The 57671-nt window shown below is 37.2% G+C and carries 65 protein-coding genes, 1 rRNA gene and 1 riboswitch (1 of these 67 running past the window's edge); of the genes, 22 read left to right on the forward strand and 44 right to left on the reverse strand.

Annotation, left to right across the window (positions count from 1 at the left end; genetic code table 11):
• Positions 1–89, reverse strand: a 16S ribosomal RNA gene (locus tag M3610_RS22520); the annotation flags it as partial.
• Positions 90–526: 437 nt separating this feature from the next.
• Between M3610_RS22520 and M3610_RS22525 the strand changes: the two genes are divergently transcribed.
• Positions 527–670, forward strand: a complete 144-nt coding sequence (locus M3610_RS22525; RefSeq protein WP_180230280.1) for a hypothetical protein — start codon at positions 527–529, stop codon at positions 668–670.
• Positions 671–721: 51 nt separating this feature from the next.
• Here the strand turns inward: M3610_RS22525 and M3610_RS22530 are convergent, their stop codons facing one another.
• From M3610_RS22530 to M3610_RS22555, 6 genes are all read right to left on the reverse strand, one after another.
• Positions 722–1492: a class I SAM-dependent methyltransferase gene (locus M3610_RS22530; protein WP_251462784.1), complete on the reverse strand. Its 771-nt coding sequence runs from the start codon at positions 1490–1492 to the stop codon at positions 722–724.
• Positions 1493–1602: 110 nt separating this feature from the next.
• Positions 1603–2355, reverse strand: a complete 753-nt coding sequence (locus M3610_RS22535) for an exodeoxyribonuclease III (protein ID WP_251462786.1) — start codon at positions 2353–2355, stop codon at positions 1603–1605.
• Positions 2356–2471: 116 nt separating this feature from the next.
• On the reverse strand, positions 2472–3272 hold the full coding sequence (locus M3610_RS22540) for a divergent polysaccharide deacetylase family protein (RefSeq protein WP_251462788.1): 801 nt from the start codon (positions 3270–3272) through the stop codon (positions 2472–2474).
• 97 nt (positions 3273–3369) lie between these two features.
• Positions 3370–3810 carry a peptidylprolyl isomerase gene (locus tag M3610_RS22545; RefSeq protein WP_251462790.1) on the reverse strand — a complete coding sequence of 147 codons (441 nt, stop codon included), beginning with the start codon at positions 3808–3810 and terminating at the stop codon, positions 3370–3372.
• Between the two features lie 244 nt (positions 3811–4054).
• On the reverse strand, positions 4055–4507 hold the full coding sequence (locus tag M3610_RS22550) for a CBO0543 family protein (protein WP_251462792.1): 453 nt from the start codon (positions 4505–4507) through the stop codon (positions 4055–4057).
• The gene (locus M3610_RS22555) at positions 4434–5516 is read right to left on the reverse strand and encodes a DUF2515 domain-containing protein (RefSeq protein ID WP_251462793.1); all 1083 of its coding nucleotides are present in this window, start codon (positions 5514–5516) and stop codon (positions 4434–4436) included. Before M3610_RS22555 ends, M3610_RS22550 begins: the two co-directional genes overlap by 74 nt.
• A gap of 128 nt (positions 5517–5644) precedes the next feature.
• Here M3610_RS22555 and M3610_RS22560 point away from each other — a divergent pair, with 128 nt between their 5' ends.
• Positions 5645–7510: a terpene cyclase/mutase family protein gene (locus M3610_RS22560; protein WP_251462794.1), complete on the forward strand. Its 1866-nt coding sequence runs from the start codon at positions 5645–5647 to the stop codon at positions 7508–7510.
• A 34-nt stretch (positions 7511–7544) separates the two neighbouring features.
• On the opposite strand, the gene mug is transcribed toward M3610_RS22560, so the two are convergent.
• From mug to M3610_RS22620, 13 genes are all read right to left on the reverse strand, one after another.
• Positions 7545–8051 carry a G/U mismatch-specific DNA glycosylase gene (gene mug, locus M3610_RS22565; RefSeq protein WP_251462796.1) on the reverse strand — a complete coding sequence of 169 codons (507 nt, stop codon included), beginning with the start codon at positions 8049–8051 and terminating at the stop codon, positions 7545–7547.
• 77 nt (positions 8052–8128) lie between these two features.
• Positions 8129–8698, reverse strand: coding sequence for a YitT family protein (locus M3610_RS22570; RefSeq protein WP_251462799.1), 570 nt, complete (start codon positions 8696–8698; stop codon positions 8129–8131).
• Positions 8699–8808: 110 nt separating this feature from the next.
• A complete protein-coding gene (locus M3610_RS22575; RefSeq protein WP_251462801.1) occupies positions 8809–10134 on the reverse strand; it encodes a Na+/H+ antiporter NhaC family protein in 1326 nt (441 codons plus the stop codon).
• A gap of 143 nt (positions 10135–10277) precedes the next feature.
• Positions 10278–12149, reverse strand: a complete 1872-nt coding sequence (gene abc-f / locus M3610_RS22580) for a ribosomal protection-like ABC-F family protein (protein ID WP_251462873.1) — start codon at positions 12147–12149, stop codon at positions 10278–10280.
• Between the two features lie 162 nt (positions 12150–12311).
• Positions 12312–12446 (reverse strand): RAxF-45 family protein, encoded by a 135-nt coding sequence (locus tag M3610_RS28080; protein WP_285851455.1) that lies wholly within the window; start codon positions 12444–12446, stop codon positions 12312–12314.
• A 227-nt stretch (positions 12447–12673) separates the two neighbouring features.
• Entirely contained in the window at positions 12674–13087 is a 414-nt protein-coding gene (locus M3610_RS22585; protein WP_098576731.1) for a hypothetical protein, read from the reverse strand.
• Between the two features lie 27 nt (positions 13088–13114).
• Entirely contained in the window at positions 13115–14002 is an 888-nt protein-coding gene (locus M3610_RS22590) for a peptidylprolyl isomerase (protein ID WP_251462804.1), read from the reverse strand.
• A gap of 21 nt (positions 14003–14023) precedes the next feature.
• Complete coding sequence (locus M3610_RS22595) at positions 14024–15463, reverse strand: S1C family serine protease (RefSeq protein ID WP_251462806.1); 1440 nt, start codon at positions 15461–15463, stop codon at positions 14024–14026.
• A 162-nt stretch (positions 15464–15625) separates the two neighbouring features.
• Entirely contained in the window at positions 15626–17026 is a 1401-nt protein-coding gene (locus M3610_RS22600) for a sensor histidine kinase (RefSeq protein ID WP_251462875.1), read from the reverse strand.
• Positions 17016–17717: a response regulator transcription factor gene (locus M3610_RS22605; protein WP_098576727.1), complete on the reverse strand. Its 702-nt coding sequence runs from the start codon at positions 17715–17717 to the stop codon at positions 17016–17018. The genes M3610_RS22600 and M3610_RS22605 overlap by 11 nt, the downstream gene beginning before the upstream one ends.
• Positions 17718–17911: 194 nt before the next feature.
• Positions 17912–18478: a TetR/AcrR family transcriptional regulator gene (locus tag M3610_RS22610; RefSeq protein WP_251462807.1), complete on the reverse strand. Its 567-nt coding sequence runs from the start codon at positions 18476–18478 to the stop codon at positions 17912–17914.
• 123 nt (positions 18479–18601) lie between these two features.
• Positions 18602–18799, reverse strand: coding sequence for a hypothetical protein (locus M3610_RS22615; protein WP_098576725.1), 198 nt, complete (start codon positions 18797–18799; stop codon positions 18602–18604).
• Between the two features lie 370 nt (positions 18800–19169).
• Positions 19170–19712, reverse strand: coding sequence for a helix-turn-helix domain-containing protein (locus M3610_RS22620; RefSeq protein WP_251462809.1), 543 nt, complete (start codon positions 19710–19712; stop codon positions 19170–19172).
• Between the two features lie 177 nt (positions 19713–19889).
• Between M3610_RS22620 and M3610_RS22625 the strand changes: the two genes are divergently transcribed.
• On the forward strand, positions 19890–20777 hold the full coding sequence (locus M3610_RS22625; protein WP_251462811.1) for a VanW family protein: 888 nt from the start codon (positions 19890–19892) through the stop codon (positions 20775–20777).
• A 31-nt stretch (positions 20778–20808) separates the two neighbouring features.
• Here M3610_RS22625 and M3610_RS22630 read toward each other — a convergent pair whose 3' ends face one another.
• Positions 20809–21078, reverse strand: a complete 270-nt coding sequence (locus M3610_RS22630; RefSeq protein ID WP_098576722.1) for a hypothetical protein — start codon at positions 21076–21078, stop codon at positions 20809–20811.
• Positions 21079–21322: 244 nt separating this feature from the next.
• On the opposite strand from M3610_RS22630, the gene M3610_RS22635 reads away from it, so the two are divergent.
• Together M3610_RS22635 and M3610_RS22640 are read left to right on the forward strand one after the other, a co-directional pair.
• Positions 21323–22036, forward strand: a complete 714-nt coding sequence (locus tag M3610_RS22635) for a class I SAM-dependent methyltransferase (protein ID WP_251462813.1) — start codon at positions 21323–21325, stop codon at positions 22034–22036.
• A gap of 135 nt (positions 22037–22171) precedes the next feature.
• Entirely contained in the window at positions 22172–22423 is a 252-nt protein-coding gene (locus M3610_RS22640) for a sigma-G-dependent sporulation-specific acid-soluble spore protein CsgA (RefSeq protein WP_098576720.1), read from the forward strand.
• Positions 22424–22693: 270 nt separating this feature from the next.
• Here the strand turns inward: M3610_RS22640 and M3610_RS22645 are convergent, their stop codons facing one another.
• On the reverse strand, positions 22694–23563 hold the full coding sequence (locus tag M3610_RS22645) for a YitT family protein (protein WP_396953668.1): 870 nt from the start codon (positions 23561–23563) through the stop codon (positions 22694–22696).
• Between the two features lie 556 nt (positions 23564–24119).
• Between M3610_RS22645 and M3610_RS22650 the strand changes: the two genes are divergently transcribed.
• Positions 24120–25373 (forward strand): erythromycin esterase family protein, encoded by a 1254-nt coding sequence (locus tag M3610_RS22650; protein ID WP_251462817.1) that lies wholly within the window; start codon positions 24120–24122, stop codon positions 25371–25373.
• Between the two features lie 42 nt (positions 25374–25415).
• Here the strand turns inward: M3610_RS22650 and M3610_RS22655 are convergent, their stop codons facing one another.
• On the reverse strand, positions 25416–26021 hold the full coding sequence (locus M3610_RS22655) for a hypothetical protein (protein ID WP_251462819.1): 606 nt from the start codon (positions 26019–26021) through the stop codon (positions 25416–25418).
• Positions 26022–26213: 192 nt separating this feature from the next.
• Here M3610_RS22655 and M3610_RS22660 point away from each other — a divergent pair, with 192 nt between their 5' ends.
• The 3 genes from M3610_RS22660 (at position 26214) to M3610_RS22670 (ending at position 27577) form a co-directional block, all read left to right on the forward strand.
• Positions 26214–26417, forward strand: a complete 204-nt coding sequence (locus tag M3610_RS22660) for a DUF1657 domain-containing protein (protein ID WP_098576717.1) — start codon at positions 26214–26216, stop codon at positions 26415–26417.
• A 74-nt stretch (positions 26418–26491) separates the two neighbouring features.
• Positions 26492–26698: a DUF1657 domain-containing protein gene (locus tag M3610_RS22665; protein WP_098576716.1), complete on the forward strand. Its 207-nt coding sequence runs from the start codon at positions 26492–26494 to the stop codon at positions 26696–26698.
• 18 nt (positions 26699–26716) lie between these two features.
• Positions 26717–27577: a DUF421 domain-containing protein gene (locus M3610_RS22670; protein WP_098576715.1), complete on the forward strand. Its 861-nt coding sequence runs from the start codon at positions 26717–26719 to the stop codon at positions 27575–27577.
• A 60-nt stretch (positions 27578–27637) separates the two neighbouring features.
• Here M3610_RS22670 and M3610_RS22675 read toward each other — a convergent pair whose 3' ends face one another.
• Positions 27638–28621 carry a DMT family transporter gene (locus M3610_RS22675; RefSeq protein WP_251462821.1) on the reverse strand — a complete coding sequence of 328 codons (984 nt, stop codon included), beginning with the start codon at positions 28619–28621 and terminating at the stop codon, positions 27638–27640.
• A gap of 193 nt (positions 28622–28814) precedes the next feature.
• Here M3610_RS22675 and M3610_RS22680 point away from each other — a divergent pair, with 193 nt between their 5' ends.
• Positions 28815–29429, forward strand: a complete 615-nt coding sequence (locus tag M3610_RS22680; protein ID WP_098576713.1) for a PH domain-containing protein — start codon at positions 28815–28817, stop codon at positions 29427–29429.
• A gap of 39 nt (positions 29430–29468) precedes the next feature.
• Here M3610_RS22680 and M3610_RS22685 read toward each other — a convergent pair whose 3' ends face one another.
• Positions 29469–30101 (reverse strand): nitroreductase family protein, encoded by a 633-nt coding sequence (locus tag M3610_RS22685; RefSeq protein WP_251462823.1) that lies wholly within the window; start codon positions 30099–30101, stop codon positions 29469–29471.
• Positions 30102–30234: 133 nt separating this feature from the next.
• Here M3610_RS22685 and M3610_RS22690 point away from each other — a divergent pair, with 133 nt between their 5' ends.
• A complete protein-coding gene (locus M3610_RS22690) occupies positions 30235–30594 on the forward strand; it encodes a winged helix-turn-helix transcriptional regulator (RefSeq protein ID WP_251462825.1) in 360 nt (119 codons plus the stop codon).
• Between the two features lie 42 nt (positions 30595–30636).
• Here the strand turns inward: M3610_RS22690 and M3610_RS22695 are convergent, their stop codons facing one another.
• Entirely contained in the window at positions 30637–31449 is an 813-nt protein-coding gene (locus M3610_RS22695; RefSeq protein WP_251462827.1) for a YitT family protein, read from the reverse strand.
• A gap of 205 nt (positions 31450–31654) precedes the next feature.
• Positions 31655–31845: riboswitch (Lysine riboswitch) on the forward strand.
• 102 nt (positions 31846–31947) lie between these two features.
• Between M3610_RS22695 and M3610_RS22700 the strand changes: the two genes are divergently transcribed.
• A complete protein-coding gene (locus M3610_RS22700) occupies positions 31948–33429 on the forward strand; it encodes an amino acid permease (RefSeq protein WP_251462829.1) in 1482 nt (493 codons plus the stop codon).
• A gap of 84 nt (positions 33430–33513) precedes the next feature.
• Here M3610_RS22700 and M3610_RS22705 read toward each other — a convergent pair whose 3' ends face one another.
• On the reverse strand, positions 33514–33738 hold the full coding sequence (locus M3610_RS22705) for a helix-turn-helix domain-containing protein (RefSeq protein ID WP_098574935.1): 225 nt from the start codon (positions 33736–33738) through the stop codon (positions 33514–33516).
• Between the two features lie 159 nt (positions 33739–33897).
• On the opposite strand from M3610_RS22705, the gene M3610_RS22710 reads away from it, so the two are divergent.
• The gene (locus M3610_RS22710; RefSeq protein ID WP_180230150.1) at positions 33898–34071 is read left to right on the forward strand and encodes a hypothetical protein; all 174 of its coding nucleotides are present in this window, start codon (positions 33898–33900) and stop codon (positions 34069–34071) included.
• 89 nt (positions 34072–34160) lie between these two features.
• Positions 34161–34316: a hypothetical protein gene (locus M3610_RS22715; protein ID WP_251462831.1), complete on the forward strand. Its 156-nt coding sequence runs from the start codon at positions 34161–34163 to the stop codon at positions 34314–34316.
• On the opposite strand, the gene asnS is transcribed toward M3610_RS22715, so the two are convergent.
• Together asnS and M3610_RS22725 are read right to left on the reverse strand one after the other, a co-directional pair.
• Positions 34313–35704, reverse strand: coding sequence for an asparagine--tRNA ligase (gene asnS / locus M3610_RS22720; protein ID WP_251462833.1), 1392 nt, complete (start codon positions 35702–35704; stop codon positions 34313–34315). The two genes, M3610_RS22715 and asnS, sit on opposite strands and share 4 nt — an antisense overlap.
• Before the next feature lie 142 nt (positions 35705–35846).
• A complete protein-coding gene (locus M3610_RS22725; protein ID WP_251462835.1) occupies positions 35847–36758 on the reverse strand; it encodes an alpha/beta hydrolase in 912 nt (303 codons plus the stop codon).
• A gap of 198 nt (positions 36759–36956) precedes the next feature.
• Here M3610_RS22725 and M3610_RS22730 point away from each other — a divergent pair, with 198 nt between their 5' ends.
• The gene (locus tag M3610_RS22730; RefSeq protein ID WP_251462837.1) at positions 36957–37187 is read left to right on the forward strand and encodes a hypothetical protein; all 231 of its coding nucleotides are present in this window, start codon (positions 36957–36959) and stop codon (positions 37185–37187) included.
• Positions 37188–37201: 14 nt separating this feature from the next.
• Here M3610_RS22730 and M3610_RS22735 read toward each other — a convergent pair whose 3' ends face one another.
• A complete protein-coding gene (locus M3610_RS22735) occupies positions 37202–37666 on the reverse strand; it encodes a GNAT family N-acetyltransferase (protein ID WP_251462839.1) in 465 nt (154 codons plus the stop codon).
• A 185-nt stretch (positions 37667–37851) separates the two neighbouring features.
• On the opposite strand from M3610_RS22735, the gene M3610_RS22740 reads away from it, so the two are divergent.
• Positions 37852–37986 (forward strand): BA3454 family stress response protein, encoded by a 135-nt coding sequence (locus M3610_RS22740; RefSeq protein ID WP_251462841.1) that lies wholly within the window; start codon positions 37852–37854, stop codon positions 37984–37986.
• Positions 37987–38030: 44 nt separating this feature from the next.
• Here the strand turns inward: M3610_RS22740 and M3610_RS22745 are convergent, their stop codons facing one another.
• Positions 38031–38651, reverse strand: coding sequence for a DUF2238 domain-containing protein (locus tag M3610_RS22745; protein ID WP_251462843.1), 621 nt, complete (start codon positions 38649–38651; stop codon positions 38031–38033).
• Positions 38652–38772: 121 nt separating this feature from the next.
• Positions 38773–41112 carry an RNA polymerase recycling motor HelD gene (helD, locus tag M3610_RS22750; RefSeq protein ID WP_251462845.1) on the reverse strand — a complete coding sequence of 780 codons (2340 nt, stop codon included), beginning with the start codon at positions 41110–41112 and terminating at the stop codon, positions 38773–38775.
• A 415-nt stretch (positions 41113–41527) separates the two neighbouring features.
• Between helD and M3610_RS22755 the strand changes: the two genes are divergently transcribed.
• Positions 41528–42061: a YceI family protein gene (locus tag M3610_RS22755; RefSeq protein WP_251462846.1), complete on the forward strand. Its 534-nt coding sequence runs from the start codon at positions 41528–41530 to the stop codon at positions 42059–42061.
• Between the two features lie 69 nt (positions 42062–42130).
• Here the strand turns inward: M3610_RS22755 and M3610_RS22760 are convergent, their stop codons facing one another.
• The 5 genes from M3610_RS22760 to M3610_RS22780 all read right to left on the reverse strand — a co-directional run bounded on the left by M3610_RS22760 (position 42131) and on the right by M3610_RS22780 (position 47046).
• Positions 42131–43072, reverse strand: a complete 942-nt coding sequence (locus M3610_RS22760) for an ATP-grasp domain-containing protein (protein ID WP_251462848.1) — start codon at positions 43070–43072, stop codon at positions 42131–42133.
• Positions 43073–43216: 144 nt separating this feature from the next.
• Positions 43217–43705, reverse strand: a complete 489-nt coding sequence (locus tag M3610_RS22765; protein WP_251462850.1) for a L,D-transpeptidase family protein — start codon at positions 43703–43705, stop codon at positions 43217–43219.
• A gap of 60 nt (positions 43706–43765) precedes the next feature.
• On the reverse strand, positions 43766–45268 hold the full coding sequence (locus M3610_RS22770; RefSeq protein WP_251462852.1) for an aminotransferase class V-fold PLP-dependent enzyme: 1503 nt from the start codon (positions 45266–45268) through the stop codon (positions 43766–43768).
• Between the two features lie 592 nt (positions 45269–45860).
• On the reverse strand, positions 45861–46208 hold the full coding sequence (locus M3610_RS22775) for a hypothetical protein (RefSeq protein WP_026563700.1): 348 nt from the start codon (positions 46206–46208) through the stop codon (positions 45861–45863).
• Between the two features lie 103 nt (positions 46209–46311).
• A complete protein-coding gene (locus M3610_RS22780; protein ID WP_251462854.1) occupies positions 46312–47046 on the reverse strand; it encodes a polysaccharide deacetylase family protein in 735 nt (244 codons plus the stop codon).
• A 148-nt stretch (positions 47047–47194) separates the two neighbouring features.
• Between M3610_RS22780 and M3610_RS22785 the strand changes: the two genes are divergently transcribed.
• The gene (locus M3610_RS22785; RefSeq protein ID WP_098574948.1) at positions 47195–47986 is read left to right on the forward strand and encodes a Cof-type HAD-IIB family hydrolase; all 792 of its coding nucleotides are present in this window, start codon (positions 47195–47197) and stop codon (positions 47984–47986) included.
• A gap of 58 nt (positions 47987–48044) precedes the next feature.
• Here M3610_RS22785 and M3610_RS22790 read toward each other — a convergent pair whose 3' ends face one another.
• The gene (locus M3610_RS22790) at positions 48045–48881 is read right to left on the reverse strand and encodes a DMT family transporter (RefSeq protein WP_098574949.1); all 837 of its coding nucleotides are present in this window, start codon (positions 48879–48881) and stop codon (positions 48045–48047) included.
• Positions 48882–49125: 244 nt separating this feature from the next.
• Here M3610_RS22790 and M3610_RS22795 point away from each other — a divergent pair, with 244 nt between their 5' ends.
• Both M3610_RS22795 and M3610_RS22800 read left to right on the forward strand, forming a co-directional pair.
• Entirely contained in the window at positions 49126–49992 is an 867-nt protein-coding gene (locus M3610_RS22795) for a MerR family transcriptional regulator (RefSeq protein ID WP_251462856.1), read from the forward strand.
• A gap of 40 nt (positions 49993–50032) precedes the next feature.
• A complete protein-coding gene (locus tag M3610_RS22800) occupies positions 50033–50557 on the forward strand; it encodes a MerR family transcriptional regulator (protein ID WP_251462858.1) in 525 nt (174 codons plus the stop codon).
• 55 nt (positions 50558–50612) lie between these two features.
• Here the strand turns inward: M3610_RS22800 and M3610_RS22805 are convergent, their stop codons facing one another.
• A complete protein-coding gene (locus tag M3610_RS22805) occupies positions 50613–51599 on the reverse strand; it encodes an acyltransferase family protein (RefSeq protein WP_251462860.1) in 987 nt (328 codons plus the stop codon).
• Positions 51600–51898: 299 nt separating this feature from the next.
• Positions 51899–53140: a DHH family phosphoesterase gene (locus M3610_RS22810; RefSeq protein ID WP_251462862.1), complete on the reverse strand. Its 1242-nt coding sequence runs from the start codon at positions 53138–53140 to the stop codon at positions 51899–51901.
• Between the two features lie 205 nt (positions 53141–53345).
• Between M3610_RS22810 and M3610_RS22815 the strand changes: the two genes are divergently transcribed.
• On the forward strand, positions 53346–54317 hold the full coding sequence (locus M3610_RS22815; protein ID WP_251462863.1) for an NAD(P)H-dependent flavin oxidoreductase: 972 nt from the start codon (positions 53346–53348) through the stop codon (positions 54315–54317).
• A gap of 47 nt (positions 54318–54364) precedes the next feature.
• Here M3610_RS22815 and M3610_RS22820 read toward each other — a convergent pair whose 3' ends face one another.
• On the reverse strand, positions 54365–54850 hold the full coding sequence (locus M3610_RS22820) for a nitroreductase family protein (RefSeq protein ID WP_251462865.1): 486 nt from the start codon (positions 54848–54850) through the stop codon (positions 54365–54367).
• 135 nt (positions 54851–54985) lie between these two features.
• Between M3610_RS22820 and M3610_RS28085 the strand changes: the two genes are divergently transcribed.
• Positions 54986–55111: a hypothetical protein gene (locus M3610_RS28085; RefSeq protein ID WP_285851459.1), complete on the forward strand. Its 126-nt coding sequence runs from the start codon at positions 54986–54988 to the stop codon at positions 55109–55111.
• A 52-nt stretch (positions 55112–55163) separates the two neighbouring features.
• Here the strand turns inward: M3610_RS28085 and M3610_RS22825 are convergent, their stop codons facing one another.
• From M3610_RS22825 to M3610_RS22835, 3 genes are all read right to left on the reverse strand, one after another.
• Positions 55164–55847 carry a M50 family metallopeptidase gene (locus M3610_RS22825; protein ID WP_251462867.1) on the reverse strand — a complete coding sequence of 228 codons (684 nt, stop codon included), beginning with the start codon at positions 55845–55847 and terminating at the stop codon, positions 55164–55166.
• 125 nt (positions 55848–55972) lie between these two features.
• Entirely contained in the window at positions 55973–56665 is a 693-nt protein-coding gene (locus M3610_RS22830; RefSeq protein ID WP_251462869.1) for an ABC transporter ATP-binding protein, read from the reverse strand.
• 1 nt (position 56666) lies between these two features.
• Positions 56667–57671, reverse strand: part of the annotated coding region (locus M3610_RS22835; protein WP_251462871.1) for an ABC transporter permease (this coding region is incomplete at its 5' end). Its footprint extends 194 nt past the window's final position; 1005 of its 1199 annotated nt are in view.

Here is a 57671-nt window from a genome sequence, read left to right on the forward strand (position 1 = left end):
CCGCTAGACTCCGAAGAGTCTCGCTCGACTTGCATGTATTAGGCACGCCGCCAGCGTTCGTCCTGAGCCAGGATCAAACTCTCCAAGAAAGTTGATTAGCTCATTTGTTACGTTGGCTTAGTTTCATATTCAAAACTAAAAGTTATTGTTTGTTTGCACGATTTTGTTTGTTTAGTTTTCAAAGAACAAGTCTATTAATCTTTCGTCAGCCAATCGAGTGATTAGCGACATTTGTTATTTTAACATAACAATTAAACATCGTCAACTTCATTTCGAAATTACCTTTTTAAATCTTTAAATTAGTTATTTCGTTTCAGCGACAATGAATATCATACTACCCCATTAACTATTCGTCAACCATTTTCTTTCAATCTTTTTAATTTGAATTGAATGGTTCTGAAGAAATTATTGGACTTGCAATTATCATTGTTAATAACATACCTATAGAAAAGATAAATAATTAGGTTTAGATTACTTTTTATAGGAAAAAATACTTTTGTACTTGTGTTTTGCAAAAGGAGATGACATGAAAGTGAGTATGGACTTCATGAAAAAAGAGGATGAAAATGGATTCGTTGCTCCTAGTGAACAAGAGCAATTAAATCAATCGGTTTTGGAAGAGAAAATGCCGGAATTTGATGTGATTGGAACAGCTTTGAACGATGTTTAAATGGCAAAAAACCTTTGCAAAAAGAGAAATCCCTCTTTCTGCAAAGGTTTTTTACCTTTTTAATACCTTCATAATAACTGCTTCACCTTGAAATGAGATGACCTGATCATCCGCAATTGACACCCTGAATTTCTCTTTTACTTTTTGAGAGGAGTTTTGGATGTAGTTGGATAACTTATCTTTTTCATTCTCTGGTAAATTCATTCGATTACACCAAGACTCATATTGGAATGTTTTTTCAAATCGATGTATTTCATGAACCTCAAATCCATTCACCTCAAGCATGTGGAGCCATTCACTCTTTTTCCAAGCGCGAAAATGACTGTAGTCCCGGCATTTTTCGACCGTATTATAAAATAAGTCATAGTCATCTTCTTCTGGAACAACATTATCATCAAGTAAAAACTGACCAGATGGCTTTAACACCCGATGAACTTCCTGAACAAATTTATTTATGTTAAGAAAATGGTGCGGGGCAATCCGACAGGTAACAATATCAAATACTCCATCTGAAAAAGGAAGATTTTCTGCATCCCCTATTTTAAAATCAACATTTAAATGACCATTAGCTCGAATAAATTTTTCTGCTGCTTTTAACATTTCCGGAGTTAAATCCAAAGCTGTGACTTTCTTAAGCAGAGGAGCAAACGTATTAGCAGTATGTCCTCCGCCAGTAGCAATATCCAGTAAGTCTTCTTCGCCAGTGAACGTCGCCAATTGGACAAGTTTTTGCAAGTCATTCCCATCCTTGTGGATGGCACTACTCACATAGGAATCAGCACTTTTTCCAAACTGATGTTTTACATCTTTTTTACTATCCATGTCATTTCCCCTTTCCGTAACTTTCTATAATTCAACTATAATGCAGCTACTTCATAAAGAAAATGACAGGTATTTTATGATTTACCATAAGAAAACCTAATTGTATTAAATCAATTGATTTCTAATAGGATTGGACAATGGTCGCTTCCCATTACATTACAATGAATGTCCACATTCTTAAGTCGCTCACGTAACTTTTCAGAGACAATAAAATAGTCAATTCGCCAGCCAATATTTCTTTCCCGGACTTTAGCCATATAAGACCACCAGGTATAAGCGCCCTCTTGATCAGGATGAAAATAGCGGTAGCTGTCGACAAACCCCTCAGCCAGTAAGGCAGTCATTTTCCCGCGTTCTTCTTCCGTAAAGCCAGAATTGCCTAGATTTGATTTAGGATTGCGCAAATCAATTTCCTGATGAGCAACATTCAGGTCCCCACATAGGACCACTGGTTTCAGTTGATCTAGATCTTTTATATGTTGAAGAATTCGATCTTCCCATTCCAATCTAAAATTAATTCGAGCTAAATCTCTTTGTGAATTTGGGGTATAAACATTAACTAAGAAAAAATCATCAAATTCTAAGGTAAGTATTCTACCTTCGTCTTCAGATTCATCTGCCCCAACGCCATACCGAACGGAAAGTGGTTTGTTTTTTGTAAAAACGGCAGTACCGGAATATCCTTTCTTGATTGCATAGTTCCAATATTGGTGATAACCATCCAACTCCAAATTAATTTGCCCTTCTTGCAGTTTCGTTTCCTGCACACAAAAGATGTCTGCATTAACTTCCTGAAAATAATCCAAAAACCCTTTTTTAACACACGCTCTAAGCCCATTGACATTCCATGATACTAATTTCATTTTTTGCGATTCCTTCTCCCTTAGTTACTAATTATTAATTTGTTTTTGATAGGAGACATTTTATCAGTAATGGTGCAATTGTGAAAGTAGAATGAACGCGAAATAAAAGGCAGTGGTTAACTGCCCTTTTTTAATGGTATAAAGTATTTTTCTGCTGCCTTGCCGGAAAACAGGTCAGAGGCAGGGACAATTTTTATATTTCGTTTTTCGAATTCATCTATCGATTGAAAAACACCAATCGAACATACCTTTCCTGTAATACCAACATGCCCAATTGCAATTCCTGTACCTTTAATTTCAGTAACCTTTGCTAGTCTAATCATTTGTTTGTATACGTGTGAAGAGGAGGAAATGTCGTCTAAAAATACATCCCTTTTAAGGATGGGAACACCTAGCTCTTTGGCTATTTTCGGGAATTTTGTCTTTGGGCTCGTCGCACTATCGATGATATATAATCTTTTTTTCTTAGCCACCTCAACGATTGCGCGAACAATTTGTTCATTTTCAACGGCAAGGGAACCCATATGGTTATTGATTCCGACAGCATATGGAACATCCTTTATTGCATCCTCGACAATTTGTTTTACTTCTGCTGCTGAAAGATCATTCGTGATTGGCCTTGGTCCAAGCCAGGATCTTTTCCCTCTTTTCGGTTCCATTGATAAATGAATCATTACTTCGATGCCGTATTTATGTGCCCATTTGGCATGTTCCTTCGAGTGCTCGGTAAATGGCTTGACTGCAGCAGTAATCGGTATATCTCCTTCAAGGAAGTCCCGGACCCCACCTGTCCCGCCGCCAAAATCGTCAATAATAATCGCAGCCTGCAAATTTTTAGCTTCTGTCTTTTGGGGTTTAGCTATTAATTGAAAGGAAAAAAACAGGAATGGAATGAGTATGAAAACAAATTTCTTCATAAATAACCCCCAATTTGACTTTTGAGGTTAATTTACCCTATCCAATCATAAATTAGACAAAAAAAAGAGAGAGCAAAGCTGCTCTCCCTTCTAAGGATTACTCCTCATCAAATACTTTAACTTCTTTCATTTTGTCACCATTTTTCATTTTAAGAGCAGTCTCTAGTCCTGATGTCACTTGACCAAAAACAGTGTGAACACCATTTAAATGTGGTTGTGATTCATGAACGATAAAGAACTGGCTGCCCCCTGTATTTTTACCTGCATGCGCCATTGATAATGAACCTGGAACATGCTTGTGAGGATTTCCTTCTGTTTCACAATTAATAGTGTAGCCGGGGCCACCCATCCCAGTTCCCGTCGGATCTCCTCCTTGGCTTACAAAGCCAGGGATGACACGATGGAAAACCACACCATTGTAAAAACCTTCGTTAGCTAATTTTTCAAAATTCGCAACTGTACCTGGAGCTTCATTAGGGTAAAATTCAAGCTCCATCTTTTCTCCATTTTCCATTACTATGTATCCTTTTTTAGCCATTAAAAAACACTCCTTTATGTAAAAATCATTATTATCATACACTTTTCAAATAAGAAAAGAAAGTTTCGCACCCCAATTTTCGATGATTGGTTATATTTCTAAGTTTGTAGTGGTAATATAATAGTACCCCTTCCGAACATTCGCTTGTTGCGGGACACTTAACCACTGTACGGACGGAAGGGGCAAGGTGTAACTAATGGTTACATCGCAAAAGCCGAGATGAAAAATCTCGGCTTTTTGTCTGTTAACCTTTTTGTTTTGCCATCCAGGTGTAAAAAGAATAAATAAAGGCTAAAAATAGCAGGTAGCCAAAAAACGAATTAAGGTGTTTCCAGTTCTCAGCGTGTTCAAACCATCCCAACAATTCCGCAAACCTTTCAAAGATGGGCATAAAAAGACTGATGAATAAGATTACTCCTGCCTTCCCCCATTTATTCAACCGGTCCATAACCCGTAGGAAAACGAAAATAAACACCGGTATCACCACAAGTGTAAATCCAATATTAATGGAGAAAACATTTGAGATTGGCCTCATTGGAAACTTATATATGCCTTTACCTACTAAATATAGATCTAAATACGTCGCAAGCAAGGTTGCTAAAAACACCGTTACAACGGAAGGGTTAGTCCAAAATCGAAATGGCTTTTTTCGCGATGGCTGCGAGTTCGAGTCGTTCAAGTGTTTTACAGTATTCATGTATTATCTCCCCGTCTATTTTTTCATGGTCCTCAATTAAATAATCCACCACATGATCATCTTCAAACCAATCCCCTTTTTCAGCCTCCGTTTGGCTGACATTCTTCCAAGCGAATTGAAGGGCTGGACTATATATTTTTCTTGCCCGCGGTCTAAGCTGACAGGCTTTTAAACGTGTTTGATAGGCAAATCCTGGAGTCCCTTCGTTAACGTTATTAAAAATATGCGGCCAGTAATCCTTCCTTGATCCGGTATGCGGATGGTTTTTTGCCCAGTCTACTACTTGTTTTAATCGCTCCCTGTTTTTAAAAAGGATCGTATATAATCTTTTTCCAAGTAGAATACGCTCATGTAATGACTCAAACTGATGGAGTGTTTGCCCTGCTAGGTTCTTTTTTCCATAAGGAAAAAGAATATGGTTAAATGAAAGCAAATCTTGGAGGATAAATTCGAATTTATTTAACACACCCTTTTGGTAAAGCGGATTTTGAACCACTCGTTTCTCCAAATAACTTTGTTCATTGATAACCAGGGCGATGGCAAGGATATAGGCTTCTTGGGTATGCCAAAATTGATTCCAAATGGTTTCCATGAAGGTTGAAATATGGAGATAAGAACATAAATAAAATAATGGTTTATTTTGCCTTAAACTCTCCTGATACAGCAAAAATTGCGGGTATACATCTTGGAAAATCAGCCAATTCCCACGCTCTAAAAAGGCAAAAAAGGTTTCACTATCTTTTTTCGAGAGCAAACGGGTGAGAAATTCTCCCTTTAAGTCGGTCATGTTCCAGCCGCCATTACGGGAAACCATATGTCCAAGGAATGCCCAATGGATTTCGGGATGCAAGAGGTAAAATTCAAGATAAGCTTTTGTTCTAGTCACATTATTTAGGTTATGCACGGCTGTCTTTTCTCTTATTTGTTCTAAAAGCGCACCATCTGCTACCGTAAGTTTCGGCGGCACCACTGCTTGGTTGCTCTTATTTTTTAATTCTTCTCTAATCATTTCTAGTGTGGTTTTTTGGCGATTTCTCGTAAAAAAAATGGCTCATGACCTCCTATACGAATTCTCCTTCCACCAATGGAATATGTATGAATGAGTATAGATTTCTGGGAGAGGAATGAGAAATACCTATGATTAATACTAGCAAGGGCATCGATTGGCTTATTGAAAGGCTCCGAGCAGACCAATCTCCCGACGGATCATGGAATTACCCTTTTGAAACAGGATTGTCAACAGATGCCTATATGATCATTTTATTGCGGACATTGGAATTAAATGATGAAGAATTAATTCGAGGCTTGGTGGCGAGGATTTTTAGTAAGCAAGAAAAGAATGGGGCTTGGAAGCTTTTCTACGATGAGGGCGAAGGCAACTTGACCGCCACCGTGGAAGCCTATTACGCATTGTTGTATTCAGGGTATGCCAAGAAGGATGACATGCGTTTGCGAGCGGCGAAAAAATTTATTTTATCCAAAGGCGGCATAGAAGAAGTAAGTATCTTTACCAAAGTGATGCTTTCTTTAACAGGACAATATATTTGGCCAGATTTTTCACCTCTTCCCATTGAATTTATCCTCCTGCCACATTATTTTCCAATTAATTTTTATTCCTTTTCTGTCTTTGGGCGAGCCAATCTAACACCAATTATTCTACTTGCTGATAAAAAGTTTTTTATTAAAACGTCAATGAGCCCTAATCTTTCGGAACTATATTTACACCGGCAACAGGAAAATCTCTGGTTTCGCTCCTCGGAATACCGTTCCCTGCTTTCATTTATCAAGGATGGAGTTAAAAGATTAATGGGCTTACCTGAACAACTCCATCAGTTAGCGGTCGAACGGGCTAAGAACTACATGCTGAACCACCTCGAACCCGACGGCACTTTTTATAGTTATTACAGTTGCACCTTTTTAATGATATTTGCTCTGCTGTCCCATGGGTACAAGAAAACAGATCCCGTAATCACCAAGGCTGTGAATGGGTTGCTTGCGATGAAATGCGATATCAACGGCCATCCCCATATGCAGTACACAACAGCAAATGTCTGGAATACTTCATTGATTGGTTATGCTCTGCAATCAGCCGGGGTCGCCTCAGATGACCCAATGGTGACAATGGCCAATCAATATCTTTTAAACCGGCAGCATCATAAATTTGGTGATTGGGTCATTCATAATCCAAAGACATTGCCAGGAGGATGGGGATTTTCAGATGTCAATACGATGAATCCAGATGTTGACGATACAACAGCATCACTTCGGTCTATTTCGAGAATGAATCCTCTTGAAAGGCATGTCTGGGACCGGGGCCTTAACTGGCTTTTATCGATGCAAAATGACGATGGCGGCTGGGGAGCGTTTGAAAAAAATACTGATACAAAATTATTCGAATTTCTCCCCATTGAAAAAGGAGAATTTTTGCTAACAGATCCATCTTGCGCTGACATTACGGGGCGAACGCTAGAGTTTTTGGGGAATTACACGAATCTATCTAGGGACCATAAAGCAATCCATAAAGGGGTGGAATGGCTGTTAAGTAATCAATTGAAGGATGGGTCTTGGTATGGTAGATGGGGAATTTGTTATCTTTATGGAACATGGGGAGCCCTTACAGGGTTACTTGCCGCTGGGATTCCTTCTAATCATGCAGCTATCCAAAAATCCGTAAAATGGTTAGATGGTATTCAGAATATAGATGGCGGCTGGGGTGAGTCATGCCATAGTGATAGCAAAAAGGCTTATGTGCCATTAGGATTTAGCACCTTAACACACACTGCCTGGGCACTTGATACCTTGATTGCTGCTTCAGAAGAACCTACAGAACAAATAAGAAACGGAATCACCTATTTATTAACTTCCCTCGAAAAAGAAGATTGGACTACCGCTTATCCGAAGGGGCAAGGTATGGCCGGTGGTTTTTACATTCACTATCACAGCTATCGCTATATTTTTCCTCTTATCGCCTTGTCCCACTATAAGAATAAATTCGAAGTATAAAAAACATCGCCGGGGAGCATCACCCGACGATGTTTTATTCCGATAGCAGAGGGACAAGCTCTTTATAGATATTAATAATTTCCTCCAACTTCATACGTACTAGACCACTAGAAGATGGCGCTACGAAATCGACAACCCCTGGAACAATGCTAGTGGTTTGTCTTCCCCACTGAATTACTTTTAACCCACTGTATTGCTGATAGACTCCTTTTCCAACAAAGCAGACAATCTTTGGCTTAAACTGATCGATCTTCTTCTTTAAGATCTCACTTCCCTCTCTATACTCTCCTTTGGTAATTTCATCCGCTGCCTTTGTAGGCCTTTCTACAATATTTGTAGATCCAAATCCTAAATCTAAAAGCTTCGCATCTTCCATTGCTTCATATTTCCGTGGTGTTAACCCTGAATCGTACAATATCTTCCAAAAACGATTGTTTGGACTTGCATAATGATGCCCAAGTTCACTAGAGCGAATGCTTGGATTAAAACCAACAAATAAAATCTTTAAATTTTCCTCGAGAAGATCTCTGAGAGGTTCCATCGTATACCTCCTTATTAACAAGCTTGTTTATATTTACTCATCTTACCCCTAATGTGTAATTTTTACTTTATTACATTCTACTCAATGTTCCTAGTGGTAATCAGACTTGCCAAAAGTCCCACTATTGCAACGATAACAAGCGAATAAAAAAGTTTCACATCTTGCAGCAGGAACAAACCGGTAATAATTATAACAGCATCCATCACAAACATAATTAACCCAACATTCATTCTAGACCATTTTGCAATAAGCAGGGCCAGCAGATCCATTCCGCCTGGACTAATATGATTTCGGAGCATCACCCCAACCCCGCTCCCAATGATTACAGCTCCTATAATCACACTGCTAAGGACGGACAAATGAAACATTCCATTCAATGGCACCAGCAATTCAATCATAATTCCGGAACAGATTGCTCCCATCACACCATTAAAAAAATACTCGGGATCTGATTTGTATGCGTACATGTAAACAGGAATATTTAGTAAGATAAATGTCATCCCAACTTTAAAACCCAAAATATATTTTAGCAGCAGGCTGATACCAAAAAATCCTCCATTAATGATATGTAATGGCAGAATAAACCCATTAATACCAATCCCGATCATCGTACTTCCGAACCCTATTATCGCAAACTTTTTCAGCATCTGATCATCCCTTGTCCAAATTCTTTACTACCACATATATGAAAGATTTAAGGACTTCATTCGGAGTGATTAATATTGGATGCAGAAAAGGAGTCGCATCGGACTCCATTTTAGGCTATTACTGTCTGCTTTTCCTTAGATTTTCGTGCTTGTTTTACTAAGGATACTAGAATCGTTAAAATGGGTAAAATCCATAAAAAAAGGGCAAATGGAAGGTATGCCATAATTGGTATTCCAACAATAGTACTGCACATGATGGCAAGCACACTCCAGGGCACCACCCCCGGAAACAACATGGTGGAATCCCCCATAACTCGGGCTAACTCTTCTTTACCATAGGTATTAGACCAATGCGGAAGGAAGGATCTGCCGGTGAGGATAATTGGCAATGTTTGATTTGCTGCGATTAACGTGATTAAAAATGTCGCCAGCATTGTTTTTAGTGTGTCGCCAGTAAGCGTGCGGGATGATTGTAACCATCTATCTAAATAGGGCTGAATGACATTCATTTCTTCCAAAAGTCCATTATATGCACCTGCTAAAGCTAGAAATAGTAGCAATTCATACATATGAAGGAACCCACCGCCTAGACCCTCGATTCCATGCCACAATGAGAATACGAGTTTTGGCCATGAAGATCCACTGAAAAGTGCAATGGATGCTGCTGATAGAATACTTGTTAAAAAAGCATAAACGATACTAATTCTTAAAAGGACAAATATAATTAAGATAAACGGTGGGATAAATTTAATGAGAGAAAGATCATTCCAACTTACAAGTTGCTGCTTTGAACCAGCCGTACCTAGGAATAGATAGTCCGCCGCTCCATAAAAGCAAAAGCATAGAAAAATAGCGGCTAGCGTAGTAAAAAGCATTGCTTTCCATTGTCTTTTTAAGGGCAATTCAACTGTATGTGACAATAGTTGGTGGGCGCTTGAAAATGGGGAAGTTCTATCTCCTACAAATGCACCTGAAACCAAGGCGCCTGCCACCAATTCGACGGGAAGTTTCAGAACGATGGCCGTTCCAATGATTGGTATGCCAATTGCACTTAAAGTCCCGACTGTTGTTCCTAGCAGCATGGAAAATACCATGGCACAGAGAAAGGATAAGACAAAAAAATGATTTGGAACAATAAAATGCAGAGCAATTTCCACCATCTGCTGAATAGTCCCTGCTAAATACCAAGACGGCAGTAAAAAACTCACCAGAAATAGGATTAAGATGACAATTCTAGTTTTATTCACACCCAAAATACTAATATGTAGAATCTGTTTTAAACGTAATTTTTTTCTCGCAGCCAACCAAGTAAGTACGAGATAGCCTGGAAAAAATCCTATGACTAGCGGATGATGAAAGATGACTGACCAAACCACCCCTGTCAAGGTAACGATTAAAAGGAGCGATACTTGCTTTAAAGAAAAATGAATATTCATACCAACCCATCCTTTATGAGAGAAACATCTCTAATTATAAGAAAAAGCACCCCTTTCGAAAAGTTATTTCTACCACAAAAAAGAAGCCGCAAACTTGCGACTCCATTGCAGCTCCCCAAATGTTGAAGGGGAGCTATTTCTTTTTAGATAATTTCTTCTAGCTGTTGGTAGAGACTATCACGTTTATGTTCCCGTTCCTCTAATTCAAGATAAATTCTTTGCAGCAATTCAAGTTCACATTCCTCACTAAGTTTTTGTTTTAAAATCTGAATTTCCGATTCAATTTGCTCAATTTTTTCCTCAATCAAGGCTGACCCCACTTCTCCCACTTTTGATGCCTTAGGTGAGGAAGTTTTCGTCAACACTGGCCTTTCCGGCTGTTTTATCTGGATTGTTTCTTCCAATTTGCTTTTTGCCCAATCATAATTCCCGTCGAAATAGCGAACAGTCCCATCCTGGAGCCAGTATATTTTCTTAAACAATTTATTGAGAAAATATCGGTCATGGGAAACAGCTAAAATAGTGCCATTAAACTGTTCAAGCGCTTCCTCTAACACCTCACAGGAATCAATATCGAGATGATTGGTTGGTTCATCCAGAATCAAAAGATTAATATCCTGGTACATCAACTGGGCAAGTCTAAGTCTCATTCTCTCCCCGCCGCTCAGTTGACTAACCTTCCGAAAAACGGCTGGTCCGTAAAATAAAAAACGCGCTAAAATATGACGAGCCTCTCCTTCATTGACGACGACTTCAGACCGAAACAGGTCAATCAGCTGTTGTTCGCCAATATCCGTAAAGACATGTTGTGACAGATAACCTGCCTTTACATTGCTGCCCACCTTGACAACACCTTTATCTGGCTCCATTTCCTTCAGAATCATTTTTAACAGTGTGGATTTACCGGTACCATTTTCCCCGACAATTGCAGTTCGGTCCTTATATTGTACGAGCATGTTTACTTTGTCAAACAAGTTCTTCCTTCCAAAACTCTTTGCAACGTCCTCTATGACGATTACATCTTTACCGCTTCGATCATGGGCTTCGAAATCAATCGCCATTTTTTTGACGTCTATTTTTGGGCGGTCTAGTTTTTCAATTCGATCCAGTGCCCTCTGCATATTGGTCGCCCGTTTATGAAGGGCAGCACTTGGTGGATTGGAGCGGTTCGCCCAGTCACGGAGACGCTTTATTGCTTCTTTCATTTTTTTAATTTTTTTCTGTTGTTCTTGATATTCCTGAAATTCTCTTAAGAGCCGTTCTTCTTTTTCTTTCACATAACCGCTGAAATTCGTATGATACAGTTCGATTTCTCCATCTTCCATTTCCAGCACTTTCGTGACCACTTCATCTAAAAAGTAACGGTCATGTGAGATGAGAATAATCGTTCCTGTATATTCCTTTAGAAAGGCCCCCAGCCATTCAATCGCTTTCATATCTAAATGGTTGGTCGGTTCATCTAGCAGAAGAAGCTCAGGATTTTTCAATAAACTCAAACCCAATCCAACTTTTGTTTTTTCTCCGCCGCTTAATGATGAGAAGGGTTTATCAAGCAGGTCGGTAATATTCAACCCGTTTGCAATCCTATCCAATTGGGCATCCATTTCATACCCGCCATTTAAGATAAATTCATCCTGGAGCTTTCCATATTGATTCATTAATCTTTGGAGGTGTCCTGGTGCAGCTTCATCTCCCATTTCAACTTCTAATTGTCGAAGCTTAGTTTCGGTGGCTGTTAATTGCTCAAATGCTGTTTTTAGCACTTCTTTACTTGTTAGTTCCTTGAAATCAGGTATCTGGGCCAAGTAACCAATCTTCAACCCCTTTTTCCAATGGATAACCCCTTCATCAACCGATTCTTGGTTGGCTAATAGCTTTAATAACGTTGTTTTACCACCGCCATTACGCCCAACAAAGCCAATCCTGTTTCCTTCTTGTACTTCAAAGGATAGATCTTTAAAAATTATATTTCCGCCAAATGATTTGGTAATATGGTTTACACTGCAAATAATCATGTTCATTCTCCTTATTTATATAAATTAAGATGAACACTCTCTTCCAAATAAAAAAGCCGCGGGCATCTTTTATGACCCGCGGCTAGTTAAAATTAGGCATGAAAAAAGAGTGCAGATTTGCGCACTCTCTTCCTGCTTATTTAAAGTGGGTAAAGAGATGTGTTATCGTTCCATATTCATTTTGTAATTTTGAAAAAAGGGCAGACTACCCCCTTTGAAAATTACACCATGAAAAATTGCACGATAAATATTGAGTGCTTCCAGCCAAACTAACCGTGCATAAATAGAACGTTTCATCTCTTCTCCACCTCCGTTTCCAATTAGTTAGTTTCATTGTAAATAGTTCTGATACCGATTGCAAGCCTATTTTTTTCTGATTAATCTAAAGGTTAGGAATTCAGATTTCGCCGCTTGGGGCGGTTATTTCGCGGATCCTCGGGTGGATTTCGCCAAATTGAAAAGTTATTTCGCCATTTTTCCGTGTTATTTCGCTTACTTGACACTTTTTTTTCGCCAATCCCCATTTAATGAAGGTACTTTTTACGAGATCCTTGCCTTCTGCGATAGACAAACTTCCTAAAGTCATCTTCTTTTAGATTACCATCATAGATCAAAAATAATAATGATTGGTACTCTGGATACCGATCCTTGACAAAAAGGGCGAACTCCTTCCGTTCGCCCTTTTGCATCAATTTAAACTCTTCCTGGTTAATAATATCTTCAATCTTCTTTTCATAATAAGCTTTCGTATCTTCCCACTTTTCCTTGCGATTCTCCAATACATCTCGGGCATACTCAGGCAACTTCTCAATCACAAGATCAATATAGCCCTCTGACCACATAATCATTTTATCCTTTTCAGGAAGTTCAAAAACCATATGCATTAGTTCAAGATCATCTACTGTATCATTCGCTGCAAATTTCCCGACCCGATTCATCTTGTTATTCACCTCGTGACCATTAGGTTAGACTTTTTCTAAGGTATTCTTAATATCATAACTCTTCCTCTTTTTCTCTAGCCATGTTCCGTACTCAGTGTCAATTTTCTGATCTAGTAATGTTTCTTTTATTTTAGCCTTACTTTCATTATAATTTGCTTCTTTTCCCTTCTTTTTAGCCTCTACTTTAATAATATGGTACCCATACTTTGTCTTTACAGGCTTACTAACTTCTCCGACGGCAAGGCCAAATGCAGCATCATCAAATTCTGTGACCATGGTACCTTTTGCAAAATAACCAAGGTCGCCTCCAGCATCCTTCGTACTCTCATCGGTCGAATATTCTTTCGCTAACTTTGCAAAATCTCCGCCATCGTTTAACTTTTCTTTGACCTCATTCGCGGTTTTCTCATCAGCAACGAGAATATGACTTGCTTTAATTTGCTCGGCTTGGGCAAATGTATCTTTGTTTTCATCAAAATAAGTCTTCATTTCCTCATCGGTAATGGTAATTTCCGGCTCCAGCAATTTTTTAATCGTCAAGTAATTTTTTAGATCTTGTTTTAGGTATGTTAGAGAAGTATTGTTAGTTTCAAGCGCTTTATTAAAGGCTTCTTCGCCGCCATATGATGCTTTTAGAGTTTCAATTTCTTGATTCAGTTCACTATCTTTAACACTAACTTTTTGTTTTTTAGCTTCTGCAGCCACAATTTTTTCGCTAATGATTTTATCCATGGTAGCAGGACCGTACTTTTCGACCATTTCACTATATAACTCGTCTTTACTAATGGCCTCTCCATTAAACGTTGCGACTGTATCCTCCTTCTTAAGGGTGAAACTTAGTAAAATTACTGACGCTACAATAAGTACTGATAGGATTATTACCATGATTTTATTTTGTTTTAAAAATGACATTTTTCTTGATACTCCCTCCAATTAATCCGCAAGTTTCACATTTACAGTGATTTGTTTTCCATCGCGGTAAACTCCCAATTTTATTTCATCCCCCTTGTTTACTTTCGTATATAGATATTTTCGTAAATCAGAGGAACTGGTAATTTCCGTGCCATTCATGGAAACAATAATATCTTTTACTTGGAGTCCAGCGTTTGCAGCTGCTGAATTGGCCTCAATATTTGTGAGCATCACACCTTTTGTTGTGCTCGGCAGGTTTTGCCAATACATTTGTGCCACTTGATTAAGATCGGCAAGTCCTACCCCAAGATATGGACGGTCGATTTTACCATTCTTAATTAATTCATTTACAATGGGAATTAGATCATTACTAGGAATCGCAAAGCCTAACCCTTCGACACCACTCTCTGAAATTTTCAAACTATTAATGCCAATCACTTGTCCTTGTGGGTTAATTAAAGCACCCCCGCTGTTCCCAGGATTAATTGCTGCATCGGTTTGAATAACATTGGTATCCCAATTTCCTGCAGAGGTTGTAATGGCAATACTTCGGTTAGTTGCACTCACAATCCCTTGTGTGACTGTTCTTGAAAGATCAAGTCCAAGCGGGTTCCCGATGGCAAAGACCTGGTCGCCCGGACGAAGTGTTGACGAATCACCGAAATCAGCCGTTGCCGTCACGTATTTGGCGTCAATTTTTAAAACAGCGAGATCCGTTAAAGCATCTGTGCCAACCACTTCAGCGGTGGCTTTTTCACCGTCATACAAAGATACTTCTAGTTTCGCAGCCCCTTCGACGACGTGGTTATTGGTGACAATATAGGCTGTATTATTATTTTTTTGAAAAATAACTCCCGACCCCGAACCGCTTTCCACACTTTGTGAAGAACTAGAATTTCCATAAAAATTATTCTGTTGTTGCTGATAATTGACAATCCCGACAATCGCCTTCGATACCTTTTCAACTGTATCCGCAATCGAATTAGAAGTTGTCGCTGTTGGCTGAGCTACTACAGGTTTGACCACAGTACCTTGTTGAGAACTAATTGCCTCTTGAGACTCCACTTTCGGGAAATGATCTTTGATGTAGTCTGTATGTGGCAAAATCGCTAATGTCAATACAGACCCAATTACCCCAGATGCAAGTGTGGAGGCAAAACCCTTTACGTTCCGTTTTTTCATTTTCTTCTGATCCACTTGATTGGTTGTACGCGTGGGTTCCATTCTTGGTGTTACTGTTGATTTCGTTGCAGGTTCAAATTCAGATTGTGCTTCTTGTTCCTCACGATTCCCAAAATCATTTGTTTCCACTGTGAAGGTCGCATCCACTGCATAGGAATTTTCTTCAGTATGGTTGATTTTGATTGACTCTTCTAATTGTTCTTTTGCTTTTGTAATTTCTGTTAAATCAGATGTATTTGGTTGATCTTTATCGAATTCATTATCATTTTTATAATCCATTTCATTCAATCTCCTTTAAGCATTCTTTATCTTGTCTTTACTTTACCTCGCAAATCTTAAGAAATTATTAACAAACTATAACGGCTTTTAGAAATATCTACGAATTTTTATCTTTATTGAACAAAAAAGCTGCAGGCACCAGCCCACAGCTTCTCGCAATTTTTATAGTTTAATGACGAATTTTGTTCCTTTTCCCTCTTCACTGAAAACATTAATTTCCCCATTATGAAGGAGAACCAATTGCTTAACAATCGAAAGGCCCAATCCAAATTCTCCATAGGGGTTACTGGTCCTAGAGATATCAGCCTTATAGAATCGTCGCCAGATGTTTTCTATCTCACTCGGATCAATGCCAATCCCGGTATCCTCCACTTCAATAATGGTCGACTGCCCTTCCTTTCGCCCGCGAAGCCAAATCGTCCCGTTCGTGGTAAATTGAATGCTATTTTTGGTAATATTAATTAAAATTTGAATCAGTCGGTCATAGTCAGCATTTACAATAACTTCTGGTTCTGCCTCAATTAGAATCTGATTATTTTTATCCTCTGCTTGCAGCATTAATTGATCTTGAATAATCTCAAATGCCTCAAGGAGTTGGATATCTTCTCTGTACAACCGAATTTGATTGGAGCGTATTTTGTCATAATCCAAGTTTTCATTGACAAGGCGGATAAGTCTTTTTGCTTCTTGACTTACAAGATTTATTCCTCTTTCTTTATCTTCCTCTGGAATCATATCATTTTTCAAGCCTTCGATGACGCCGCTAATAGTCGTTAAGGGCGTCCGCATTTCATGGGAAACATCCGATAAAAATTGTCTTCGTCTATTTTCTAGACTTTCAATTTCCTCCATCGAGGTATTAATTTTATTAACCATATGATTAAAATCATTTGCTAATTCACCAATCTCATCGAAATTTGAAGATGCAACGTGGACATGATAATTTCCCGCTGAGACAAGTGAGGTTGCTTCACGAAGACGTTTAATCCGGTGCACATGAATTCTCGATAAAAACCAGCTAAGCAGAAAGGAAACAACAAGCGCAATAATAATGGCGTACATAATATACTGATTAACACGATGAACCATGGCACTAGAGCCGCTAATCGGTGAGGTTAATAGAATTCCACCTATAAAGGTTCCATTATTAAGATACGGTAAAACAACAAAGGTAACCCCTTCTTGACCGAACCTTTTAAAATCACTATTTACCACAAGGGTTCGACCTTTAGAAATCCGATCCCAATCCTTGTCAGACAAACCTCCAATTGCTGGACCCTGTTTTCCAACAGCATATAGTTTTCCATATTGATCAAAGATACTAAAGCTCATTTTTCTTGTTGTCAACACCGAACTATAACGATTAATAATTTGGTCCGCAGCTTGTGGAGATTCATCAATCTCGGAAAGAATCGCCTTCCCGTAGGATATCAGTTCATTTACTTTATTTTCATAAACCAAATTTTCAACATAATGCGCAAACAACAAACTTAATACTAAGAAAGCAACAATTATAATACTGATATGACTGAAAAATTGTTGGTAAATGTATCTAAACTTCATCCGTTTTAATTGACTCATCAAACTTATACCCTACCCCCCATACTGTATGGAAGAATGGCTGTGCAGTTGTTTCAACTTTTTTCCGAAGTCGTTTAATATGGACATCCACCGTTCGTTCGTCTCCATAAAACTGATAGCCCCACACTCGTTCCAGAAGTTGCTCCCTTGAGAATACTTGGCGGGGATGTTCAACCATATAGTAAAGTAAATCAAACTCTTTTGGTGTTAAATTTGTGACCGGGGTACCGTCGACGATCACTTCTCGTGTATTTTTGCTAATTTTAAAATGTTCTGTCTGAAGGAAATCGCCACTTTCCTTAGGTACTTGGGGTTGGAACCGCCGTGTTACTGCCTTAATTCTTGCCATTAATGTCAGCGGACTGAATGGCTTGGTCACATAATCATCCGCACCCATTTCAAGACCAAGCACCTGGTCGGACTCACTGTCTTTGGCTGTTAACATGATGATTGGAACCGTATAATTTTCTTGACGAATTTTACGGCAGATGGTTACTCCGTCCATACCCGGGAGCATCCAATCGATAATAGCTGCATCCCAAGTCTCTTCTTTAATGCGGTTGTATCCTTCGAGTCCGTCATTCACAAACTCCCCATCTATCCCTTCTTTGGCAAAAAACATTTCAATCATGGAACAGACACTTTTATTATCTTCGATCACTAAAATTCTCAAAATAATTCAACTCCTACTAATACCTAAAATGTTCTTTTTATTAAGTTTATCTCAAAATTTAAGCATATCAACTATAAACACCATTCTTCTATACTAATTAATAGTTTGTTCATAGTTTATTAATATTTCTCCACAAAAAAAGGCTTGAATCACTTCAAGTCCCCTTAAAATATAGTGTACTATACCTTTTTTCTTTAATTGTCTTGAATTCCCTTTAAGATCATTTCGACAAAAATCTCCGCAACTTCTTCGTCTGTGCAGTTTCCATCTGGATTAAACCATTGGTAACTCCAATTGGTAATACCAAGAATCCCCATAGTAATGATAGGGGCATTTAGATCAGCACGGAGCTCCCCATTTTCCATACCGGCACGAATTAGTCCTTCAATGTTTAGTCGGAATTGGTCTCTTTTTTGTTCAATTATTTTAAGATGCTCGGGACTTAAATTATTCATTTCCCGAAAGAAAATTTTAGCAGCCGCACCTTGGGTTGTTATATTCGTAATTAGCATATAAACATTCGCAGATAATTTTTCCTTGAATGATTTTGAAGTGTCATTTAATATATGGTTCTGAGTATAAAGTAAACCGTCTATATAACCAAGGTGGATATCCATTAGTAATTCTTCCTTACTCGAAAAGTAATAGTAGAAAGTTCCCTTTGTAACACCAAGTGAATCAACGATGTCTTGAATGGACGTTTCGGTAAAACCCTTTTTTTCAAATAGACTGATGCTTTGTGCTGTAATTTTTCCCTTCACATTATGTCCTCGCATTCTCTTATATGTCTAATGAGAATTATATCATATTCAATAATGCCCCTTAAGCACCAACGAGGATCTAAATTGTTTTAGAGTATTCATTCTCAACTAACGAAAATCCCTTTAATACCTTTTTGTTAATGATCTTTTTTGCTTGTTCATTACTTCATACGACTTTTCAATGATATCTGTTAGTACATCTCCTTTATAGATTCGACCAAGCTTTAATCCTTGTTGGTAATATTCAACGATTTCATCTAGCAACTTCGAAGTGTCTTTTGTAATTCTTACATTTAATTGAATTCTTTCGTTTTCAGACATGTTATTCACTCCTATATATCCATTAGCAATCTGCTAGCACTTTTCTATCCTGTTGTTATCATCTATTAATATACTATATTTCAACAAATTTTTCAGCAGAAACAAAAAAAATGATCATCAAAATGATGACCATTTCAGACTGTCGACAATCTCGAAGGATTCGAGGTTAAAAATCGACAGTCTTTTTTGTTTGGCTAACTACATTATACTAGTCAGTTGATTTCCGTTCCAGCCGGCTTCGCTTTCCGCGGGCGGTTCGGGGAGCCTCCTCAACGCTTTCAGCGCCTGCGGGGTCTCCCCTGTCCCGTACTCCCGCAGGAGTCTTCGCCGCCTTCCACTCCAATCAACTTGTACTTACTTATCATTTTTCTTAATTTTTCTTTTTCTCTGGAATCACGATTGTAGCTACTGTCCTTCTTCTCCTCCCCTCTTTTGGTTCGTTTTTAATAACTTTTTGATAAACAGCTGAAAGTTCGTTTATAAATTCCACATACTCCTCATCATTTAAGTGGATGGATGCTTGTCGGAATGTGACACCATCGGTAACTAGATCAATGCTGTCTTGATCTAAGTATCGATCATATTCGCCCATTAAATTGGCCATAAATTTAATAAAAAGGCTCATATGTTCATCTTTTGAAAGCTTATTTAAGTCTTCAGGACCAATGGATACCTTGTCAGGATTATGGATGGAATAAACTTTTTCGACTGTTCCTCTAATTGGAATTTCATCTACTATATGAATGACTTCTGCTTCAACTAATTTTTTTAAGTTGCGATACAATGACGCTTGCGGGATATCTGGTAGAAATTCTTTTAATTGCTGCGCTGTAAGTTGTTGGTTAATTAAATACTGGATGATTCTCATTCGAACAGGATGCAAAATAACGTCAGCAGTTGATTCATTTATCATATAAAATTAGCTCCTATATATTATTATCATTCTCAATAATGAGAATATTATATTTTTTGATTGTTGTAAAGAAAAAAAGGAAATTACTTTTGAATTTTTCAAAAATGATTGAATCTGTTTTGTGATTACATGAATTAGCTTACTTCTACCAATATTAAAGTGAGGGGGTTGCTAAGTATGATTTTATCTTTGTTAATGGGATATTTCCTGTTAACCCAACCGGTTATTAATGTACAAGATCGTCTAACTATCACCAAGGACGGCCATACCGTAACTACGATTAATCGTGAGGACTTCACCTATTCCAAAACCGGCCTGCCATTATTAAATTCTAGAAAGTACAGTAGATTTTTGGATAATTTAAACAAACAATTTTCCATTGAACCAAAAAATGCCAGCTTGGATCAATATGGTGGTATTATTCCAGAAAAAGCCGGGTCTCAAATCAATCATCAAGCATTTACAGAGAAATTTTATGCTTATATTTTTAGTTCTAGACAAGCAAAGGTCATGGAATTACCTTTCCATGCAGTTTATCCAAAGGTGGATAGCGAATTACTTAGTGATATTCGCAGTATGAGAATTGGGCGTTATGTTACGTCTTTTAATCCCAGTAATAAAAAAAGATCTACCAATATAGAACTGGCAACAAAAGCAATTAACAACCAGGTGGTTTTTCCGGGTGAAACATTTTCCTTTAACAGGGTAGTTGGTAAAAGAACAGCTGCGAAGGGCTATTTACGTGCCAAGGTCATCGTAAGAGGAGAATTCTCAGAAGACATTGGCGGTGGAATTTGCCAAGTATCCTCAACCCTATATAACGCTGTAGATAATGCAGGCATCAAGATTGTAGAGCGGTTTTCTCATTCCAGAAAGGTCCCTTATATTCCACCTGGACGTGACGCAACGGTTAGTTGGTATGGAGCCGATTTCGAGTTTAAGAATACCTATAATCAACCCGTATTAATTCGAGCAAGGACATTAGGCCATCTGTTAATAATAAGTGTATACTCTTCTGAAAATATTAATTACATACCGAAAAAAGTCCCAGCTCCACCATATTAAAAAGTCCGCAGCCAATGTGCGGACTTTTTTCTTATTGTTTTTTATTATTTAATGCACTCATTAATAGCTCCTCTGAAAACTCTGTTAATGCAGCATTATCCATTAGATTAAGATTGGTTTTAGGTGTGAAATTTTTTACCATATTTTTAAAAGGAAGTGCAACGTCTCTACGTTTTCCCTTTGTCACTCCAAAAACAGCAGCACTTAAACCAATGCCTAATAGAGAGGCCCACATTGCTCCTCTACTTTTACGTTTTCTTGCAAACATTTTGAGAAACGGTTGAGCTTTCATTTTTTTCATCTAAAGCACTCCTTCAAATTGAAATGGAAAGGATCCTGCCCTTCCATTTCTTTAATTTGCGCTTATTAAAAAGAGAATATAGCAAGAAATAAGAACTTAATTAGTTATTTACTGGTATGTCGGTTCCTTTTCAGTTTACATTACACACTTATTTATCCTTTTATTATTCAGACTAATTTGAAAGAACCTCTCACCTATATTTTACATAAACTGCTACAAGATAAATGAGGTGGTGTCTTTATTTATGGGAGGTTTAACTTATTTTGACTTCTTAGCCAAATTTGGGGTGGGTGGAGCACATCCTGGTGGAATTCCATTAACAAAAAATATTTTGTCCAATGAAGATATTACAAATAAGTCACGTATCCTAGATGCCGGCTGCGGCACAGGCCAAACAGCAGCATTTCTTTATCAGCATTATTTTGCAAAGGTAGTTGGTGTGGAGATTAATCCAATCATGATTGAAAAAGCAAAAAATCGATTTCAGTCAATAGGTTTACCAATCAAGTTAATCCAAGGGTCTGTTGAAAAACTTCCCTTTAAAGATGATACTTTTGATTTTATTTTATCAGAATCTGTATTAGCCTTTGTTAACAAACCTGTTGCGATTAGTGAATTTTTTCGGGTTTTAAAAAAAGGCGGACGGCTGATTGCCAATGAAATGACCATTAACTCAAAACTAAGTCCTCAAGAGGAATCTGAAATAATGAAGTTTTATGCTCTGGATTCTTTATTGTTGGAAGATGATTGGCGAAATTTATTTATTCAGGCAGGATTCAAAGATATTGTTATTAAAACAGAAAAAACGAATATAAGTCATGGTAATAATACCACTGAATTTCATTTCTCGAACAATTTTGAACCTGAATTATTTCAAATTTTAAATGAACATGGGAATATCATATTAAAGTATCAGGATGTTTTAAGCCATCGAATAATAACCTGCTCAAAACTTTAATTTATTGAAGCCTCTCTCCTCTAATGGTGAAGTGGCTTTTTATTTGAAGAAATACGGTTAATAATTTTTTTCTTATCAGATGAATATTAATAAGGTCTCGCCCTAAAAATATGAGGTGAAAGGAACGGTGAAATAATGGATAAGACGTTGGGTTACTTACGAGAAATTTTGTCAAATTACACAGATGATCATTCGGAAGGCGGTCATATTTACCGTAAACTAACCGAAGGCCAATATACCTCTGAAGGGTCCTTTGTTCGAGATTTAAATCAAAAAGAAATCAATTTTCTAAATAAAATACTTCCGAAAGAAATTAGTTATGCTAAAGAAGAGCAGGATGAAAAAAGAGCATATGAATTGAATGAAGTTTTCGAGCTTTTATTCTAAAACTGGCAAAGAAAGCGCTTTCCACACAAAAAGATGGCAGGATTTTCTGCCATCTTTTCTGGAAATAATTCATATTTTGTAATTTTATTTCCTAGGTAAGCGCAAGGTACGACAAAACGCCGACTAATCACCACGCCGATTCCGCAATAACCGACATAATACAATAAGAAACTACATAAGTTCTTCTTAAAAATCTCCCCATAACGACAAAATACATACTTCGCTCTTTGTTTCCATCAGATTATTCGAATGAAATTGTGATTGCAGCATCTAATGGATATCTTTTTTCTTAAATCTTCCACCACGGACTTCCGCAATATCCGCTACTGCTAAAAAGGCACTATCATCATTTTCAGTCACAATTTCCTTTAATTTTGCTTCCTCAAGACGATTGATCACGCAAAAAATAACTTTTTTATCATCACCTGAATATGCACCTTCACCATTAATATATGTTACACCACGACCGAGACGATTCATGATTGCGTCTCCAATTTGTTTTGCATTATCACTTATGATCCACACCGATTTGGATTCATCAAGCCCTGTAATGGTAATATCAATTGTTTTGTAAGCTACAAAATAGGCAATAAGCGAATACATTGCGCGGTCCCAAGTGAATACAAAACCTGCACACGCTAGAATAAAGAGGTTAAAAAACATAATGATTTCCCCAACAGAAAAAGGGAGCTTTTTATTAAATAGAATCGCTAGAATCTCGGTACCATCCAACGAGCCTCCATACCGAATGACTAATCCGACTCCAATACCAAGAGCAATCCCCCCGAATACCGTTGCAAGTAGAATATCTTGTGTAAAAGCTGGGACGGGATGCAGTAAAGTGGTTCCAATCGAAAGTATGATGATTCCATAAAGAGTGGATAAGGCGAAGGTTTTCCCTATTTGTTTATAACCAATAAAGAAAAAAGGTATATTAAGAATAAAGAGGAACATCCCTAATTTCCAACCTGTTACGTACGAAAGCATAATAGAGATTCCCGTGATACCACCATCAATTACATTATTAGGAACAAGGAATATTTCTAATCCTATGGCCATTAAGGCTGCACCAAGTGTAATTAAAAGAATTCTTTGAATGATCTTCCTCTTCGTTAATCTACGATGCTGAATTTTTGCCATAATTGCTTCCTGCTGTTCGATTAAAGTCAATTCTTGTGTTCCCGACATTATCTGGCCCCTTTCAAAAATAATTTCCTATTTCCATTATATCGGATTCATCCTGCTAATTATAATCAAATGCTTATTTATTTCCTTACAAAATGAAAAAAGAGTTACCTCAATGTATGAAGTAACTCCTGAATTTAATTTACATCTTAGGAGACCCAACCATGACATTAGTCTATCAAGATCCAATAATCAATCAGCTAATGTGTGTTTGTTCCGTTGAAGGAATTAATTCACATGGAATTAATGGAATTCAAATTCCCAAAAGAAACTAATTTTCGGTTTATCGATAGAGACTCATTACTTACTCGTTCACAATCGGAACGAACACGTATGGTTGAGCCTCCTAAGATGTGAATGTTTATTTCTATCTTTTACACTTATATTATAACACGGGACTTTTTTAATTTACGGACTAGAAGTGTCAAATATGTGAATTTTTGGATATGTAAGTGTTTGAAGTGAGGGGTAACTTATCTTTAAGTATAATGGAAAGGATGCTTAACATCTTATGCTTAAAGCTATTAATAAATATGCGAAACCTTTTAACACAACTGATGATCTCGATCCATTAATTGATGCAATTGGTGATGCAAAATATGTCCTCCTTGGGGAATCTTCTCACGGAACCTCTGAGTTTTATTCACTCCGAGCAGAGCTATCCAAAAGATTAATTAAAGAAAAAGGCTTCTCTTTTATTGCAGTTGAGGGTGATTGGCCCTCATGCCAGAGTATCAATCAATACATTAAGGGATTTAACCATTTGACGAACGACGTACGGAGAGTACTGGAAAGCTTTAATCGCTGGCCTGCTTGGATGTGGGCAAACCAAGAAATGACCGGACTTATTGAGTGGCTGAAGGATTATAATCAACAAACTAATCTTTCTCAAAAAGTTGGTTTTTATGGTTTGGATGTCTATAGTCTTTGGGAAAGTATGGATGAAATTATTCGCTATTTAGAAAAAACGAATTCCAGGAGCCTGCAAGCCGCGAAAAAAGCTTTTTCGTGTTTTGAACCCTTCAACCGCAATCATGAATCCTATGCTGTTTCGGCAGGATATCTCTCTGAAGACTGTACGAGAGAAGCACTCGAACTTCTCGCCTCCATCCAGAGAAACAAATGGAAATTTGAAGACAATCAGGAGAGCAGCTTAAATATGGAGGTAAACGCCCTTGTTACTGCAAATGCTGAAGAATATTACAGGACAATGGTAAAAAGTGACTCTAAATCCTGGAATGTCCGTGACCACCACATGGTAGAAGCGCTCAACTCCGTGATGAACTTTTATGGAGATCGTGGAAAAGCAATCATCTGGGAGCATAATACCCATGTCGGTGATGCCAGGGCAACGGACATGAAAGAAGAAGGAATGGTAAATGTCGGACAAATAATTAGGGAACAAAAAGGATCGGAAAATGTGTACATCGTCGGGTTTGGAACCTATAGCGGTACGGTAGTTGCATCGACTGAATGGGGTAACGACGTTCAAATCATGCAGGTACCCCCTGCTCAATTAGGCAGTTGGGAATCACTAATGCATAAGACCAGTCCGGCTAATAAATATTTACTTTTTACTGATCAGAACCGTCAGGAGTTTTCGACCACCATTGGTCACCGTGCAATCGGTGTAGTTTACAGGCCAGAATACGAACATTTCGGTAATTATGTTCCCTCGAACATGGGGCAGCGGTACGACAGTTTTATCTTCTTTGATCAAACAAAAGCATTGCAGCCACTTATTTTAGAACATGTGCTTACATGAAAAAAAGTCTTCCTTCAGAGGTTTTGAAGGAAGACTTTTTTATTAATCCACTATTGGATCTTTAAAATTATCAGTAGTAGGAATTTTGTTTTCTTTTATTTTATTTTCCACTCGCCATTTATGTTCAACCAATTTATCATTACTAGGAATCGTTATTTCACTGCCATCTGGCATCTCAAATCGATATTGATAAAAACTGGTTGTACCTTGGTGGTTTCTGTATAGAATATGTACTTTTGAAATACGATCCCATCTATATTCCTTTTCTTTTAGGCTTTTCATTGTATTATAATGAATACCCTCGTTATCCAAATAATAATAGTTGGTTAAGCTTGAGATAAATGCGGGGATACTAGCTAGAATCATTGCCCATAAAACCACTTTAAACCAAATACCTTCCCATCGCTGTCTAAAAATAAGGTAGAGAGTTAAAATGACTGCGATATAAATCATCCCACCCATAAAAGTGATATAAGCAGAAAATGGCGTTGAAAAAAACCATTGCGACCGAGAATAATAAACCATACTTTGGTATGATGGCACCGCAATAAACGGCACAAAAATACTGCATATGTACAAGATAATCGTATACGCGACCAGTTTTACATGTTTTTCCTCAGTCGACTCACTTCTCTTTATCGATAGCAAAAATATCCCTCCATTATTTTCCTGTATACTTTTGACGAGAACTCTTCCAAAAAGTTTCATAAACATCATGAATTTTTCTATAACCTTTTTTAGCTAAATGGTAATTTTTTTCGATTATATTAATACATAACCACTGGAATTATCCGCATACTATTTTTGTATTTCAATTATTTCACGAAAGAAGGATTACTTATGACAGTTGGAACACAAGTAAAACAAGCATTGGCAGGACTAAAAAGTGCTCAGGCAAGTTTTGAAACCTTTGCACTAGCCACAGATAACCAAAATGCAAAGCAACTTTATCAACAAGCGGCACAACAGACTCAATCTGTTCTTGATAGCGTTGAACCGCGCCTTCAAGAGATTCTCAAGGAAGAGCCTCAGTATAATCAATAAAATGCAGTTTTAGGTTGGCATTTTTGCCAACCCCTTTTTGATATATTGAATCCCTTATGAAAGGAAGTTTACTTGTGACTATCGCTTCAAATGTTAAGCAATGTCTAGCTACTATGAATGGAATCGAAGCACAACTTGCTTCCTTCGCGCTAAATTCTTTAGATAGTGAAGCACAAGCTACATTTAATCAAGCCATGTTAACGGTTGGAGAAGTAAAAAAAGACCTCCAGTATCGTGTATTAGAACTTGAACGACATGAACCCCAATACAAAGGGTCATAAATCTTGAGGTGAGAAATGATGCCAGATTGGGTTTTTATAATAGTCCGTTCGATAGTCTTCTTGGTACTCTTATTTATTACCACCAAAGTACTAGGTAAGAAACAAATATCTGAACTGTCATTCTTTGAATATGTTGCAGGTATTACCATTGGAAGTATTGCTGGAGAAGTCGTAACGGGTTTGGAAGGTAATATGTTCCATGGTGCACTGGCACTTGTTGTTTTTGGATTCGTAACTTTTCTAGTGAATTTCTTAGCTATAAAAAGTAAAAAGTTTAGTGATTTTGCTGAGGGAAAAAGTACTGTTGTTATTAAGGACGGAAAAATTTTAGAAGAAAACTTGAAAAAAGAAAGATATACCATCGATGAATTATCGGCTCTTCTAAGACAGAAGAATATTTTTAAATTTGCTGATGTAGAATTTGCAGTGTTAGAACCGCGCGGAAATTTAAGTGCATTATTAAAAAGAGAAAACCAACCACTCACACCCAAAGATTTACAAATGAAAATGCCGAATGAGAAAGAACCACAAACGGTTATCATGGATGGAAATATTGTTGATGAATCGTTAAGATGTGCAGGAAAAGGCAGAGGCTGGTTATATACAGAGTTAGAAAAACTAGACGTAACCCTTGATAATGTATTCCTAGGACAAGTGGATTCATACGGAGAACTTACGGTAGATCTATACGATGATAAAATTCAAGTTCCAGCTCCCGCACAACGTCCACTACTTCTGGCTACCTTAAAAAAAATTCAGGCTGATTTAGAGATTTTTTCGCTTGAGACCGATTGCGAAAAATCAAAAGCAATGTATAAGCGAAATGCTAAGAAGATTCAAGAAACCATTGATGTCTTAAGTCCCTATTTAAATGGGTAATAACACTAAAAAACCAATATAAAATCCTTATCAAGCTTATTTGATAAGGATTAATCATTTCTAACTATTCATTTTTATCGATTGACCATTTTGAATAATTTTTTGGTTACTTTTATGTGAAAAAAAGCTATGCAGGATCATACCAACCATGACCAATCCCATCCCCCACCAAGATAGCAGCGTCGGGAAGGCGCTGTTTAGTAATAATAATTCTCCAATTACAGCGAATAATACCTCCACAGATTGTGTCGCCTCAACAGCCGCAAGTTTCTGCATATTTCCTCTAACAAGATCAGTTGCTTTAAAAAATAAAATCGTGGCAATGACTCCTGAAGTTATAGCTACAAGTCCGGATTGGATTATTTGCCCTTTGCTTGGAGTACCAATCGTAAATAGTCCATAAATCGATAAAACAATCCATAATGGAAGACTGGCTAAGGTCATCCCTAATACACGTTGGAAGACATCCAGCCGTCCACCACATATATCCATCATTTTTCGGTTTCCTAGCGGATAAGCAAATGAAGCAATTAACACGGGAAGAATACCTAGGGAAATCACACCAATTGAAATTTGATTGGCTTGTTCCATTTGCATCAAGATAATTCCTAGTAGGATTATTAATGACATACCCAAGCCCTTAAATGGGATTTTTCCCTTTTGCAGGATTGGACCTTTTTTAGTCATAACCCTTTCGTAAAAAAAGGGAGCAAGCAAAGACCCTGAGATAATGGTTACCTGCCAAGTGGCCGCAATGAGCCACCCTGGGGCATATGCTGCAGAAAAACAAATAGGACCATAAAATAATCCAAAGCCAACCGAACTCCATAATAGCCAGCCACCTGGATTTTTTTTCAAATCCCAAAGCAAGGGTTTAAGATTTTTTCTTCCAATGACAATAATAAGTAAAAAAGGGACCATAAAGAAATACCTTAAAGAAGCACTCCAAATCCAGCTGCCACCTGACTGGTCCATCGATCTGTTGAGGATAAACGTAAATGCAAAAAAGAAAGCCGCTAAGATCCCTAAAATAATCGGCCGCAATAACCTCAACTCCTTCTATTACATTATTAATATGTATATAGTGTATTTTCCATTATAATAGGGGAAGTATCAAGTTGTAATTTTTTTCTATATATGTGAATATTAACGTATAAAGTTTTTTGAGTAGTGATGAAACTTTATTGTCCCCCATTCGTAAGAAGGATGGAGAATTAAAAAAGTGAGGGTGATATTCATGTTTGGAAAAGTAGCTGCCGATATTTTAGGATTAAGTGATGTGGGCTCTGTTATTAAACCCGAGAATTATGACAAGGTAGACGCAGACGATTATGTCATGCATGAAGACAATGAAAAAATTTATTTTCTTATTAAATCCAAATCAGATGAATATTGCTTTACCAATAATGCTCTTATCCATTTAGATGGCACAAGTGCAACTAGCAAAAAACGGATGCTCCATCGTTATAGTTATGCTACCAACCGAATCTCAGACGTATATCTCGAAACCGCTGGAACGGTTGACCTTGACGTCGAAATTAAATTTAAAATTGGCTCCGTGCCTTTCTCCATTGATGTACATAAAAAACATATTGAGGAAATTAAGGATTTATATAAAGCCCTAATTAAAATTTCAGAAATATCACATGAAAATGAAATTTCTCTTCAGTTCGCTAAACAAAGCTTAGATGTTGCCTCCACTACTTTAGGTCGTGTGACAAGTGCAGACAGTAATTTGGTTGTACAATTCAAAATGCTTAATCAAGCGGCTTTTCAATGGTTAGAAGACAGCAAAAAGCAATATATAGTCAAAGATTTCGGGTATGTATTTGAAAAGTATATCAATAACTAAACCTTGAGGCGCATGAAAATTTTTCATGCGCCTCCTTTTTTATTTATATTCTATTAAAACATCTTCCAACGGCAAACGAGTGGTATTAAAAGCAGGTGCTGCCGCCTTCCCCACTGAAATCAGGACAATTGGAAATAGTCGATCTTCAACATTAAACATTTTCACAAATTTTTCTTTATCAAATCCACCCATGGGAACGGTGTCATATCCTCGATCTTTTGCAATCAACATCAATTGCATTGACACTAAACCAGCATCAAATGAAGCAATATTTTTTAAGACTTCTTCTGAAGCAAATGGATAGGTTTTATTGGTACCTTCAATTAATCGATTCATATTAGCCTCATCCATAAAACCAGCTTCAAAGGCACTTTGGTATACTTTTTCCACGCTTTTATACATTTCCTTATCACCTAAGACAGCAATAACAGCAGAAGCTGTTTCGACTTGTTCTTGATTATTGGCTACTGCTCTAAGTTCCTTTTTTAACTCTTGGTCTTGGATCACGATAAAACGCCATGGTTGTAGATTACTTGAGGATGGTGCTTGTGTTGCTTCTTTTAACATTTCTTTTATTTCTTCTTGAGAAATTTTATATGTTGAATCATATTTTCTAACGGAGTGACGTTCTTTGATAACATCAGATAAACTTTTCGTTAAAGTAGTTTGCATGAGAGATTTCCCCCTAATCAATTTAACTTACTAATAGTAAGTGCATAATCATCTTACTATTAGTAAGTACCTTTCGTCAAGAAAATAAACTATGATATGATATCGTTAGAAAAGTAAAAAAGAGGGATATTATATGAATGAACCGAACAACCACAAGTGTATGACTCCTTCTGAAGAGGAAATTAAGCATATATGTACCAATTTTCATAATGCGATTGAATTTATTGGTAAACGTTGGATGGGCTCCGTTATTTTTTCACTTATGGAGGGCCCGAAGCGATACCATGAAATTGTTACTTCCATTCCTGGAATCTCTGATCGATTGTTAACCGAACGCTTGCGTGATTTAGAGAATGAAGGATTGATTATTAAAAGGGTGATTGCCACTTCACCTAAGAAAGTGGAATATGAATTAACTCCAGCTGGGAAGGATCTTGAAGAAGTTATCCATGTGTTATTGAAATGGATAAAAAAACGAGGAAAATCCCGATGAAACAAAAAGGGTTACATCCATTTAATAGATGCAACCCTTTATTTATGGACTTGGCCGATGAAACAGCCCCATTACTTCAATCGTTTCTGTAATATTAACAAAGGAACGCGAATCGACTTCCGTGATTAAGTGTTTCACTTCATTAAGTTCGTATCTGGAAATGACTGTTATCAATACATTCCGCTGGTTATTTGAGTATCCGCCAACACCGTCCAAAACAGTTAAGCCTCGATACAAATTCTTTAGTAAATGATTCCTCATCTCTTCGCCTTTATCTGTAATAATCATTAGAGTTAATTTTGCATGATCCGTATAGATTGCATCGACTACTTTACCTGTCACAAAAATAGATACTAAGGTATAAAGTGCAGAATCCCAATCAAACAAAAATCCACTAATCATAATAACTACCGCATTCATACCTGAAAGTAAAGTACCAATTGGAAAATCCCTTTTTCTTGCTACGATCATGCCAATAATGTCAAATCCCCCAGTCGATCCGGAACAACGGAAAACGATTCCGACACCTAAGCCCGTTAACGCACCACCAAAAATAGATGAAAGAATTCTATCATCTGCGATCGCAAATACGGGAATTACATATAATCCTATCGAGATAACAATAACCGAAAAGATCGAATTCACGATAAATCTTTTTCCTAACATTTTATATCCAATAATTAACAAAGGAAAATTCAAAAGGAAATTTGCCACCCCTGTATTCACCGGTGAGATCATCCCTAATATCATTGAAATTCCACTTAATCCACTGCTCAATACTTCATGTGGGATTAAGAAAAGGTTAAAGGCAACCACAATAATTAGAGATCCCAATATCATTCCAACAATCTGCATGGTAAAAATCCTCCTAATACGAACAGGCATCAATTCTAATTCAAAATAATACCGATACTCTCACTTAAAGTAAAATAAAAAAATTAATTTAAAAAAAACAAATTATCTGTTTATTGCTGATTAGAAAATTACATATTGACAAATCTATAAAAATTCATTTACTATATTAATATATTTAATTTCATATGATAAATCCTCATCAAACCGATGAGGTAGAGGTCGCGGTTTTTATTAGTAAAGTGGACGAGATGTGAGAGACATTCATGACTCTACTTAAAAGGAAAAACTGCCGAAGTGTGCTTTTACTCTTCAAAAAGCATGCTGGGTCTGTCTTCAAATAGGAACAGAACTGTCACGATTATTTCTACCAGCTAATCGTGTTGAGCTATCTTTCGGAAGGTATGATGCGGGGTATTGTAATGCCATCGATTATTCCTCGATGGCATTTTTGTATTCCAAACTCCTTCACGAAAAAAAGAAAAAAGAGGAGTCAAGACTATGCAAACAGCTAGAGTATTAAAAGAATCTGAATATACCAGTGATTTAACACTAGAAAAAGCTCCATCGGACTTAAAAAGAGGGTTAAAATCTCGTCATCTCACCATGATTTCGCTTGGCGGAACGATTGGAACGGGACTTTTTCTTGCTAGCGGCGGCGCAATCCATAGCGCAGGACCTGGCGGAGCCATCCTATCCTACCTTGTTATTGGTGTCATGGTTTACTTTTTGATGCAAGGGTTAGCTGAAATGGGTGCCTATATGCCCGTTGCAGGAAGCTTTAGTACGTATGCCACCAAATTTGTCGATCCCTCCCTTGGTTTTGCGCTCGGCTGGAACTATTGGTATAACTGGGCCATAACGATTGCTGCAGAATTAGCTGCGGTAACGATGATCATGAAATTCTGGTTCCCAAATACTCCTTCATTTATCTGGAGCGGTATCTTTTTAGTGATTATGTTTCTCTTAAACTACCTTTCTGTTAAAGGATTTGGAGAAGCAGAGTATTGGTTTTCCTTAATTAAAGTGGTAACAGTTATTATTTTTGTTGTTACTGGTACGTTAATGATTTTCGGTATCATGGGTAATGAAGCACCTGGCTTCAAGAACTTCACGATTGGTGATGCACCATTCCACGGTGGATTTTTGTCAATGCTAGGCATCTTTATGGCTGCAGGCTTTTCCTTTCAAGGAACTGAACTTTTAGGTGTAGCAGCTGGTGAAACAGAGGATCCAAAAAAAGCCATCCCACGTGCCGTGAAGCAGGTGTTCTGGCGTATTTTATTATTTTATGTATTGGCGATTTTAGTCATCGGGCTTCTTATTCCTTATACAAATGACAATTTAGCAAATGGCGACGTTACTGTAAGCCCGTTTACTTTGGTTTTCCAAAAGGCAGGAATTGCTTTCGCTGCATCAATCATGAATGCAGTAATCTTAACCGCCGTTTTATCGGCAGGAAATTCAGGAATGTATGCATCAACTCGTATGCTTTGGGATTTGGCCCGACAAGGTAAAGCTCCTAAATTCCTTGGAAAATTAAACAAAAGAGGCGTTCCAGTAAATGCCTTAATTGCAACAACTTTGGTGGGGACACTTGCTTTCCTTGCCTCATTCTTTGGTGATGGAACAGTGTATATCTGGTTGTTAAACGCTTCAGGCATGTCCGGCTTTATCGCTTGGCTGGGGATTGCAGTTTGTCATTATCGTTTCCGAAAGGCTTTTATTGCCCAAGGCAAAGATTTGAGCTTATTACCATATAAATCAAAACTTTTCCCATTTGGCCCTATCTTTGCTTTTCTTGTATGTGGATTTGTTGTTTTAGGACAAAACTATTCAGCATTTATGGGTGATCATATCGATTGGAATGGAGTATTAGTCTCCTACATCGGCCTGCCATTATTCTTACTTGTTTGGGTGGGATATAAATTAACAAAGAAAACGAAAGTAATTCCTTTAAAGGAATGTGACTTAAACCCTTAATTCCAAAGAAATAGTACGCAAAAATGCGTGCTATTTTTTTCATACAAAAAAACAGACTCTATGTTGAGTCTGTTTTTTATGCTTCTATGCTTCTTTCTCCTCTGAAGACCAAATATATAAATCTTCAATGCGGCAATTCAATTCTTTGGAAATGGTCATTGCAGTATTTAAGTTCATTACTTTCTTTGACAGATAGTCGTTGAGTTGAGTTTGAGGAATATTTGTATTCCTTTCCAAACTTTCCAAGTCCATACCGTTTTTAGCTAGTAATTCTTTGAGGTTACTTTTTCTTGCCTTATAATTTGTCAAAATGACACCTCACTTTCTTTAAAGCATAACACATTACGTTTTGTTTTGAAAGGAAGTGGGCTTTATGATTTCCAATTGAGTTTACTTATCCAATAAGATAGCAATAGGATTAAGGATTTTATGATATACTTAATAAGGAATAGGTAAAGGGGTGTAAAAGTGAAAAACTCAACCAATCTATACAAAAACGGACAATCTGTAAATATTATTGAAACTGGCGAAGTCGTCACCATTCTAAAATCACAATATGTAAAAAACATGAAAAGATATTCTTATATCGTTAAGGAACACCCGGAAACATTCTTTTTCGAAGAGGAATTAAAGGACCAATAATAATCAAAAAAGAGAAGACCAGTTCGAAACTGGTCTTCTCTTTTTAATTAAAGGCTGTTTTAAAGGGAAATGTTGATTGTGGAACTCTGTTGATTGGAGTGGAAGGCACGAAGACTCCTGCGGGAGTACGGGGCAGGGGAGACCCCGCAGGCGCTGAAAGCGCCGAGGAGGCTCCCCGCAACGCCCGCGGAAAGCGAAGTGCCTGGAACGGAAATCAACAGACAAGTTTAACACAGCCTAATTAAAACTCAGCATTCCCTGTTGTTCTTGGGAACGGAATGACGTCCCTAATATTAGTCATTCCTGTTAGATACATAATTAAACGCTCAAAACCAATACCATATCCTGAATGTTTCGTACCGCCATACTTCCTTAATTCCAGGTACCACCAGTAATCTTCTTCAGTCATGCCAAGTTCATTTATTTTACCTGCTAAGATTTCTTCACGTTCTTCACGCTGACTTCCGCCAATCAATTCACCAATACCCGGTACTAATAAATCTGTTGCAGCAACTGTTTTGTTGTCTTCATTTAGTCTCATATAGAAAGCTTTGATTTCTTTTGGATAATCAGTAACAAATACAGGTCGTTTAAATACCTTTTCACTTAAATAGCGTTCATGCTCGGTTTGCAAGTCAAGGCCCCACTCAACTGGATAGGCAAACGTTTCACCTGACTCCCGTAAAATATCAATCGCTTCTGTATAGGTCACACGGCCAAAGTCTGCCGTATAGGCATTATTTAACCGGTCTAGTAAACCTTTTTCAATAAAGCTGTTAAAGAAATTCATTTCTTCAGGAGCCTGTTCTAATACATAGCCAATTACATATTTCACCATTTCTTCTGCTAAATCCATGATATCCGGCAATTCAGCAAAAGCAACCTCAGGCTCAACCATCCAAAATTCCGCCGCATGTCGCGCAGTGTTAGAGTTTTCTGCTCTAAATGTTGGGCCAAAGGTATAGACATTCCGGAATGCCAATGCAAACGCTTCTGCCGATAACTGCCCGCTTACGGTCAAATTGGTTTCTTTGTTAAAGAAATCCTTGCTAAGATCCGTTTTGCCCTCTTCATTTTTCGGAAGATTGTCCATATCTAAGGTAGTTACTCGGAACATTTCCCCTGCACCTTCTGTATCACTGCCGGTAATAATTGGTGAATGAACATACACAAACCCTTTATCTTGGAAAAATTTATGAATCGCATAGGACGCAAGCGACCTTACACGAAAAACGGCTGAAAATGTATTAGTCCTTGGCCGTAAATGGGCAATTGTTCGTAAGTATTCAAACGAATGCTTCTTCTTTTGCAATGGATAATCCACATTTGACGTACCTTCAATCACAATGTCAGTCGCTTTTATTTCAAAAGGCTGCTTTGCTTGAGGAGTATGAATAAAATCCCCTTTTACCCTAATGGATGAGCTGATTGGAAGTTTCGCGATTTCCTTAAAGTTCGCTAACTGCTCATCAAAAACAATCTGTACACCTTTAAAAAAGCTGCCATCATTTAATTCAATGAACCCAAAAGTTTTGGAATCACGAATGGTCCGAATCCACCCAGTTAATTCTACTTTTTGATCAATATAGCTTTCGGTATTTCTGTATAAATCCTTGATTAAGGCCTGTTTCATTGGTTTTCCTCCTAAATCTTATGTAAAAAGGTAAAAAAAACCTCCCATCCCATTGGGACGAAAGGTAATATTCCATAATACTATCATCGTTTTTCTTTTATCCCTTCAATATTATATAAAAATCATATCAAATTAGCAATATTCAACAAGATTTCCGTTTTAAAAGTAATTTTTTAGTCAGCGTCGATTCTTTTAAAAGCTTGGATTTCTGCCCGGAGAATTGCACATTCAGCCATTCTATCCGGTCATAGAAGGCATCTTCGCAGTCGGAAAATTCATGATTCGTATCATACCAACTGATTTTTTTTGGAGAACTAGCAATTGAATAAAGAGAATTAGCATGGTTTCGACCGATATATTCGTCATTTTCAGCAAATTGGAAAAAGATCGATGCTGGCGAAGCATTTTTAACATAATGAATCGCATCCAATTTCTTAAGACTCGAAATAAAAAATTCGAAGCGTTCAGGTGGTAGGAAACCACGAATTAGCACGGCTGATGGATGCTCACTTGTCATTTGCATCTCTGACACCTGTCCATATCCTGAGATCAGAATAAATGTTTTTATGCGATTTTCAATACCAGAAAGAATACCACCCCATGCTGCCCCCATGCCTTGGCCGACAAAGGCGATCTTGGATTCATCCACCTTTCCTAGTTCTCTAAGCAACGTGACTCCCCTTTTTATATCCATTACTGTTTGAATATATTTTTGAATATCTGCCATTTCCTCAATCGTTTTTGTAAACTCTTTCTTTCCTCGCAACTCTAGTTGTTTATTCCCTCTTAAGTATTGGGCTTCAATGAGCAGGGTTATATAGCCCTGGGTTGCTAGCATTTGGGCCTCACAGAAAAATGTTTTTCTATCTCCTTGACTTGGGTGCATATAAATGACTGCAGGTAGAGGGCCTAGTTGATCCGGTATGAATAGGTAGGCTGAAACCTCTCCTTTGAAAGGGCTTTCATATTTTACGTCATTAATATGATATCCATCTTTGGGAATTGTTTTAACCACCGCAAAACCAGAAAGTTTTTCTTCCTTATACTCAAACATTAACAACCGCCCCCGCGAAGATTCTTTATTATAATTTATTTGAATTTTCTAATTAATAGACCGTTCTCATACAAGATTCTTATATAAAAACAAAATCTCTAGAGTTTTAATAAGTTTTCAGAATATTAGCAGGAAAAAAGTTGCTTCTCGTCGAAATAGTAAAAAAATGTTATTTTTGATTATAGAGGAGTGATAATTGTGGATAAGGTAACATGTATTGCCTATCTATTATACAAGTCATCCAAGAATCAAGACATTAGAGAAAAAGCAATCCTTTTATTAAACGGCGATTTGTCCATACGAGATTTAAAAAAAGATGCGTCTATTCAGACACATGTGATCATTGCTGAATCACTGCTGAAAAAAAATCAAATCGATAAAGATCAAGTTCAGCACTTTGCCGAGCAATTCATGTATTTAGAGGTGTAACATTCAATTTGATGTTATTGTCCGATTGATTTTTCGTAACAAAAAATACCACTTCCATTTTGCATGGTTGTTGAATTATAATAATTAAATCCTAATGCTTCCCAAAAGCGTTGTGCTCTTAAGTTCTCTTTTAATACACCAATTCTAACGATTTTCTTACCTCGTTTCAGCATCTCATTTTCGTAGACTGCAAATGCCTGTGCACCGAACCCATATCCTTGATAATCACCATGCAGCAGTAATAGCCCTAACCACGGGTAATGGTCCTTCGGGTTTTCTAGTAAGTAATCAATTATTCCAATATACGTGTCATCAAGCTTAATAAAGGCACTGATTGAATTAGGATTTAAGAATTCTTCTTCCATATCAGCAAGTGTTCTGGCCTCTTTACCATTTTCAAACATATTATATTGGGGATTCGAATTAATCATTTCGAGTGCGATATATAACGTTTCTTTTTTAACCTCTTCAAAATACATTGAAATTAGAAACCTCCATTTTATAGATACTCTAACATGATTATATCAAAACTAAATACATTAGAAATGTTCAATGAACAATTCATGTCATAATTTTTCAAATTGCAAAATAGGTTTAATCGTTGTGTAATTTTTAATTACATATTAAACCAATAAATTTTATTATTGAAAAGGAGATTTTATTTATGGTACAAGTTGAAGTAACTGTTACTTTCGAAGGAAAAAGCTATTTAACAAACGTCATCACCAATCGTGAAACTTCAGAGGATAAAATTTTCCAACTTGCTTTAGAACAAGTTCAAAAACAATGGAAGAAATAAAATTAACCAGCAGATGGATTCTGCTGGTTTTTGATTTTTTCAGATTATTCACTCGTTACAATTTTTTGAATCTGCCGCGAATGAATGATACGTAAAGTAATGTAGGAAATAATACTGCCAATTAATGCTAACAGCATGTCCCATTGGGTATCCCAAACATCACCTTGGGTTCCAAGGAAAGCCTCTGCTGCTTCTCCTGTCAACAAAGCCACAGTGAATTCGACTAATTCATAGGTTGCACTAATAGCTAAACATATACAGATTACCGTAACGGGCAGCCATTTGGAATCTCGCAAAGGAGAAGTTCTTATCAATAATTCACGGATAATAATTGCTGGAATAAACCCTTGTGCGAAGTGACCAAGACGGTCATAATAATTGCGGTCCAAGTCCCAAATTTCTCTAAACCAATTAAACAACGGCATTTCTGCATATGTATAGTGACCGCCAATAAATAAGATTGACGAATGAACAAGGACTAAAAAATAAACCAGTGTTGTAAATTGAAAGAAACGATAGGTTAATAATAATATAAATACACCTAAAAGTGCCGGAATCACCTCTAGCCACCACGTGAAACGATCATGGGGATGAATCGCTGACCAAATAAGGACAATAGAGAAAAGCAGAAGAAAAATAATAAGACTTCGATGTTCCTTTAGCAAGTGAATACCTCGTTTCCAAGTTTGTTGTAGATAGCATGTATAAAAGTTGATAAGAAAATACTTCAATTATAATCTAAAAGAAACTGTATGTTTCTAAATGAGACATACAGTTTCTTTATTGTTAGATTACATTGGTTTTTTCGAATAAGTAGGTATCGTTTGGCGTTTTCTCCATTAAAGGGCTAATCCCTGAAGTGGTAAGCAGATGCAATTCATGCATGGCTCTTGTACAGACGGTATAAAATAATTTCCGTTCACTTTCATCCTTGTACCCAGAACAATCATACAAAATTACTGCATCAAATTCGATCCCTTTCGCTAGATACGAAGGAATGACAAGGATCCCTTTTTCATATGAGATTGTTCCCTTCTCAATTAGATGCAATGGAATCTCGTTTTTAAGTGCATGATAGGCCCTTATGCTTTCATCAGACGTCCTGCATATGACTGCAATGGTACGATGTCCTTCATTTTGAAAATCTTTTATTTTTCTTACAATTACTCCTGTTCTGCCCTCCTCATCAATGACTGAAACTAACGGTTTCCTGCCCCTGCGATTAAAGGGTTCAATATTTTCTCCACCTTCAATTAACGTACTGGTAAAGTCAACAATTTCTTTTGTGGATCGATAGGTTTTGGTAAGGACAAACGATTCGACCTCATCCTCTGCTTTGACTTGGTGGGATAGAACAGTTTCCGCACCAGTAGCCCCAGAAAATATTGCTTGATTAAAATCCCCAAGCAAAGTCATTTTGCTATAAGGAAATAGAGTTTGAATAAAAGCAAACTGAAATGGTGAATAATCTTGTGCTTCATCAATAAAAATATGCCGTATTGCTGTATTAGACTTACGACCTTCAATTAAATCCTGGAGGTACACATATGGAGTGGCATCTTCATATGGAATGATTTTCTCATTTAATTTATCCATCGTCTGTCTGCAAATATTCTTCCAATCAATTGGCAGGCTTTTATCCATATATTCAACTTGTTTAAATAACTGGCAATAAACGCGTGGAGCATCGACAAACCGCAAACTTTTTACTCGTGTAAATAAAGGCTTGAACTTCTCTTTTACGACCATCTCTGAAAGAAACTTTTGCTCCTGCTCAAAATCATCAAATGAATTATTGGAAAATTGATTCTTTTCCTGAAGCTTTTTGAATGCCTCCATAAAATCCTCTTTTTCGAGGTATTGGATTTCATCCTCCACCCAACTCCTCGAGCGCTCTTGTCTAACTTTTCGCTTTAGATCTCTTAACAACCATTCTTTAACAAGCTTCATTCGATTAGGAATCGTAATGTGATCCTCTAAGGAATAAAAATAATCGTGAATCTCCTTTTTAGAAATTAATACATCTCCTCTAAATTTTAAATCCCTAAAAATTAGTCCCTTTTGCGATAATCCTTTTGCATATTGATCGATGATATTCTTAAAGTCCAAACTGGATTTAAAGCGAATCCCCTCTACTCTTTCCTCATACCCCCTATCATCCTTGCCACTTAGCAAATACTCCATTTGGGTAAATGGGTCTTCCACATCAAACTCCTTCCCCAAACGAGAATTTAGGTATTCCTGAAAGGTGGATTGCTGCATATTTTCTTCCCCAAGCTCCGGTAAAACTGTGGCCACATAGCTATTAAATAGTGGGTTGGGAGAAAATAACATAATATTTTCTGAATTTAAGGTCCCACGATAACGATAGAGCAGGTAGGCAACCCTCTGCAGGGCTGCTGACGTTTTACCACTCCCGGCAACCCCTTGAACGATCAGTATTTTTGCACGTTCATTGCGAATGATTTCATTTTGCTCCCGTTGAATAGTAGCAACAATGCTTTTCATTTGAGTGCTCGCATTGTTTCCAAGGACCTCCTGAAGCATCTCATCTCCAATCGTTACCCCCGTATCAAACATCCCTTTAATCTCTGAGGCTTTAATAATAAATTGACGTTTTAAGTTCATATCCCCTTCAATCGTACCTTCTGGGATTTTATATTGAGCTGGGCCTGGTGAGTAGTCATAATAAAGGCTCGATATGGGTGCACGCCAATCATAAATTAAGAAATTTTCATCGTGTTCATCCATCAAGGACGCAATTCCAAGGTACACATGGTCCGTGTCTGTTTCCCCTTTTTCTAAAAAATCAATCCGTCCAAAGTATGGGGAATACTTTAACCTTGAAAGTGTGTTCAACTGTTTATCCAACTGTTTATGTGTCCGCTCACGTTCAGAGAGGAGTTCAGCCTGTTGTTTGATACTCGCCGCTGTCTCGATTACATCATCAGGTTCATCTAAATTGACGGTTACATCTTCCCAAAATTCCTTTCGAATCTCAAGGACATCAGCACCTACTTTTCCTGCATTTGATTTTAGTTTATTTATTTTTTTATCAATTTCATTTACCACTGAAGTGACTCTTGTTTGTTCCATTTGCCAGTCTTTGCTTAGTAAATCGCTCATCCAACCACTCTCCAGGTAAGTTTTGGTCAATTGTTGACAATTGAATTGAATTGTGTTAATGTTATAATAGGTAATTTTTAAACTATCTCATAATATTCAATTTATGCCAACTGTCATTCTATCATGCTCCCTCTACATTTTCAAGTAGTTTATCAATATGAATCTAAAACGCCTTTTGGGCGTTTTTTTATTGTCTATTTTCCTTAAACCGCACTCAATATGCTACAACCTTTCCCTTATAGAAAATTCAATCTGCCATATTTAACTTATAAAGATAGTATGAGAAAAAGCTTAAAAAAAATTAATAAAATATAATTGACAATATATTTGTCCGCACCATATAATTTATCTTGAATTAAATTATTTAGATTTCAAGATAAAATAATAAAAAAATAAACACTGGAGGAATTTAAAAATGACTAAAACAAAATGGGCTCTTGATGCATCACACAGTAGTGTAGATTTTTCTGTTCGCCATATGATGATTGCAAACGTGAAAGGTACTTTCAACAAATTTGATGCGGCAATCGAAGCAGATCCAACAGATTTAACAACAGCAAATATTGAATTTACCGTTGATACAGCAAGTGTAGATACAAGAAATCAGGATCGTGACGGACATTTAGTTTCTGCAGATTTCTTTGATGCAGCCAATCATCCAGCGATGACATTCCGTTCCACAAAAATTGAAAAAACGGACGATGGTGAATACAATGTTACTGGTGATTTAACACTTCGCGGTGTAACAAAGCCAGAAACCTTTGCAGTTACTTTTGAGGGTCAAGGAAAAGATCCATGGGGAAATGAAAAAGTTGGTTTTAGTGCAGAAGGAACGATTAATCGTTCTGAATATGGCCTCGTTTGGAATGCTGCTCTTGAAACGGGCGGTGTCCTTGTTGCTGATAAAGTAAAAATCAATCTTCAAATTCAAGCAGCAAAAGCAGAATAATTAAAGTTGGTCACATAAAGATAAGGCGTGAAGAAATTCACGCCTTATCTTTATACCTTTTTATATAAACTATACTTTCAAACGTTCGAGCTCTTCTTTCAAAAACTTAGCAAGCTCTAACATTCCAAATTTCCCTGCCCTTGCTTCAGCCTCTGAATTATAATTGGTATTTGTATTGATGTCATACGTATAAATTTCGCCTGCTCCATTACAGATAAATTCAATGCCGGCTACTTGAATCTGGTTAGCAGCAAGTACCTGTTCATACTTTATAATTATAGGGTCTGAAAAACCAGCAATGATTTCAAATTTTGGTTTCTCTTCCTTCTCTTCGCCAACTGGACAAAATAAATCACCAATCTGGCAGGCATCTGCCGGGCATAATTGAAATCCTTCCGACGTATCTACCTTAACTGCATAAACGAATTTCCCGCCAATAAATTCACAGCGAGTAATAAAACTTTCCGGTGCCTGTATGTAATCTTGAATTAATGTTATCCCGTCCACTGGTTCTTCGAAAGAAGGTCCCTCTACATATTTTTTTAATCCCTCTAAAGATTGAAAAAGCTGTACACCCAACCCTTTCCCCGCTCGGTTATGTTTTGTGATAAAAGGTTTACCCATAAATTCAACTGCCGCCTCAAGGATTTGCTCCTTCCCTACGGCTGCAATGGTTCGAGGTGTTTCAATTCGGTATTTATTAAGTTCCAAGTATTGAATTATTTTACTAACTTCCAACTGTAGTGCTCGCGACCCGTTAATAACCTTTCTGCCGTGTGCTTCTAGCCAGGAAAGGACTTGTCCAGCAAATTCGGGCGCAAACCGATGTCCTCTTGTATGTGAGGACGCACTCATCCGGTTATAAAAAACCCCTTCAGGCGGTTCTTTTGAAAGGTCCAGACGTCCACTGTCTAAGTGCCATTCTTCATAAGGCACACCTAATTCGTCTAACCGCTTTGTAAGATGAATGGTCCAGTCGCTATTTTCATGGATGATATAAACTTTTGTCAATACAAACGTCTCCCCTCGGTCTCATAATTGCCTTTATATTAAAAATTATAATTTTGATTGGTTAATTTGTGAAGATTGTGAAATTAATTAAACGAATTCCAAGGATAAATAAAAAAGGCTGATTCGAAAATCTGCCTTTCCCACTTAAGGACGTATCAATACGCGAGTTCCATTAGGGACCATCTCTGCAAGTTGTAATACATCCCGATTATACATTCTTACACAGCCATGAGAGACCGCTTTCCCGATTGAACTTGGGTTGTTTGTACCGTGAATACCATAGCCCAGTTTTGATAGCGATAGCCACAATACACCGAAGGGTCCCCCGGGATTATATTGCCGATTAACAATCACGAAATCCCCAGTTGGTGTATTTGTCAACATCTTCCCTACGGCGATGGGAAAAATTTTCACTAGTCTGCCATTATTGTATAATGAAAGTCTTCGTTTACCAACAGAGATTTGAATGGAATATGGAATCGTAGAAGGCTCTGGCAGACCTGGAATTTGAATTTTTTGTCCCACATGTAAATGCCCGACCCCAGGATTAGCTGCATAAAGGCTTTGGAGACTTACGCGATAATTTGCAGAGATAATCCCCAGCGTTTCCCCTGGCTTAACTGTGTGAATCATAAGACCCCACCTTTCTCTTGACAGCATATGCCCAAACAAGTTTGTGGGTAACCTTATTCATTATTCAAATCGAAATAGCGGAGCCATGTCCTCACTTTGGTGGTGGACATAAAAGTAATCATTACTTGCCTTATCATAAAGATAATCATTCTTCCATTCATTAATGTTTAAGATAATTTCTCTTATCGCATTTACAAACAACATAATTTCTTCATTGGTCATAATCGGATGGATTGAGAACCGTACCCATCCTGGTTTCTGCGACAAGTCCCCCTGGTTAATTTTCTCAGTAATTTGTAAAGAGGATTCTTTATCAATATGAAGGAGATGATGGCCGTAGGTCCCTGCACAAGAGCACCCTCCTCTTACCTGAATTCCAAACCGATCATTTAGCAGGCGAACAATTAAATTGTAATGGATATTTTCAATATAAAACGAAACAATCCCGAGACGATCGCTTTTATGTCCAGCTAATATATGAACACCCGGTATGTCAAATAATTTAGGTAATAGAATACTTAACTGTTCTTTCTCACGTTTCAATATATTGTCTACACCCATTTGTTCTTTCAAATTCAAGCATAGGGCGGTCCGAATCGCTTGTAATATCCCAGGTGTCCCGCCATCTTCCCGCAACTCGATATCAGAATAATATTGGTGCCCTCCCCATGGATTCGTCCATGTCACCGTTCCACCCCCTGGATGGTCTGGAACATGATTTGAATACAGTCGAGTATCAAAAACCAATACCCCACTAGTACCCGGTCCTCCTAGAAATTTATGAGGAGAGAAAAAGATGGCATCAAGTTTTTCTAAGGGATCCACTGGATGCATATTGATCGTTACATACGGAGCTGATGCTGCGAAATCCACTAAGCAGATCCCGCCATGTTGATGCATGATTTTGGCTAATTGATGGTATGGTGTTTGAAGCCCTGTTACATTCGAGCATGCTGTAAACGAACCAATCTTCATTCTTCTATTTTTATAATGCTGAAGCATCTGGACCAACTGATTACAGTCCACATTACCATCATGGTCTGGAGGTAAAATAACTACATCCCCTATTGTTTCAAGCCACGATGTTTGGTTGGAATGATGTTCCATATGCGTAATAAAAATAATGGGGCGCTCACTCTCAGGAAGTGCCAGTCGCGATTTCCACTGTTCATGTACTCTAATTCCCAATAGTCTTTGAAACTTATTCATAACAGATGTCATCCCAAATCCATCGAGAATCAGGGCATCATGTTCGTCGGCATTTACATGGGCCTTAATAATTTGTTTGGATTGATTATATATTCCTGTCATCATTAAGCTGGTTATATTCGATTCTGTATGTGTATTGGCCATAAATGGGCCAAATACTTCTGAAATCTTCTGCTCAATGGGGCGATAGAGACGCCCACTGGCCGTCCAATCCGCATAGACAATTTTCTTTTTTCCAAGAGGAGATTCAAATTCCTGGTTTATCCCAATCACTTGTGAGCGAAACGGTTGAAAATATTCCTCAAGGTTATCTGGGATTCGAAAGGTTTTACTGCCAATCGTAGCGGTAATCATTTGTTTCACACCTCACAATTAAACTCTTGCTTCAATATATGCATGACATGGATACACTGGTCCTTTAACTAGAGCCAAATAAAAAAGCAGCCTAATCAAAATGAGGTTCTCTTGGATTTATGAGATAGAACTCAATCCTTTTTTATATAAGATGTCTTGTCCTTAATGAGTAACCAGCAAAAGGAGAATAAGCGGAGACTTTCTGGTTAGATGCGGAATGGAGCTCGTTTCGGGGTAAATAAGGGGAGGTTTTCCGGTTATGCAAAGCAAAGATCCTATTTTTCGAATTTTTCGAGTTAATAGGCGGAAATTCTCCGTCTATTTAAGCATTTTTTAATAAAAATTTCCAATTAAGCGGAATTTTTCCGTCTATTGATCAGCTCTGGTGCTTAGCCTGATCCCCCAACCGATAAGTGAGGACCCTCTTGATCCTAGATTCGGGAATCATCAGCTTTTTTATCAACCAGCATATAAAAAAAAGACGTATGCCAATTCATACGTCTTTTTTTGTGTCTTTTAATAAGAAAGCACCCTAAAACGGATCCCTTTAATCAAAATAATCCAGATTGCTTTTTTAAGGATGTAGTTAATGTTAATAAGTAGTAATTTTCGCTGATTCTTTTTTGGTTACTTCCTCAATCTTTTGAATAAACATTTGAAATACACGCCTTTTTTCTTCTAAGTCCTTTATGTATTCTTTAAGCTGATTATAGCTTTCTTCAAAAGGTTTATGATACATATCACGAATTTTTTCAATAATTTCTTCGTTTACTGTCGATTGAATCACTTGCTTGGTGATTCCATATTTGTAGGAATATACTTTTAATTCCTGTGCTACCTCATCGTACTCATTCGCAATCTCAGTTAAAACTAGTGAGATATCATCCTTCCACTCATCTAGTGATTTTTGTAAGTAGGATTTTACCATTGTCTCTTCCATATAAACACCCGCCCTAATAGAGTCATAGTTATGTTTTACTATTATAGCGTTGTTTGATTACATACAGATTGCGGACAGTTTACAGTGTCTTTTCATTATCTGCTTACTCCACCTTCACCGCTTGTTCAAAATCAGCAAGCATGGTTGAATATTTTATATAAATCCGTGGTAAATAGTAGAGTTCGTTTTTAAAGCCCGTCAGAGAAAATGGACCTGGCGTAGTTGTGAGTCCAAATTGATAATATTTTTTTGTTTCTGCCACCACATGTTCATTCGTATTTCCATAAGGGTATGCGATTGCAATTACCGGTTTCCCTGTTATTTTCTGAATTTTTTCTTTCGATTCCTTCAGTTCGTATTCTAGGTTATTCACTTTGGTTAAATCAGGATGTGTCGATGTATGTGACTGAACTGAGATTAATCCTGTATTTACTAGCATTCTTAGATCCGAATTTGTTAAGCGGTTCGTTCTACCGATAAAATCGGAAATCACAAAAAAGGTAGCAGTCGGATGAAAATTTCTATTTGACAGCTTTTGTAAAATTGAAAACGCATGAAGATTGTTTTTATACCCGTCATCTAAGGTGATAAATATTGGTTTTGGGACTGATTCTATCTCCTGCCAACGCTCGAAAGTTAATAAGGTATACCCATGGTCTCTTAAATAGGTCATTTGTTTCTCGAAGTTTTCTGGTGTCACATATAGCTCCTTAGAGCCAGTCCCACTATATTGGTCGATGGAGTGATAGACTAGAATCGGAACTTTTTGCTTTGCTGCCACATTTTTTGGAAGTCCTAAAATGAGAAGAGACAGGAATAGAAGGAACATCTTTTTCATAATTTTTTTGCCTCACTTTTTCATATTGATGTCTATTCCCTCTATTATTCCTCCAAGCTTGGAAAACAACACAATTAGATGAAAGTGACTTCCACTATCGAAAAGTGGTAGACTAAAACCAATAATTTTTGAAGAAGGAGCTGCGGACGTGACCAATTACAAAGTTTTATTTTTAGATATTGATGGAACACTACTGAGACCTGATGATACAATCGAGGATTCTACCAAAGAAGCCATTTCACAAGTTCAAGCAAAAGGGGTGGAGGTTTTCTTAGCAACCGGCAGGCCGCTTCATGAAATAGATGAACTTGGCAAGGAGTTGAATATTCATTCATTCATTGGTTATAACGGAGCCTATGCCATTTATAAAGGGAAGGACCTCTACCAGAAACCAATGAACAGCTCAACCGTTACAAAATTCTTAGAAATTGCAAAGGAAAATCAGAATGAAGTGGTCCTTTATACAAATAGTAAGAACGTTTTTACCAATATAGAAGCAGAGATTAGCACTGAATTTATGCACAAATTTCACTTACACAAAAATGAACCGTATTCACCGGCAGTCAATAACGCTGTATTAGGGATGACACTGGTGAATTTAAAAAAAGACGATCCTGCCCTTTATCAGGAAAATGAAGAGGAAATCCACTTATCACAAGTCAATGTCGACGGAATGCGCCATTGTTATGATGTCATTCAAGATAGTGTGAACAAAGGTTTTGGAGTTCAAGTAGTATTAGAGAGACTTGGAATCGATAAGGAAAGTTCAATTGCATTTGGAGATGGAATGAACGATAAGGAAATGCTTCAAACTGTCGGGGAAGGCTTTGCGATGGGAAACGGACATCCTGATCTTTTTCAATATGCCAAACATAAAACGACAGAGGTCACTAATTCTGGTATTTATAATGGATTGAAAAAGCTTGGTCTCATTAACTAAAGTCTGAGCTAAAAAAAAGTGCAGAACCTTTCAATTAAACTGAAAGGCCTGCACTTTTTTATAACTTCGTAAAAATGATCCCAACTATGGCAGTAAGAACGCCAATAACTTGATACCTTTTAAGTTTTTCTTTATAAAGCAAAAATCCAGCTAGAACAACGACTAGACAATTTAGACTTACTACTGGAAAGACGATACTAGCTGTCCCTGTTTTAAGTGCGTAGAAATAACAACTATAGCCTAAAATACTAATTAGACCTACAATCGAACCCACATTGACTTCTGATCTCTGCCATTTTTCCTTTGTCAGGACACTACAAATGATTAAATAAATACTTCCGCCACCATACATAGAAATGAGGATATTCAATGAATTGAGATGCAAATAAGAGGTTGTTTTCATTAAAATCCCTAATATTCCAAAGGATACAATCGCTAGGCCCACACGAATCATCCAAGGAAGATAATTGGTCCTTCGTTTTTTTTCCGTTGAATATTGAATTGCCATGGCAGACCCAAGCATAAATACAATCCCTAACCACTGAATCAATGTAATTTGTTCATGAAAAACAAAGGCTGCACAAATGATTGGAAATATAGTATTCGTGCCTATTAATGGTGAGGTTAAACTAGCAGGCCCTTTTTCAAAAGCCTTTGACATTTGGATATTGCCGTTTGCATTTAGTATACCAATCAATGCTCCCAGCAGAATAGTCATTACGTTTAGATGAACGGTTTCATTAACAATCGCAAATCCTAATGTTAAGACAAAGGCAACAAAATAAAAAAAGAACTGTATATGTACCTTCGAGACCCTCATCCCCGTACTCCACTTAAAAATTGTATTATTTGCCCCGAAGCAAACCATAGTAATAAAGGCCGCTGCAATCCACATGTTGCTCCTTCTTTCTTTATCTTTTTCACTTCATATAATAAACCTCTATATCATTTCTCTCAATTGTTTTTTTGCAAATATTTATTTTAGAAAATGCTTTTCGCAAAAAAAATGTTGTTATTTCATGGTTTCCGTCTTGTTTTGATAGCTTTTGTCATCTTGCAGGAAAAAGTAATACCAAATGGTGAATAACTTACAGAAGATGAATTATTTCCTAGATAAATAGAAAGGAATGACTGTTCTAATGAAGACCTATACCTTAAAAGAAGCGGCAAAAAAAATAAATATCAAACCAGGCGTTCTCCGTCAGTGGGAAAAAGATTTAGAGGAATTACTCGAGATTCCCCGAACAAAGCAAGGGGCAAGGATTTATACAGAATTAGAAATTGAAAAACTAGTAGAAATTAAAAGAATGTATGAAAATAAATTAACTAAGGAAGAAATTAGAGAAATTATGCATAAGAAATTACATCCTGAAAGTGAATTTATACAAGAGATTACTCAAGTTTCACTCGAGGTCCTTTCAGAACCCTCCGCGCAAATTACTATACAGGATGCCATTGATGCGCATCAGTTTTTCGAAGCAATGGATACGTATAAGGAAACTTTCTTAAGCGAAGTAAAAAATGAAATACGTAATGTTGTGCGAAAGGAAGTAGTGGAAGAAGTAAAGAAGGAAATAAACAAAGGGACCTATACAACCGTTAAGTCAATCTCTGACTCTATATATAAATCGTCTGCTAACACACAGGCAGAAATCCAAGATTTATCAAAGAGCTTAGAAAAAGCATCTGAACTCTCGGCAGACTCCTTACACTACCTTTCTAACAATATTACCAACGCAGCAATCGAAACTTCTCAGGAAATTTATACACTCTCCAAACAGTTATCAGAAACATCAGAGGAATTATCCCACTATGTAGATGTTACAAACAACGAAATCTCAAGTTTAACGGAGGCTATGCACAAAGAGCGCGAATTCTTCCTTGAAGAGCGAGATCAATACCGACAAGAAATTACACAACGAGAAATTGCCTTTCAACAAATGTTGAACAGCTATCGGGATGTAGCAGCAACAAAAGAAAAGAAATGGTGGAAATTCTGGTCTTAATTTGGGTTAAGATTTAATTAATTCATTGGAGGGATTCGAAATGAATACTAGTGAAGTAGCAAAATTATTAGGTGTTTCTACCAGTACTATTCAACGCTGGGTCAAACAGCTCGAGTTACCAATGGAAAGAAATGAGCGCGGACATTATCATTTTAACAAAGAGGATATCGAAGTATTAAAAAAAATCCATGAACAACTCCAAAATGGAACATTAATCCAGGAAATCACACCAATCAAAGAGAACAAAATTCCTAGAAAAGGTGCTGTAAAGGCCGTAGAAAACAATCACGCATTTGAAGAATTGACTGCAAAAGTTAGTAAATTAGAAATTGCCCTTCATTCCAAGGCAGATTCTGTTGTTTCATATCAACTCTTACAGCACCGGCGTGAAATAGAAGAATTACAATCTCAAGTAAATGAATTAACTAGGCAACTTGATCAATTCCAAAAGCTTCTTAGTAAAGTGAATATACCTTCTCAATTAGATGACCCTATGGTATTTGATTCAAGTAAGGGTAAAAGAAAAAAGAAAAATATTGTCAGCTCATTATTTGGATTCTTATAACAATAAAAAGAGCCGAACAGGTATTTGTTCGGCTCTTTACGATTCCCTTAATTACTTAAATCTTTAATTCCACAATAGGACGCGTATATTTTTTAGTGACGTAGCTGCCAAGGATTAAACAGATGACGAAAGAAAGGATAATCAGTAAAAGATATTGTCCTGAGAAATTAAATAAATTTTGGTCAATAACGGTTACTTCAAGTGATTTGATAATAAAACCATGGAACAAATAGACATACAACGTTCTTTCACCTATTTTCGATACCTTTAGTGGGTTGGAAGGTATAACCGTGAGAAATCCGTAGACGACAATTAATGTCAGCAGATATTGGAAGCCTCGATAAAGTCCATCCACCCATTCCTCTTGTCCCATATTGGCATAGGAAGTATCTCCCAAAAGCCATGGAACGACGTTATGCGGTAAACTGAACCCAAAAGAAAACAGCGTTCCGAGAATAATAACTAATCCAACATGACGTGAATATTTTGAACGAATCGCTTTTTTCAACTGATCGCCATTTAGTAAAAAACCCAATAAAAAATACGGAAAAAAGACAAATGTTCTAGACAAGCTTAAATAGCTACCCACATCATCAATAAATCCAATGGCTATTCCTAATCCGATGGAGAAACAAAATCCGACCCATCTAAATCTGGCAAAAACATAAAGTAATAAATTCCAACAAAACAAACTCAGCAAAAACCATAGTGACCAATGTGGATGTAAAAAATCGAACTCCAGACTAGCTTCCTGACCATTTAAATAATAATAAACCGAATAAATGATTTGGAAAATGAAATAAGGCAATAATATTTTTTTAATTGACTTTACAATATAGCCTTTCTTTTTAAAACCCTTTGCAAAGTATCCAGAGATAAAAATAAATGCTGGCATGTGAAAGAGAAAAATGACTGTATATAAAGTAAATAGAATCCCGTCTTCCTCTTTTAACGGACTTATTAGGTGCCCAAAGACAACCAGAAAAATCAAAATAAATTTGGCATTGTCAAAATACTTACTCCTTTTTGAAGTTGAAGTCACCCTATCACCCCATTATTTTTTATCAAAAAGGTATTTTGAAATAATGTTAAATTTGATACTCCATTAATTCCCCTTATCCAAACCATAAAATATAGTGTCTAAAACCATTATACCGTTTGAATATTACAGGAGGATGTTAACGGAATTACTTTCTGTTTCACGATAATTACGATACTGAAATAACACTAACAAATACCTACGATTATACTACCATTCACGCCTTAACGGAATCTTAATTTTTAATAATCCCCAATTTATGACGCAAAGAGAGCTTGGGAATCCCAAGCTCTCTTTTACTTCTAAAGTATATCGACTAAGTAATTGCTGATAATCTCCGCATGGTTATCCTTTATCTTATCAATTGGCATCTTTAGTGTGGCAGATAACTGATAGAGATAATCTTGGTCATACTGAAGCCAAGAAGAAAAATTTCTTTTGAGATAACGCTCAGCAGTTTCAAATGTAGCAAAGGTTTGATCCAGTTTCTTCTTATTGTGGACAATAAAATATTCACTCTCACTGCTAGGGATGATGTATGTAATATCTCCCATTTGATTTTGAAAAGCTGTCCCAGAATGAGAAGTCTTCACGTTATATTCATTCCGATCCGCATCTGGTTTAAGCGGCAGAATTCCAAACACATCCACCACAAATTGCTTAAACGCCTCACTTGTCATTTCAGAACCAGATGCTTTTGGATGTCCACCTCCACCGTATCTCTTTGCAAAGTTTGCGACATTTACTTCATCATGAATGGTTCGAAAACCCATTTTCTTTCCACTCATATTCAATAGAATAATCATATCCATATGCGGATATAAATTATTTAGCGCATTTCCTAACTCCGATAAATATTGTTCTGCGTGTACGATCCCTACACAATAATCATCAATAAAGGTTTGAACAATTTGTCGGCTTTTTGAATAAATATATCGATTAATCTTTTGCTCCTCAATATCTAGAAGCATATTCTCCATTTCAGATAACATAAACGATTCGGTATTTTCCGTTAACCTTTTCAGCATTTCTTCTTCAAACTGCTCTCTATTCCGTATGTAAAATAAATCATTTAGGCGTTTCGCCGTTACATTATTGTTTTCATCCCATTCCCACGTATCGTATTGGCGGACTAACTCAATAAATTCCTCAAGCGCCTTATTTCTCTCCATGATTCCATTTGAAATCAAGTGATCATAAAATAATGAAGTGGCACATGTCTTCTTGCCCGTTTCATACTCGGGAATAACGCTTCCCCATTTATATTCATTAAAATGCAAGGCTGTCACATGATGATCAATCATTTGTACAGGTTTGCCTTGTTTAAACCGCTCCTCGAGTTTTTTTTCCACATGCTCATTTACCGCCAAGTCGGTAATATATATTTCTACATTATTATTCTCAGGGTTTTTAATCACCGCTTCCACTCTTTGATTTAAATTCCTGTAAGAACAGTAAAATACATTCGCTTTTTCTCCAAAAGCAAGTTTCGCGATTAGCCCGCATCCAAGCCCATCAAGGTCTATATCAGTAAATAAAATCATGACAATTACCACCATCCATTTTTAACTTCATTTCGTATCGTTTGGTTTCAACAATTTTTTTATACGGAATGTTGTTATGAAATAACATCAAGTTTATTGTAACATATTAGAAAATCATACCACCTGCCATTATGACCTGGTGATAGTAATCACAGACATCTCTAAAATGAAATGGTATGATGCATGAGAAGTTTCTACAAAAACAATGAAACGGGGTAATAAATTGAACTTTCCACAACTTAAAATAGGTCATATGATGCCAAAGGTTCCGATTATGCAAGGCGGTATGGGTGTAGGTATATCACTTAGTAAATTGGCATCAGCTGTCGCAAATGCTGGCGGTATTGGGATTATCTCTGGAACAGGGATTTCCACGGACGAAATGAGAGCACATATTAGAAAGGCGAAAAGTCTGGCTAAAGATGCTGGATACATCGGTGTTAATGTTCTATTCGCGATGAATGACTTTGCTGAAAAAATGAAAGCTGCCCTTGAAGAGAAAGTTGATTTTATTATCTCGGGTGCTGGAATTTCTAGAGATATGTATGCATGGGGAAAACAAGCAGGAATTCCAGTTATTTCAATCGTCTCATCTGCTAAATTAGCTAGGATTTCCGAAAGACTTGGGGCTGCAGCGGTTGTCGTTGAAGGCTTTGAAGCAGGTGGTCACCTTGGCACCGACCGCCCAATGTTTGATATCCTACCTGAAGTGGTTGAAGCAGTTTCCATACCGGTTATTGCTGCAGGTGGTATTTTGACTGGCGGAGATATTGCAAGAGCGCTTGCTATGGGCGCCTCAGGAGTTCAAATGGGGACACGTTTTGTCGCCAGCGAAGAATGTGATGCCCCATTAGCTTTTAAGCAAAAATATGTTGATGCAAGAAAAGATGATTTAGTTTTAGTTAAAACTACAGTAGGTCTTCATGGAAGGGCAATAAACAATCAATTTGCTAAATTAATTAGTGGAAAGGACAAGTTAAAAATCACTAAATGCATTGATTGCTTAAAAAATTGTTCCTATCGATTCTGTACTATGGATTCTTTATTGGTTTCGATGGAAGGCGACGTCGAAAATGGGCTTGTATTTGCTGGAGCGAGAGTAGGCGAAATTCAAGATATTCTTCCTGTACAACAAATCATCAACAGGCTTACATTAGAATACTTCGAAGCAATTTAGCAATTTAGAGAGCCAACCGAATTGTTCGGTTGGCTCAACACTTCCTGTTATGGTAAATTACTTATTTTATTCTTAATCGGTGTTCGTGGTTTTGGCTCCGGAATCACTTCGGGATATCCTACTCCCAAAACACCTATAATATCATAACCATCCGGAACACGAAGAATCTCCCTGTTTTTTTGCGTAATGCCAATGGAAGACCAAAATGTACCCACACCCTCTGCCCAAGCTGCTAAATTAAAATTTTGGATAAAGCAGGCCGTGGCCATAGCATTTTCCTCTGTCTCAACAGAGGTCGCACCTTGCTTTGATAAAACCATAAACACAATTGGAGCATTTCCAAAATTCGTTTTATGGTTTAGCCTCTCTCTAGTCTCAGTTCCAATAAAAAAAATCTCCCATGGTTCCGTCATGCGGTGATTGGGTGCCATTGATGCAGCCTCTAACCATGTATCGATTAAATTTTGGTCAATCTCCATGGATTTAAATTTTTTTATGTTTCTACGTGTTTTAATTGCATCTAAAGTATCCAATTACATACTCACCCTTCCGTTTTAGCTGCTCACTATAATAGCTTATGCTTCCATTCTTAACTTTTTATTAAAAGGGAGTAAAAAGTTCTCCCTTGCACAAAATAATCTCCGAGGTAACTTAAAAGGAGGCTTACGATGACTAACAAGAATGATAACAGAGAACGAAAAAATAAATACCCTAACAACAAAAATCAAGATACAGAGTTTTCAAAAGAAAAAGATATTCGCAGTGAAATGACGAAAAAAGATTTACAAAAATAATCTACACAAGCCCGCAGAAACAAGGCGGGCTTCTAATATTAGCTGAATTACTTCAACTCCCAAGCTTGTAATATCCTCTTTTTAACCCATAGAAACAAAACCACAGAGCCTGAACCATGAAGAAAAGCCCCCAAAATTGTGCTGGAAGGACTCCTGTGAGCCTGGCTAGATTTGCTGCATCCCCTGCAGATTGTGGCTGTAATAAGCTGATATACAAGATTTCATAAGCGCTTTGGACGGAGTCAACTAAAAGAATCGAGGCAATTAACAATAATAAGTTATCTCTAAAATTTTGACTCCCTTTAATGAGTAAGTAAAGAAAAGCCACCGCAAATGAGCACAGCCAAAACAAACCATAAGGATTCCTTACCCAAAAAATAAGATTCAAGCCAATAAAACCTAACAATATGTCAATTAACAAATTCTGCTTTTTCTTACCAATTAATAAAAAGGACAGAAACGCCATAAATGACGCAAAAGTGTATCCTCCTAGGCTCGTTAAGAAGCTGCCAATCCACGTTGACTGATTACTGTATGTCGCCCCTTCGGAGTTCATAAATAACGATATTCGTTCGACATTCCCTCCAAAAAGAGCAATTAATGCATGACCAGACTCATGGATAAGCGTATTAATGACTTTTACATAGTTTCCTAGAATGGGCACATGAATCAACAGAAAAGCTAATACGAGGAAAAGGAAAAACTTCGCACTGAATTTGTTCCGAACAAAGCTCATAATAAATTCTCCTCTTTTGGTATTTAGTAATACCTCCATTTTAACATCTTTTGTTAATTCTTTTGCACAATTCAACTTTATCTTCTAAAAAGCTAGCAATCACTCAGATTGCTAGCACTTTACATTTAAACTCTGTTTCCTTGCTCCATAAGTTGTCCATCCTTCATTAAGTAAATCCGATCACATAGCGGTAGAATCTGTTCGTCGTGTGTAACAATGATAGCAGATTTGTTTTGCTCCTTAACGATTTTTGCGATTAACTCAATAATGGACATGCTTCGATTTGAATCCAAACTGGCTGTTGGTTCATCCGCTAAGATGATTTCCGGATCATTAATAAACGCTCTAGCAATGGCGACTCGTTGCTTTTCTCCACCCGATAACTGGCGGGGATAAAATTTAGATCGTTGCTCCATCCCAACTGCAACTAACATCTCGTTAATCTTTCTTTTACTTTCCTTTGTCCACTGGTTCGCCATTTTTAAAACAAGGCTCAATTGCTCTTCTACCTTTAAATAAGGGACTAAGTTCGATGTTTGGAAAATATAACCTAGGTGATTTAATCTAATGTTTGCTTTATCAATATCACTAAAGGTTGCAATGTCTGTGCCATTTACAATGACTTTTCCTTTATCAGGAGATTGCAAAGCACCTGCAATCGATAAAAACGTGGATTTTCCCGACCCTGAAGGACCAATAATCGCAACCACTTCGCCCGTTTTTAAACGGAAGGATAAGTTTTTCACGATATGATTTTCCTTATCGCCATCTTTAAATGATTTTTCAACCTGTTCTAATATTAATGGTTCCATCATCATATTATTCTACTCTCCCCATTGCTTGAATTGGATCGGCCTTCACAATATTAAATACCGATAATAATGAGCCGAATATCGACACAATAAATAATAACCCTGAGAATTTAGCCATTTGCACAAAATCAAATATAAACGGGATATCATCAGGAAGAATAGACATAAAGCCCTTAGTAAAGGCTACAGCTGCTGCAATACTAACAATAGATAACATAATCACCTGAAAGATAGTTGATTTGACCAATTGACTCGATTTAGCACCGATGGCTTTTAAGATGCCAAACTGTGCAGTTTTTTGTATGGTCATAATATAAAAGAATGCGGCTAATACAAACAAAGCGATCACGATTAAAAACGATAACATCATATAAAGCGAATTTTGTTCAGCCGAATACCCAGGAATGCCCTTGACCACTTGATCCTTTTTTACCCATTCCCCATTTTTATATAAACTAGAAATGGATTTTTCCAATCCTAGATCCGCTTTGTTTATGGCAATTCCGTTATATTCACTTTTGTTTGAGCCGCCAGCGAGTTCCTCCCAAGTGTCAAGGGAAATAAGCGCAACTGGTGTATGGCTAAAAGTTTGATCATCCAAGAAACCAACAACCTTTAAGCTTATTCCACTTCGTGCATCTTTTACGATCATTCCTTTCTTAATTGTTTGAGATAACGAACGGTCTAGTAAGACAGAATTTCCCCCGTTTGTTTCTAAACTCTTACCATCTGGATCTAAAAAACTTCCTGGCTGTACAGCCATAAATGTAATATCTAATTTATCTTCAGAATTGACTTTAGAAATGGCCCCCATTTGAATACCAATTGGCTGAGCCTCACTTTTTGCTGTCAATTTCTCTAAATCAAGGGTAAAGTGAGATCGATCAATGCGCCCCTCAGCACTTTTTTGCAGATAAATAGAATGTACTGGCATGTTAATGATCGCTGAAGCATTGTTCATAGATAAGCCATTTGCAAGTCCACTGATGACAAAAACAAGGATTGCTACGAA

This window comes from Neobacillus sp. MER 74 (genome assembly GCF_023714155.1).

Excerpts from the sequence above, each read along its gene's own strand:
- M3610_RS22660 (WP_098576717.1), top strand. The coding sequence starts at position 26,214 with ATGACAGTTGGAACACAAGTAAAACAAGCATTGGCAGGACTAAAAAGT.
- M3610_RS22585 (WP_098576731.1), bottom strand. The coding sequence starts at position 13,087 with ATGAATCGGGTCGGGAAATTTGCAGCGAATGATACAGTAGATGATCTT.
- M3610_RS22800 (WP_251462858.1), top strand. The coding sequence starts at position 50,033 with ATGAATACTAGTGAAGTAGCAAAATTATTAGGTGTTTCTACCAGTACT.
- M3610_RS22630 (WP_098576722.1), bottom strand. The coding sequence starts at position 21,078 with ATGAAAAAAATGAAAGCTCAACCGTTTCTCAAAATGTTTGCAAGAAAA.
- M3610_RS22795 (WP_251462856.1), top strand. The coding sequence starts at position 49,126 with ATGAAGACCTATACCTTAAAAGAAGCGGCAAAAAAAATAAATATCAAA.
- M3610_RS22620 (WP_251462809.1), bottom strand. The coding sequence starts at position 19,712 with ATGATAAATGAATCAACTGCTGACGTTATTTTGCATCCTGTTCGAATG.
- M3610_RS22560 (WP_251462794.1), top strand. The coding sequence starts at position 5,645 with ATGATTAATACTAGCAAGGGCATCGATTGGCTTATTGAAAGGCTCCGA.
- M3610_RS22525 (WP_180230280.1), top strand. The coding sequence starts at position 527 with ATGAAAGTGAGTATGGACTTCATGAAAAAAGAGGATGAAAATGGATTC.
- M3610_RS22535 (WP_251462786.1), bottom strand. The coding sequence starts at position 2,355 with ATGAAATTAGTATCATGGAATGTCAATGGGCTTAGAGCGTGTGTTAAA.
- M3610_RS22640 (WP_098576720.1), top strand. The coding sequence starts at position 22,172 with ATGGATAAGACGTTGGGTTACTTACGAGAAATTTTGTCAAATTACACA.
- M3610_RS22725 (WP_251462835.1), bottom strand. The coding sequence starts at position 36,758 with ATGTTTGAGTATAAGGAAGAAAAACTTTCTGGTTTTGCGGTGGTTAAA.
- M3610_RS22600 (WP_251462875.1), bottom strand. The coding sequence starts at position 17,026 with ATGAAGTTTAGATACATTTACCAACAATTTTTCAGTCATATCAGTATT.
- asnS (WP_251462833.1), bottom strand. The coding sequence starts at position 35,704 with ATGAAACAGGCCTTAATCAAGGATTTATACAGAAATACCGAAAGCTAT.
- M3610_RS28085 (WP_285851459.1), top strand. The coding sequence starts at position 54,986 with ATGACTAACAAGAATGATAACAGAGAACGAAAAAATAAATACCCTAAC.
- M3610_RS22540 (WP_251462788.1), bottom strand. The coding sequence starts at position 3,272 with ATGAAGAAATTTGTTTTCATACTCATTCCATTCCTGTTTTTTTCCTTT.
- M3610_RS22740 (WP_251462841.1), top strand. The coding sequence starts at position 37,852 with ATGGTACAAGTTGAAGTAACTGTTACTTTCGAAGGAAAAAGCTATTTA.
- helD (WP_251462845.1), bottom strand. The coding sequence starts at position 41,112 with ATGAGCGATTTACTAAGCAAAGACTGGCAAATGGAACAAACAAGAGTC.
- M3610_RS22575 (WP_251462801.1), bottom strand. The coding sequence starts at position 10,134 with ATGAATATTCATTTTTCTTTAAAGCAAGTATCGCTCCTTTTAATCGTT.
- M3610_RS22590 (WP_251462804.1), bottom strand. The coding sequence starts at position 14,002 with ATGTCATTTTTAAAACAAAATAAAATCATGGTAATAATCCTATCAGTA.
- M3610_RS22530 (WP_251462784.1), bottom strand. The coding sequence starts at position 1,492 with ATGGATAGTAAAAAAGATGTAAAACATCAGTTTGGAAAAAGTGCTGAT.
- M3610_RS22615 (WP_098576725.1), bottom strand. The coding sequence starts at position 18,799 with ATGTCTGAAAACGAAAGAATTCAATTAAATGTAAGAATTACAAAAGAC.
- M3610_RS22700 (WP_251462829.1), top strand. The coding sequence starts at position 31,948 with ATGCAAACAGCTAGAGTATTAAAAGAATCTGAATATACCAGTGATTTA.
- M3610_RS22830 (WP_251462869.1), bottom strand. The coding sequence starts at position 56,665 with ATGATGATGGAACCATTAATATTAGAACAGGTTGAAAAATCATTTAAA.
- M3610_RS22550 (WP_251462792.1), bottom strand. The coding sequence starts at position 4,507 with ATGAATACTGTAAAACACTTGAACGACTCGAACTCGCAGCCATCGCGA.
- M3610_RS22680 (WP_098576713.1), top strand. The coding sequence starts at position 28,815 with ATGTTTGGAAAAGTAGCTGCCGATATTTTAGGATTAAGTGATGTGGGC.
- M3610_RS22790 (WP_098574949.1), bottom strand. The coding sequence starts at position 48,881 with ATGTGGATTGCAGCGGCCTTTATTACTATGGTTTGCTTCGGGGCAAAT.
- M3610_RS22755 (WP_251462846.1), top strand. The coding sequence starts at position 41,528 with ATGACTAAAACAAAATGGGCTCTTGATGCATCACACAGTAGTGTAGAT.
- M3610_RS22685 (WP_251462823.1), bottom strand. The coding sequence starts at position 30,101 with ATGCAAACTACTTTAACGAAAAGTTTATCTGATGTTATCAAAGAACGT.
- M3610_RS22645 (WP_396953668.1), bottom strand. The coding sequence starts at position 23,563 with ATGGCAAAAATTCAGCATCGTAGATTAACGAAGAGGAAGATCATTCAA.
- M3610_RS22765 (WP_251462850.1), bottom strand. The coding sequence starts at position 43,705 with ATGATTCACACAGTTAAGCCAGGGGAAACGCTGGGGATTATCTCTGCA.
- M3610_RS22570 (WP_251462799.1), bottom strand. The coding sequence starts at position 8,698 with ATGCTGAAAAAGTTTGCGATAATAGGGTTCGGAAGTACGATGATCGGG.
- M3610_RS22555 (WP_251462793.1), bottom strand. The coding sequence starts at position 5,516 with ATGATTAGAGAAGAATTAAAAAATAAGAGCAACCAAGCAGTGGTGCCG.
- M3610_RS22815 (WP_251462863.1), top strand. The coding sequence starts at position 53,346 with ATGAAACGGGGTAATAAATTGAACTTTCCACAACTTAAAATAGGTCAT.
- M3610_RS22780 (WP_251462854.1), bottom strand. The coding sequence starts at position 47,046 with ATGAAAAAGATGTTCCTTCTATTCCTGTCTCTTCTCATTTTAGGACTT.
- M3610_RS22735 (WP_251462839.1), bottom strand. The coding sequence starts at position 37,666 with ATGTATTTTGAAGAGGTTAAAAAAGAAACGTTATATATCGCACTCGAA.
- M3610_RS22595 (WP_251462806.1), bottom strand. The coding sequence starts at position 15,463 with ATGGATTATAAAAATGATAATGAATTCGATAAAGATCAACCAAATACA.
- M3610_RS22810 (WP_251462862.1), bottom strand. The coding sequence starts at position 53,140 with ATGATTTTATTTACTGATATAGACCTTGATGGGCTTGGATGCGGGCTA.
- M3610_RS22635 (WP_251462813.1), top strand. The coding sequence starts at position 21,323 with ATGGGAGGTTTAACTTATTTTGACTTCTTAGCCAAATTTGGGGTGGGT.
- M3610_RS22775 (WP_026563700.1), bottom strand. The coding sequence starts at position 46,208 with ATGGAAGAGACAATGGTAAAATCCTACTTACAAAAATCACTAGATGAG.
- mug (WP_251462796.1), bottom strand. The coding sequence starts at position 8,051 with ATGGAACCTCTCAGAGATCTTCTCGAGGAAAATTTAAAGATTTTATTT.
- M3610_RS22770 (WP_251462852.1), bottom strand. The coding sequence starts at position 45,268 with ATGATTACCGCTACGATTGGCAGTAAAACCTTTCGAATCCCAGATAAC.
- M3610_RS22650 (WP_251462817.1), top strand. The coding sequence starts at position 24,120 with ATGCTTAAAGCTATTAATAAATATGCGAAACCTTTTAACACAACTGAT.
- abc-f (WP_251462873.1), bottom strand. The coding sequence starts at position 12,149 with ATGATTATTTGCAGTGTAAACCATATTACCAAATCATTTGGCGGAAAT.
- M3610_RS22690 (WP_251462825.1), top strand. The coding sequence starts at position 30,235 with ATGAATGAACCGAACAACCACAAGTGTATGACTCCTTCTGAAGAGGAA.
- M3610_RS22625 (WP_251462811.1), top strand. The coding sequence starts at position 19,890 with ATGATTTTATCTTTGTTAATGGGATATTTCCTGTTAACCCAACCGGTT.
- M3610_RS22825 (WP_251462867.1), bottom strand. The coding sequence starts at position 55,847 with ATGAGCTTTGTTCGGAACAAATTCAGTGCGAAGTTTTTCCTTTTCCTC.
- M3610_RS22545 (WP_251462790.1), bottom strand. The coding sequence starts at position 3,810 with ATGGCTAAAAAAGGATACATAGTAATGGAAAATGGAGAAAAGATGGAG.
- M3610_RS22695 (WP_251462827.1), bottom strand. The coding sequence starts at position 31,449 with ATGCAGATTGTTGGAATGATATTGGGATCTCTAATTATTGTGGTTGCC.
- M3610_RS22670 (WP_098576715.1), top strand. The coding sequence starts at position 26,717 with ATGCCAGATTGGGTTTTTATAATAGTCCGTTCGATAGTCTTCTTGGTA.
- M3610_RS28080 (WP_285851455.1), bottom strand. The coding sequence starts at position 12,446 with ATGAAACGTTCTATTTATGCACGGTTAGTTTGGCTGGAAGCACTCAAT.